The sequence below is a fragment of the Phyllobacterium sp. CL33Tsu genome, assembly GCF_900113985.1.
Lineage (GTDB): Bacteria > Pseudomonadota > Alphaproteobacteria > Rhizobiales > Rhizobiaceae > Phyllobacterium > Phyllobacterium pellucidum.
The window spans coordinates 626219-681851 of the sequence record NZ_FORJ01000001.1 but is presented as its reverse complement, the minus strand read 5'-3'; the positions used below and the strand labels follow the sequence as shown (position 1 = coordinate 681851).

Below are 55633 nucleotides of genomic sequence, written 5' to 3'. Positions count from 1 at the left end.
GTCGATCCGGATCGCGCCTTTGGCGCCTTCAATGACGAAGTGATTGGCGCCCTCCTTATCGAGGCCTGAGGATAGCCTGGCTTCCGCCTCATCATAGTGCAGGACAATCTCGCAGCGCATGTCCACGCCGTTGGGCGCGGCGTGCCAGAGGCCGGAGACCTTCTGCGGCTGGCCCAGGAAATGCATGGCGAGCGAGACACAATCGATGCCGAAGGTGAGCCCGGTGCCGCCGCCGAGCGAGCGGTTGAAGAACCGGCTTTCGGCGTCGAAGGCGTGCAATACCGACAGCTCGGCTGTGATCCGCCGTACCGCACCTATTTCGCCGGCATCGACCTTCTTTTTGGCCGCAATCACCGCGGGGAGGAAACGGGCCGAGGACGTTTCCATGGCAAGGATATTGCCGCGTGCGGCTTCGCGCTGGATAACGGCGGCTTCCGTGTGCGAAGGGGCGAGGGGTCTATCGATCAGCACCGGTTTGCCCGAACGCAGCGCCTTCAGCGCCTGCGCGAGATGCAGCGAGTTCGGGGTCGCGATGTAGATAGCGTCGATGGCGGGATCTGCGATGAACGAATCAAGGTCGGCATAGGCGGATGCGCTGCCGAAAGTCTCGCGGAATTTTTCAGCGCTGGAGAGCATTCTCGAATGATTGGCGATGAGCGCCGCATCGGGAAGCAGCGAAAGATCGGACGCGAAACGCCGGGCGCTCTCCCCGCTGCCAATAATTCCCCAGCCAAAGGCCCCAGCCTTGGCGGACTTCTCCCCCGTCTCGACCATATGTTGCGAATCCCGTCTCCGATGCCATCAACAAACGCATCAATGCATGCCCTTGGCAAGAGGCAGAAAAACGGCAAAAAATTCGCGAGTTGATGCTGGACAGGATGATTTTTAGTGTTATAACCCACGCGCTTCTGACGGAAAGCCAACCCCGTCCACAAGCTTTGCCGGACAACGGAAAAAGCCCTGAAGTGCCCAGATAGCTCAGTTGGTAGAGCAGCGGATTGAAAATCCGCGTGTCCGTGGTTCGAATCCGCGTCTGGGCACCACTTCTCTTGTGCACCGATTTACGAACCAATCCACGCTAATGTCGCGTGGCAAACCGAGTGTCGCGAATGACCCTATGACCCGCTGCCCCAGTGCTATGCGGTGCCCCGCAAATCCAGCATGAAACCGCGTTCAACGAGGTCTTCGGAACCGGTAAAGCGCAGTGACCCGGGGTAGGCGAGCGAGAAATCTTCAGAAAAATGCGGGGAGGCGAGAATGGCGCCGTAATGGGCGCCGCCGTCGGCATGGCCGCCAACTTCGACGATCTTGCGAAATTCGTCGATGGAGTCGGATGAAAAGCGGTAGTGCAGCAGGACACCCGTGATCGGCGTGAAATTTCGCATCGACGGTGCCGGTCCATGGATGCTTCCGAGGCGGTAATGCGTTGCGTCATCGACCCACAGCAATGGAAACTTCGACAGGCGCATGTCGCGGCCAAACAGACGTTGCCGCGGGCCGCCACGCAGCGCACTGCCGTAGCGCTCATGCTTGACCGTGTAGCCATCCCCGTCAAAGTGGGATGAGACCTCGAAAGGCCATTTGCTGCCATCATCGACGAAGACGCCGCTGCTGAGCGCGCCCGCCGGATAGATGTCGATCATCGGGCAATGCGCCCGCGACATGCCGGCGCGTTCAAGATCGCCGATAAAATCGCGGATCGAGCGGCTCTCCGAGCCCGGAAAGACTAAAAATTCGTCGGCGTCGAGCGACAGGTACCAGCGATTGCGGCCATATATGTCGAAGAAGGCATCGCGCCAGTCCTTGCCGCGATCGGTATCCTTGTACTCGAACTCCGAACTGAAGAGATCGACGTCCGGCTGGTTGGAAAGCGCCGCGGTCGTGCCATCCACCGAGCGGTCGTCGATGATGATGAAGCGGGTGACGCCGAGCGAGCGGTAATAGCGCAGGAACGAACGGATGTAGTTGTTGGCGTTCCTGACAACGCAGATCGCCGGTATATCGTGTTCCAAGAGCGGATGGTGGGGCCCGGATTGCCGCACAAGCTTCGGGTCGTTGACGCGACCCCCGATTTTGGATTTCGCATGCCGAAAGTAGGATTTCAGCTTCCGGACGACAGGCACGCTCCCCTGCTTGTGCCAATCGGCAGTGCGTTTGACGGGGTATTTGAAACTCATGCTGGTCCGATCCTCTGTCCCGCCTTCAACTACGCGAAACCAGAAATTGCAAGCGCAATCTTTATCGGTGGAACCTTTGGATAGTTGCAGGGTTTCCCTTTGCGCACGAAAGAGCCCGAAAGCTAACTGCCGGATCCGGTAAAGCTTTCGGTCGTTCTCAAGCGCTTGGATGGGCAAGTTTTACAATCGTACGAAAGCTTGCGGTTGAAAGAAACCGGTTTCACTTTGGCAAATGAATATTTGCGGTTGCAGTATTATTGTCATATAAACCCGCCATTGTCGGGTAGAGCCGCGCTGCCACTGATTTAGTCCACACGGGGCCTTTAGGGGCGAACATGCTTGGAAATCAGGGCGGTTAGGAGAAATTCATCAAAGAAATTGGGCTGGAATCAGGGAAACCTTAATTCCTATTTATTAGACTTTTGTCGTAGGGACCCTATAGTGAACTACTTCAAGCTATAGTAGAGTTAGCTTATAAGAAGCATGGCAACAACTACGGCAACAGGGCAACGGCATACAGAAAAGCAAATAAAATCTGGGGTTTAGCATAGAATGAAACTGACGGTTTTTGGAGAGGCGACTGTTAGTCTGGGCGGCCAGCCTGTGCCGCGCGTCCCCGCAAATTTCCTCCGCATCGTCGTCTATCTGCTGCTCGTCAATGCCAGCCATTCCGTCTCGCGCGGCAAGCTCTCGCAGGTGCTCTGGTCCGATACGGATCAGGCCCATGCCTCGATGAACCTGAGGCAAAGTCTCGCTCGCATCCGCAAGTTCCAGGAACAGTACGGCCTGAACCTTATTCAGGGAGATGCAACCTACGTCTACCTGAACCTGTCGCAGGTGAAGGCGGAGTTGTTGAGCATCGACCTACTTGAATACATCAACAATGCGCGCCGGGGCGATATCGAATCCGTCCTTGCCCTTTGCGAGCTCTACAAGGGCGATCTGCTTGCGCCCAACGAGCCGCAGAATTCCGATTTCGACGAGTGGCTCGACATCGAGCGCGTGCGCCTGCGCGACGACATGATCACGATGCTGCTCGGCATGGTCAACCAGCCTGTCGGCGTCAGCATCGATGAAAAGCGCCAATGTGCGCGCAAGCTCATCGAGATCGACCCCTACCAGGAGGTCGGCTACCGCACCCTGATGCAGACCGCCTCGCAACTCGGCCTCATCGCCAAGGTGGAGCGCACCTTCCGCGAATGTACCAAGCGCCTGCGCGACGATCTCGACGTCGATCCCGAAGAAGAAACCGTCGAACTTTACCAGCAACTCCTGCCCAAGCTTTCGCCCGCAACGACCCGCAGCCTGATCCTCCCGCTTGCGCCACAGCCCTCCAACGGCAATGGCCTGGAAATCCAGACGCCGCGCGCAATGCAGGCCAAACATCAGATTGAACAGAACAAGCAGGTGGGCCTGCCGCGGCTGATGGTGCTCTATATGCACCACAATGCCGCCGATCCCATGGAGCAGCTTGCCGCCTCGCTGGTCGACGACATCACCATCGGCCTTTGCCGCCTGCGCACAATCTCCGTGCTCGCGCCCTATACCTCGGCACGGGTGGTCACCGAATCGCCGATCGAGAGTTTCGGTGGGCTGAACGATCAGTTCGGCGTCAACTATGTGGTCGACAGCAAGATCACCCGGCGCGATGGCTTCTGCTTCCTCTCGGTCAAGCTTGTCGATGTGGCGACACAGGAAATCGTCTGGGCCGAGAAGCAGAAGTTCGATTATGTCCTGCCCGAGCAGCAATATCGCCAGCTTTCGATCCGTATCATCCTCTCGGTCGTCTCGGTCATCGAGAAGTCGGAACTCGACCGCTACAACCGCCTGTTCCAGGATCCAAACGCCTATTACTGGTATCTGGTCGGTAAGCGCGATTTCGAAAAGCTCGATCTGTCGAAGCTGCGCCAAGCGCGCCAGTCGTTCAAGAACGCGCTGACCGCCTCTGCGGATTTCGTGCCGGCGCTGAGCGGCATTGCCCGCACGATGCAACGCGAGTGGCTCGTTCTGGCACGAAGCGACAAGGATATCCTTATCGAAGGCGAAAAGGTTGCAAAGCGCGCGGCTCCTGCTGATCCTGACGACGAGCGCCCCTTGCGCGAACTCGGCACGATCAGCATGTATCTCGGCAAGTTCGACGAGAGCCTGGAATATTTCGACCAGGGATCAACGATAAATCCCCAGCACGCTGACCTTCTTGCCGACTACGCGGATGCGCTCACCCACTATGGTGCACTCGAAGAAGCCTTGGAGAAAATCCGGCAGGCCCTGGCCCATAACCCCCTGGCTCCCGACTATTACTACTGGGTAGGTGGAGGTGCTCTACACAGTCTGGATCGTCATGTGGAAGCGATCGATCTGTTGGAACAAATGAAAAACCCCCGGGCGGCCGCACGTCTGCTTGCAGCTTGCTGGGCAATGCTGGGTGAGAAAGAGAAAGCAGAGCAGTATCGAAAATATGCTCTGGAAGACAATCCCGGCTTTCGTATCGAGGAATGGACTAGGAGTGTCTGCCTTAGACTCCCGGCTCATCTAAAAAAATATGAGGCATCCCTGCGAGAAGCAGGTTTTCAGTAATCCCCCTAGCGTAAGGAACGCGTGCATGGCCAAATATTTCATCGTGGGCGAAGCTGGCAGTAAAGATCTGTGGCTGATCAATCTGGAGGAACGCCGGATCGAGCCATTCACAGAGGCTGCATTGGAGAGCTTTGAAGGCGCAGACGCCTCCTTTATTCGAACTGTGAACAAGGCCAGAAGCCACGGCATTGCAATGATTAAGGGTGTAGACGTTGCGATTGCGTCCGATAATCGTAATGAGGCATCTGCTATGATGTTGATTGACGAATAGCCAAAAGTATAAGGATAAAAAGATATAAGGCGAGTTTACTCGCTCTTCTTGATCTCCCATAGAATCAGAGTAGTTTTGCCATGTGGGCTCTCCTTCATAGAAAGGTAATTCGCATGGCAAAGTATCAAATCGTAGATGATCCGGAAACAAACAATCTCTGGCTCGTAAACTTGGACACACATACCGCTGAGTATCTTGATCGCGATCTGATTGGATCGCTTGGTTTGGCGGGTCAGGAATTTCTGAGTTCAATCAATAGGATCGCCGGCATGACGCCGGGGTGTACCGGTCGCAATGATGCGTCCGATCGAGCCCTGTCGTTCGACAAGAGAAGCGATGCGTCTGATCGAGCCCTATTCTTCGATAACAGGAGCGATACCTCTGACCACGCATTGTCATTTGACCGCCGAAGCGACGCCTCAGATCGTATGTTTTCCTTCGATGGCCTTTCCAATGCGTCCGATCGATCGATCTCTACACATCACGCAGGGTTGAACTGACGAGAACGGCATTCGGAGTTGATTTGTGTTGAATGCGTAATGTGCGGCCAGATGGAGTTGCAATGAAACCATTGGCCGGGGTTCGCGATCGGTTGGCGGCTGACGAAGCAAGGCTTCGCACCGCCTTCCGCGCCGGCGAACCATCCTCCACGCGCCTGATCGATGCGGATGCGACGGTAAATCGTTTGCGTCCGCATTTTTCTGCGCTCGGCATCGTGCGCATGGCCGAGGTCACCGGCCTCGATCGCATCGGCATTCCCGTGTGGATGGCTGTGCGGCCCAACAGCCGCACCCTGGCCGTCAGCCAGGGCAAGGGCGTCACCGCGGCCCACGCCCGCGCCTCGGCGGTCATGGAAGCGGCCGAAATCGCCATAGCCGAAAACATTCCGGTGGCTTCCTTCGCCGCCAGCCGCCGCGCCTTGCGCGATGCTGGCCACGAAGTCTTTGACGGGCGCATGCTGCTGATGCGCGGCGCGGACGAGGCTGGCCCCGACGAGACCGATCATTGGCTCGAAGGCTACGATCTTCTGAAGGATAGGCCGGTATTCGTGCCGCGCGAACTGGTGACGCTCGATTTCACGGCGGAGCGGCAGTCCTTCCACTATTGCCAGTCGACCGACGGCCTTGCTTCCGGCAATTGCCTGCTCGAGGCGGTGATTCACGGGCTTTGTGAGCGCGTCGAACGTGACGCCACCGAACTGTGGCGCTTCCAGCGCGATGCCGGCGTTCATGCGCGCTGTGTCGATCCCGCGGTTTTTGCCGATGCCGGCATCGACTGGATGGCCGAGCGCATCGCGGCGGCAAATTTCGTCCTGCGGCTCTTCAACACGACATCCGATATCGGCCTGCCGGTGTTCATGGCGACGATCAGCCCCGCCACCCAGCACGGAACCTACCTGCATTTCGACCTCGCCGCCGGCTATGGCTGCCATTTGTCGCCGCGCGTTGCCGCCATGCGCGCCATCACCGAGGCGGCGCAGACCCGCATCACCAATATTTCCGGCGCGCGCGACGATTTCGACCCGTCGGAATATCACCAGCGCCTCGCGCCCGACCTTGCCGTCTACATACATGCGACGCCTTCGGACCATTGGCGTTTCGAGGAGCCGGAGCCGCATGCGCGCGCCAGCCTCGAAACTTATCTCGAACCGCTGCGTCGGTGCGGCATCGGCAGCGTCATCGCCGTGCCGCTCGGCGGCGAAGCCTATGGCATGTCGGTGTGCCGTGTGCTCGTGAACGAGCTCGAAAGTCCCGCCGGCACGCGCAAGCACCGTTTCGGCGGACGTGCGCTCAACGCCATGCTGAGGCAGTAGGAGGGGCGATGCAGGTTCTCTTTGCAGGTCCGAGCCTGTCCGGCACCAAATTCGTGCCGCTGAAAAGCGGCGAGGACAGGGTTCTCCCTGAATATGCCCTGACGTGCCGCGGCCCGGCGAAATGCGGCGACATTACCCATGCGGTCGATCAGGGCTTTGACGTCATCGCGCTCGTTGACGGACGCTTCGAGGATGTCGCGGCCGTCTGGCACAAGGAGATTCTGCACGCCCTCTCGGCCGGCGCGACGGTTTACGGCGCGGCGAGCATGGGCGCGCTGCGGGCCGCTGAGTGCCACCCCTTCGGCATGATCGGTATTGGTCATGTTTTCGAGCGCTACACCCATGGCGGGCTCGAGGACGATGCGGCGGTCGCGCAGGTGCATGCGCCTGCCGAATTCGGCTATCTTGCCTTCAGCGAAGCCATGGTGACCGTCGACGCCACGCTCGACGCCGCACTCGCCGCTGGCTCGATTCGTCGGGACGAGCATGAGCTGATCCGCGCCAGGGCCGATGCAGTGTTCTTCAAGGAGCGCAGCTGGCGGCGCATCTTTGACGCTGTCGCTGCGGATATCGAAAATCCGGCTGACCGGCTGAAGCCGCATATGCGCAACATCAAGCGCGAGGATGCGGAAGCGCTTCTCGGCATCCTCTTGGAAGGCAAGCCTTCGGCTCCTGGAGACGTTTCTCCTGAATTTGCAGGATGGCGCTTCAACGCGACGACGCAGTGGCGCAAGCTTCGCGGCTGAAGATTTCTATCTCCTGAAATGATAACTGGCGCAGCTCAAAGTGTTCGGGACGACACCGCCGGAAGCCGATATCGCATGAATGAATTCGGTCTAATTGCGCCTAGACCCAATTAATTATCCGAATCTGCGACTTTAGTCGCAAAAACGCGGTTTGAGTCACGCTTGCGTAACGGGAGCATTCATAGTCTCAACCCGTGGTCGCAAGTTTAACGCATGAAAACAAAACAAAAAAGCATTCAAGCGTGTGTGGGAGCAAGCGGGCAGTCAGTGGGGGACCTACGCCGGAATTCTATAGTATGCCAGTCAGAATTTCGGCGTAGCACCCCTGTCCCAGACCATAATCACTTCGATTCCATTCCAATCCCGACAGCGGGAAAATGCGCGTACCTCCAGGTGAACGCAGCAAATGTTGTGCGCTGAGCATCGTGATGGAAGATTTCCCTATTTCGACTGTTCGTCCTCATCGCCGGCTGCAAGCCATTGCACGAGAATGGCCACGGACATAGGTCCGAGGTTCGGGATGAGCGTCAGGTCGAGCTGGCGCGCCCAGGCGCGTTCGGGCTCCCATTCGGGAGCCATATTCCATGGCGTGCCGCCATATTCGATCCACAAGGCATTGACGATCCGTGAATGCACTGTCTTGGATGGGCAGAAGTTTTGCAGGCGGTTACTCATGATACCCTTGGCATAATGTTGCGTGAAATTGCATTTTCTGTTCACTCGGTGGGCTTTAGGCCCGGTCGACATTCGCCGCGGAACGGGAAGTGCAACGACTGAACGCGTTGTCACGCATGGCCGGGTAAATTCCGGTCAGTACCACCAAGGACCCGTTAACGAGTCCGGCAATCGATGCGATAGCGCGCCGTGTCTCTTCTTGATCCTGGCGTCGTATCGTCGTCTTTTTCCGCCGCTGTTTGTTCAGCGGTTCTGGCATGTGTGTCACGTTGCAGGCCCCCCAAAATGACCCTTTTCATTCTTGCCTGCGTCCTCCCCCACGGCGACGCAGACCGTTGCTTCATTCGTAGCCGCAGCTTTTAAGCGGCTAGGCGCTTCTTCTTCCACAAAAAGAATCGCCTCTGGTTGTTTAGTGTACAAATCAGGAGAATTTTCGGATTTATATTTGAATATTAGCGGTTAGTCTTTATATTTCACGATTTCCTCAATCATTGTACCAAGAATAGGGTATAGTATATTGATATTTCGTCAATAATTAATAATGATTAACGGCGCCATAAACGCCATAGCAATAACTACTAGAAATGATGCAAAATGAGGTTCTATGCCGCGTCGGCGACATGGGCCGGTGCACCGGGAATCACGATGGATGGGACTGGGGCGCTTCTCATACCGGTATCCTATAGAGCTTGATAAACGCCCATATATCCCGATTAACTTCGATGATGGCGTCGATCGTCGCCTGGATGCGCTGAAGTTCCTGGTCGTCCAGGGCTTCCACCTTGCCGTATTTGAGGTTGTCGTCCATGTCGACGATGCGCATCAGCTGCGTCGATGTCAGCACGCCAGCCTCATCGAACGAATAGATGCAATGGTTGTATTTGTTCCGCAGCCGCTGTTCGCGCGACATACGCCCGGTGATCTCGAGCACTGCGGCCTTGGTTTCAGGCGGCGTCGAACTGATCTTCGCCAGCCGTTCGATCAGATCGATGCGGGCACGCGTCGTGTTCAACGTCAGGAAGATGACGGTCGCCGCTTCCTTGTTGGTGTCCAGCAGGTGGGCAATCAGGTAGATGAACAGGCTTTCGGTGTTCGTCCACGTGTAGTTCAGTTTGCCCACCAGCATCAGTACGTCATTGATGCGGGACATTTGCCTTGCCTCGGATTAGCTCAGACGGCCTGGCTCATCACATATGTGCTCTGCGGATGCTGGAGTGGTGCGCTATACCCTCTAAAAGGGGGCCGGGCCTCCTCCTGATCGATACTGTCGCGATAGATCGCGGCAGCCTGGGTCCGGTTATGGACGCGCAGCTTGCGAATGAGATTATGGACGTGCACCTTCACCGTGTGCTCCGACAGGGCCAGCCGATCCGCGATGATCTTGTTCTGCAGTCCTTCGGAAAGCAGTTCGAGGATCTGATGTTCGCGAATGGTCAGCGACTTCATCGGTCCGGCCGCGCTCTTCGCCTGGCCGTTCGCACCTTGCGACTTGGCAGGCGCTGTCTTTTCCATCGAGCGAACGATGGTCGACGGATAGTATTCACCGCCATTCAGCAGCAGCCATACGACTGCGAGCCAGATATCGAGCTTCAGGCTGAAGGGAAGCAATCCCTGGACCTGCTTGCTGTCGAAGAGTGTATTGTATTCGTGAATGCCGGTGCTGTTTTCATCGATCATCAAAGTGATCGAAGCATGCGGAAAGCGATGCTTGCAACGTTCGACGCTATCTGCGAGATCGAAGGCGAAGCCGGCATGAATAAGGACGAGACCTGTGTTCTCATCCGATTCTTCGGTTTCGTTGAGCTTGCTCGAAAGGCGGATCTTCAGATCAGGGAAGGTGCGTTCCAGTGATTGAACCAATCCCTGGAAAACCACTCCAGCTTCGGCATAGATAAAGATGCCGTTTCTGAATTTAGAGCCGTCTTCATTCTTCGCCCCATGATGTACATGGTCCGACCTGGTATGCGATATTGTTGCGCTCATAATAAGCCCCTACGCCCTTTTAGTGAGGGAAGTATTTTCCCTCCGGATTTGTTTGCTCTTATTGTTTTTTTATTCGGGTGAGTTCGTTTATTTAGTGTCGTTCTGCTCCCTGCGCCTCAACTATCCCTGTTGATTAAGGAAGGATTAATAAATCGTGCGTGACACGGCCGTGACCGCCGAAAACTCAATAGTTTGTTGTGCCTAGCAGGATGCGCGCTGGAAGGCGGAACTAGTGCGCGAAGGGCCACCTCGACAATAGGGACTAAGACCCGCCGGACGCCCTAATCCATGGCTCGCTCCACCTCTAAAAAGCTGCTCCGCGACGATGCTGAAAAGATTGCACTTTTTGATGAGCCGGCCAGCACCTTAGGTTGTGTGAAGTGGTAATCCCACCCCTAAACAGAATTGGTAGCTTAACCTTGGGTGGCTTTGGGGCTAACCTTACAAGGCTTGCGCGACGTTTGTGTGTGGGGAAAACGCAAGTAAAAACTCTCGTGTAAAAAACAAAATCTATACCATTGGCAATAGCAATCCAGAAACACGCTGGTTTGTTATCATAATAACCGACGTCTGTTAAAATAAAAGACCAATGCGAGCTCGCATAAAAACCTCGTTGGAAATGCATAGAGGTTCTTGCTAGCTCCGAAAACAAAACATCGGAGGGCTTTTTATGAGTAACAGTAAGAACAACACCTACAATTTCCACCCAGGCGGCGATCCGTCAGCGACTGCAGATGCCGATGCGTCCGCTGTGGCCGCCGCGCTGGCCTTACAGTTGCAGGGGCAAGCCCAGGGGCAACTGGAGGCTCAAGGGCAAGGACAGGGGCAGGGGCAAAGCCAAAGCCAGGATCAACATTCAAGTTCGGACAATTCGAACTGGAATGGCAACGGTAACCTCAACGGCAATGGTAACCTCAATGGCAATGGCAATCTGAATGCCAATGGCAATCTTAATGCCAACCTCAATGAAAGTGACAACCACAACGCAAATACCAACACCAACACGTCGGATACGGCCGTGCATGTGGATGTCGGTGTGAACCTGGATGGATATCTGCCAACCGACAACGACTTTGCAGATCTCGATCTGAGCCACACCAACTTCGACAACGTGTTCATAACCGACTCGGGCAGTATCAACTTCGATCCAGGCAACGACGTTCACTTTTCGGACATCTTCAATGGCGCGTTTAACGGTGCGGGAACAAACACCGGATTCGCCATTAATCAGGTGGCGGATCTCGTCGACAACGATCAGCTCTCTCATGTCAGCCAAGACAACTCGGGCAGCGTAACGCTGGATGCAACCGGGGGCGCTGCTACAGCGGGCGATGGTATCGGAAGTGGTGCTGACGGTTGGGACAGCTGGTTCGGCAATCACGGCGGCGGCGCACATGCCGGCGACGATGTGGCTGGCTCCAGTGCGGCAAGTGCCGCAGCCAATCTGACATCAACAGCGTTCACGCAGGATATCGTTCTAGGCGCTAACCTGCAGCAAAACGCATTCGACGCTACCGTTATCAATGGAACCTACACGCATACCACCATCAGTGGTGACAGCGAGTAACGGTAACACGCAGGCAAACTGCCTGACATTGGTCTGCGCGAAATTTGCGCAGACCTCTTTGTCCAAAGGCAGATGCCGTGAATGTGGCGGGGACTGCAATGCTGGGTTTCAGTGATCAGATTTCAGAGTCAATTGCCCATTTCGTAGGTTATTTCCACACATCCATCGAAGCCGCGAGAGCGCGGCTGGAATACCGCGAATTCAAGATCACCCCCGACGCCGATCCGCATTTCAAAGACATTCTTGCAATCGATACCCATACGACCCCGCAATTGCCGCCGGCGTTTTCAGACGCGCATATTGATTACACGCCGGTGCCATGGGCGCCGGTCGGCTTGTCATCGATGCCGTGGGTCGAAGTCAATCTCGACGAAATCGAAATCGGCATGCACCGACTGCCGCACACGCCGACCCATCCGCACGGATCAGGTTCAGATGTCGCGCATGGGGTCGTGGAAGAGGGGCCATATTTCGGGTCCGGTGCCTCCGAGACGTCGATGGTCTTAAAGCAGACCAACCACATGCAGGACAACGACATCGTCATCATGGGCAACAAGATGCCGGTGAATCTCGATTTCACCGACGATGCTGGCTTCGCGCACCTGTCCTCGCAGGCATTCGCGGTCTCCGAATCCTTCACATCAGCGGCCGTTCCGGGCAACGGCGCCGAGGTCGCGCAGTTCTTTAACGATCAGCTTGGTTTCATCCATGCGGCAGCGACAGGACCGCTTGCGGCGACACCGGGTGTCACGGTTATTACCGGACCGGCCATTGACGGCCTGTTTGTCAATGGCGAGCAGGTAACGAGCGCGCCGGGCATCAGCCAATCGCTTCCGGATTTCATCAAGGCTACGGACCATGACGCGGCACAACCCACCATTGTGTCGAGCCAATCCATATTGACCGATGGTTCGGACCTTGCGGGTTCGGTGACCGTTCAGGCCGGCGCGAACCTTATGGTCAACCAAGTCGTCCTCACGAGCCTTGATGCGATAAGCGGGCATTTCGCGGTGGCCGGCAATCATTATCGCATCGATGCGATCGTGCAGACCAATGCCTATAGCGACAGCGATACGTTCGAGAACGGTTTCGCGGGACAGCAATCCCTGTGCCAACCTTCCACCAACGCGATGAACATCGCCAACTTCGTGCATCAGGCGGATAGTACCGGCGGAACGCCAGCATCGTCCGGCGATACGACGCACCTTCCGCAGAACTGGCAAATCACCGTCATCAATGGCGATCTCCTGCAGATGAACTGGATCTCCCAGTACAGCTTCATCTCCGACAATGACATGCATGTGCTCAACGCGACCGGTTCCTATACGACGATCACCACCGGTGCGAACATGTCGATGAACACTGCGACCTTCGCCGAACTGTGCAACACTTACGATCTCGTCATGATCGGCGGCCACTATTACGACGGCAATTTCATCTTCCAGACGAATATTCTGTTCGACAACGACACCCTGACCACGGGCGGTGCAGCCGGCGCATATAACGGCAAGCTTTCGACCAGTGACAACCTGTTGTGGAATGCCGCCAGTATTCAGAGTGGCGACGCGACCAACTGGGTGACGGGGATACCGCAGCATTATCAGGACGCACTCACGGGACTTGCCAGCGGCAACTACAAAATGCCGGATGGCTTTGGCAGCGACCCGAACTTTCACGGCATCGAGGGTCTCCGCGCGCTCTATATCACCGGCAGCGTATACGATCTCAATTATGTCGAGCAGGTGAATATTCTCGGCGATTCCGACTATGTCGCGCACTACGAGGATTCACTTCTCGCCGCAACCTCGAACACCCAATGGGACATCAGCACGGGTTCCAATGCATTGGTGAATATCGCGGCCATCGTCGACCACGACACCCACGGCACCGGGCTGTCCTATGTCGGCGGCGCGCTCTATTCCGATGCCATTCTGATCCAGGCTGAAATCATCGGATCACAGCCGCCAAGCACAGGGCCGGGTCAGGGACAGCCTTTGGCCAACGAGGTCGTAGCATTCCTCGATCACGACGCAGACGCTTCGACGCAGGCAGACCATTCGACATCCATTCACGTACCCGACACCAGCCACTCAGTCGATGTCATGCAGACGGTCCTCTCGTAAGAACAAGAAGACGTGCGCCAGGGGGGCGCGAAATAGATGAAACATGAAGAGCAGGCAAATTTGCGGGTCGCCATGGAAAATGGGCGGCAGGCAGCGCGCGGAAATGAGCAAAACCGCTTCGACAATCTTCTCGCCGAGATGGAGGAAACGATTCTCAAGCTCTACCGCCGTGAGCCGGAAGAAGCCACAACCGCTACGCCCGCTGCCGAAAAAACGTCGGTCGAGGAAATGCCGATCGCGGCACCGGTTAATCCTGAACCGCTCGACAACGCTACCGCGATCCCCTTGAGCGAAACGCCCGATATGAAAACGGAGACCTCCGCCGCCGGCAATCCCCTGGCACGCGAAGTCGGGAAAGTTATCGAAGGCGATCGTGGGCCAGTTATGAAGCGCGAGGCCGATCGCGGCGCGGCCGGCAGCTTTCACAAGCGCGTTGCCACCGCCAGCTTCAGCGACAGTTTCAACAACGGTGTCACGGCGGTTCGCAAGAATCTCATAATTGTCATGGGCTTCACTCTGTTCTTGAACATCCTCGTTCTCGCCATACCGATCTATCTCTTTCAGATCTCCGACCGCGTCCTGACGAGCCGCTCGACCGATACGCTGATAATGCTGACGCTGGTGATTGTCGGTGCCGTCGTTATCCAGGTGGTGCTTGATGCGATACGCCGCTTTATCCTAATGCGCACCGCGGTCGAGGTCGCAGTCCAACTCGGTGCCCCAATCCTCAGCGCAGCCGCGCGCGCCTCGCTGAACGGCAATGGCAAGGACTATCAGGTGCTTGGCGACCTGCAGCAGCTGCGCTCCTTCTTGACGTCGGGGACCCTCCTCTCATTCTTCGATGCGCCGATTGCACCGATTTTTCTCGTTGCGGTATTCTTCGTCCACCCGCACCTCGGTTACATCGTTGTCGTATCGTCGCTGATCCTGATCTGCATCGCCTTCATCAACCAGCGCGCAACCGCCGCCTCGTTCGCCGAGGCAACAAACTTCCAAAGCCGCGCCATGCTGCATCTCGATTCCATGTCGCGCAATTCGCAGATCATCAATGCCCTTGCCATGATCCCCGAAGCTGTTCGCATCTGGGGCCGCGATATGGCCGGTTCGCTGCGTGCGCAGGTCAAGGCGCAGGATCGTAACATCGTTTTCGCGACCATCTCCAAATGCTCGCGCCTGTTGACGCAAGTGACCATGCTCGGCTGGGGTGCCCACCTTGCCATCGACGGTCAGATGACCGGCGGCATGGTGATCGCGGCTTCGATCATCGCCGGCCGTGCGCTCGCGCCGATCGAGGGCGCCATTGAAGGCTGGAACAGCTTCATCCAGTTCCGCTCCGCCTTTGGCCGCATCAAGAACCTCCTGCAGACCTCGCCGCTGAATTTCGAGCGGCTTCGCCTGCCGACCCCGGAGGGCAGGCTGGACGTCGATCGTATTCTCTACGTGCCGCCACCGAACAAGAAGGTCATTCTCAACGGCATTTCCTTTACGCTGATGCCGGGCGAATCCCTTGCGATTATCGGCAATTCCGGCGCGGGCAAGACGACACTCGGCAAGATGCTGGTCGGCTCGATCCTGCCAACTTCGGGCAGCGTCCGTCTCGATCTCATGGATCTACGCAATTGGGACCAACGGCAGTTCGGCGAAAACATCGGCTACCTGCCGCAGGATGTGCAGCTCTTCCCGGGGACGATCAAGGCCAACATCGCCCGCATGCGCGAGGACGTGACCGACGAGGCGATTTACGACGCGGCTATCCTTGCCGATGTGCACGAATTGATCGCGAGCTTCCCGCAAGGCTACGAAACCGTTGTGGCAGGTGACGGTGCGCCGCTCTCGGGCGGGCAGAAACAGCGCATCGCGCTTGCGCGTGCCTTCTTCGGCAGCCCGACATTGGTCGTCCTCGACGAGCCCAATTCCAACCTCGACTCGCAGGGCGATGCGGCACTGACCAAGGCGCTGTCGCATGCCAAGAAGCACAAGATCACGGTTGTCACGATCACGCAGCGCCCGGCGCTGCTCAGCTGCGTCGACAAGATCATGGTGCTCAGCAACGGTACGGTGACGATGTTTGGCTCGCGCGCGACCGTGCTTGAAGCGATAGCGCGCAAGAATAAGGAAGCCGGGATCATGCCGAGCATCGAAGCGGCGGAATAGGTGGGATAAAAGATGGCCACGCACGTCGTTAACGATCTTCAATGGTACGATGGGGTTCCGCGCTCCATCAAGCCCTACACCAGGTTCGGCATCATGCTGATCATCGTCTGTTTCGGTGGTTTCGGCACCTGGGCGGCTACGGCGCCGCTTGCCGCAGCGGTGATTGCACCAGGCACATTCGTCGCCACCGGCAAGAACAAGATCGTGCAGCATCTCGAAGGCGGCATTATCAAGGACCTGCTGGTCCGCGAAGGCGACCGCGTCAAGGAGGGCGACGACCTGCTGACGCTCGATGAAACCGCACCGCGCGCCAATGCGCAGCAACTTTACTTGCGTCAGGCCCGCCTTGAGGCAATTCTTGCCCGGCTGCACGCGATCGTACGCGGGGAAGACCGGTATCAGCCGCCGGCAATCATCCTCGATAATATCGCCAATCCCGAAATAAAGGCGGTCAATGACAGCCAGAGCGACAACTTCAATGCCGCTCACTCCAAATATGCCAATGAATACCAGATGATGCAGCGTAATATCTCAGCGCTCGAATTTCGCCGCATTGGCCGTAACGCGCAGATTATCTCCACCAAAAAACAGCTGGCCCTGTTGAAGGACGAGTACGTAGCAAAGGATTCTCTCTTCCGTCAGGGGCTTATGGCTCGCTCTGAGGTCAATGTGCTGGAGCGCGCCATTGCCGATGGCGAGGGCACCATCGCCCGGCTCGATGCCGAGATCGAGGAAGTCAACGCGCAGATCGAGAAGCTGCAGAAGGAAATGATTCAGACAAAGGATACTGAAAAGCAGGCAGCCCTTGACGAGATACAAAGCGCCGAAGCCGAACTCGACACTGTACGCGAGCAATCGCGCCAGGCAGAAAACATCCTCGAGCGCACCGTTGTAAAGGCGCCGGTCGCCGGCACGATCATACGGCTTTACTATCACACGCCGGGCGGCGTTATCGAGACCGGCAAGCCGATCATCGAGATCCTGCCAGCCGGCGTGCCGCTCATCATCGAGGCGCAAATTCCGCGCATGCAGATCGATGAGGTCAAGGAAGGGCAGGTTGCCCATGTACGCCTCAGCGCGCTCAATCAGCGTACCACGCCGATCATCAACGGGCGGGTCGACTATGTATCGGCCGACTCGATGACCGACACCAACCAGCACCAGGAAGTCTATCTCGCCCGTGTCAGCATTCCGGCGGACGAACTTGCGCGGGTACACGGTTTCACGCCAACGCCCGGCATGCCGGCGGATATCCTGATCCAGACGCATGAGCGCACATTCTTTGAATATCTGGCCAAGCCCGTGATCGACAGCATGTCCCGCGCCTTCAGGGAGTATTGAGAAGCGGCCGCCAACAGATTGCCTCCGCGCAGGATTTGGCCCAAATATCAAGCGTGCTGACGTTTGAGTCCATTGCAACGCGGGGAGAGGCAAAATGAACTGGCGCAGGCTTCACAAAGCGCTCGCTGGTATCCCCGCGCGCTATCACCTGTTTGCCTGGATTGTGCTGGCGTTGGTGGTCATCGTAACAGTTGGCCCCATCGGCCTGCGCCCGATCACGCCGTTCGGGCCGGATGTTGAGCGGTTCACCGCCTTTGTGGTGGTCGGAGGGCTGTTCAGTCTGACCTATCCCCAGCGACGCATTGCAAACACAGTCTTAATCGTACTCGCATGCGGATTGCTCGAATACGCACAGGACTTCATCCCGGGTCGGCATCCGGACTTTGGGAATTTCCTGGTCAAGAGCGCCGGGGCGGTGGCAGGCATGCTGGCCGGAACGCTCATTCGCTAGCCAAAAATGCACATGGCGCTCGCGACTACACGGTCACGAACGCCATAAATCAATTGTGCGGCAATTAAAGTGCGGCCTGCCAGGCAACGCGGCGGATGTCAGCGCGGGCAATACCAAGATCGGCAAGATTGCGATCGGTGCAGCGGCTGAGTTCATGAAGATTCTGGCGGTACTGGCGATACTGAAGAATACGGTTGCGAAGGCTCATTTTTTATACCCCTTTTTAATTTCGTTGGCCTCCCTGAAACGAAATATGCGTTGCTTCGGCAGGCAAGAAAATTGCCAATGTTGCAGGGCAGCATTGATGATGCTGCATAGCAGCAACCGAATGTTGGCGAGGTCCTCTTCCAAAGTTGGATCGCCAGCCGCTATATCTCGGTGCAAACAACTGCAGCGGGTAGAGATGCAAACCGTACCATCAGCACGCGAACGGCTCGAACTGGCGCTCGCCAAACTCAATGCCCGCCGGGACGACGAGCGTGTCTTCGTCAAGGTCTATGCTGACGCGGCGCGCAACGCCGCCGAGGCTGCGGACAGACGTGCCGCAGAAGGCGGCTCCCTCGGTCCGCTTGACGGGCGCATCGTCTCGATCAAGGACCTTCTCGATGTCGCCGGCGAACCGACACTGTCGGGATCCGTCATCCGACGAACCGCTGCAGCCGCCGTAGCCGACGCCGTGGTGGTGGAAAGATTACGCAAAGCCGGCGCCGTGATCATCGGCAAGACGCTCATGACCGAGTTTGCCTTTACAGCGGTCGGTCTTAATCCGCACTATCCTGTCGCAGGAAATGCAGGTGATCCTGACCGGGTCGCGGGCGGTTCTTCGATCGGCGCTGGCATTTCAGTTGCCGAAGGCACGAGCGAAATAGCCATCGGTTCCGACACTGGCGGTTCTATCCGCATTCCCGCGGCGTTGAACGGCGTCGTCGGCTTCAAGCCTACGGCAAGGCGCATCCCGCTTCAGGGCGCCTTTCCGCTCTCTCCCAGCCTTGATTCTCTCGGGCCACTGGCGCGCTCCGTCGCGGACTGCGCGCTGGCGGATGCCATCATGGCCGAGGAATTGCCGGCTGTGCCCATGCCCATCGCGCTGAAGGGCCTGCGAATCGGTGTGCCGCGCAGCCAACTCTTCGACCTGACCGAACCATCGATCGCTACGGCATTCGAGACTAGCCTAAGCACCTTCGAGGCCGCCGGTGCCATCCTTGCAGATTGCTCGATTGACGATCTTATCGATGCAATGGCTGTCGCAACCTCCGTCGGCTCGATCGCCGGCATTGAGGGAAGCAGGGTCCATGCCGACTGGCTGCATGATGAGGGCCTGGATGTCGATCAACGCGTTCGTCGTCCTCTGCTTCGCCGCCTTGCTGTCCCCGAGAGCGAATACATCGGGTTGATGCAGCGCCGGCGTGCGCTTGTAGAGGCCATGGATCGGCGGATCAGCGCCTTCGATCTTATTGCTGTGCCGACCTGTCCAATCGTTGCACCACTGATCGAGGAAGTCGCCGCCAACGAGCAGCGATACCGGGAGATCGAAGGATTGCTTCTGCGCAATACGCAGGTAGCCAACCAGTTCGATCTGACGGCGATCAGCCTGCCGATGCCCGGCATGGCCTTGCCGGGCGGCTTGATGCTGATTGGGCGTCACGGCGCGGACCGTCGACTGCTTGCTATGGCTCTCTCCGTTGAACAGCTTCTTGCGAAAGCGATGTAGTCCTCGCTTCGCCTGATGTTATTTTGGCTCAAGGCGGAAATAGCGCTCGCAATTTCCGGCAATCTGTTCAGGATGCGCAGCCGGACATTACGACGTCCAGCCCGTGCATTATTCTAGAGGGGTTCCGGTCTTGATCCGCCATTGTGTATTTCTCCGCTTTCGCGACGAAGTCACCGCGCAGGAGCGCCAATCGATCTATCGCGATCTGCAAAAACTTTGCGACAATCTTCCCGGTGCGCTGGCAATCGCGTATGGCGGCAATGTCAGCCCGGAGGCAGGCATGGACAAGGGCTATTCCGAGGGGTTTATTCTCGATTTTGCCGATGCTCCTGCGCGTAACGCCTATCTCGTCCATCCCGAACACCAGGCCATAGCAGGGCGCATCGTTGCCGCCACGGCAGACGGTGTTGCGGGCGTTTTGGTTTTTGATCTGGAAGTGTGAAAATGGGTGAGGACAAGGAATTCTTCGTAAAGCTGTTTCAGGCCGCAGTTGATGCCGCTGATCCTGAGCGGACGATTGCTGCACACTTGCCGCCGAAGCCGAAGGGCAGGACCATTGTCATCGGCGCTGGCAAGGGCTCGGCGCAAATGGCCAGTGCCTTCGAGAAGGTCTGGGACGGTCCGCTCGAAGGTGTCGTGGTCACCCGCTACGGCTTTGGCGCGCCCTGCAAACAAATCGAAATCATTGAAGCATCGCATCCGGTTCCCGATGCTGCCGGGCTGATCGCGTCCAAGCGCCTGCTCGAAACGGTGTCTGGCCTGTCGGCCGACGATCTGGTGGTGGCCCTTATTTCAGGCGGCGGGTCGGCACTTCTCCCTTCGCCTCCGGAAGGCATGACGCTTGACGACGAGATTGCCGTCAACAAGATGCTGCTTGCCTCGGGCGCGCCCATTTCGGCGATGAATGCGGTGCGCAAGCATCTTTCGACGATCAAGGGCGGGCGGCTCGCGGCAGCGGCACATCCGGCCCGCGTCTACTCACTGATCGTGTCGGACATTCCCGGCGACAACCCGGCATTTGTTGCCTCCGGCCCGACCGTTACCGACGAGACCACGCGCGAAGACGCGCTGCGCATTGTCGAACGCTACAATCTCGATTTGCCCAAGGCCGCGCTCGCTCATCTCAACTCGGCCAAAGCCGATGCGCCCAAGCCCTCGGACAGCGTCTTTACGGGGCATGAACACCATGTGATTGCATCTGCTGCGGTCTCGCTCGAAGCGGCTGCCAGGGTGGCGCGCGCCATGGATATACAGGCTGTAATCCTTTCGGATGCGATCGAAGGCGAAGCGCGTGAGGTTGCCCACGTCCACGCAGCGATGGCCAAGCAGGTTCTTATGAAGGACCAGCCGTTCAAGAAGCCGGTCGTCATTCTTTCCGGCGGCGAGACGACCGTGACCGTTCGCGGCAAAGGCAAGGGCGGGCGCAACAGCGAATTCCTGCTGTCGCTCGCCATTGATATCGACGGTGTGGACGGTATCAGCGCCTTTGCGGCCGATACGGACGGTATCGACGGTTCCGAGGACAATGCCGGAGCCTTTGCCGACAGCACGACAGTGGCGCGGCTCCTTGCCAAGGGGAATGACGCGTCGGCACACCTCAACAGCAATGATGCCTGGACTGCATTCGCAGCGATCGACGATCTTTTTGTGCCGGGCCCGACCGGGACGAATGTCAACGACTTGCGCGCCATTCTCATTCGCTGATGCCTTGACGCGGTATCGCCACGATTGAATGGTCAACGGGGTAGCGATTCTCAAGCGCCCCTTTGGCGCCATCACGCAAAGGAATATCGAATGCGAGCAGCACTGTCCGTCATCGCCCTTGGCCTCCTCGTCGTTGCGGGCTGCACCACTGGAATGAAGGGCGGCAGCACGGCCGCATCAGGGCCGTCGCCGGCCAAGGATACCTACTACGTGCCGCCGCCGAAATCATTGACCACACGCGCATCGCCGTCGAAGGAACCGAGCGTCGCCGATGCGGCAAAGCCGGCGAAGCCCGCCGCGCCTCAATAGTTTTATCGAATTCGACCGTGCTTAGTGCAGCCGCCTGGCGATTTCGCGAGGCGGCTTTCTTCATGCCGGATACTGGACGATTAGAGCCCTGAAACGACAAAACCCACCGCGGGAGGAGGTGCGGTGGGTTTCGTTGGGTATGGAAAGCCTTCTGGGAGGAGAGAGGCCATCCGTTTCGACAGAGCCGGGAGGAGGTGACGCTGCCGAAAATTCCTGATTTGAGAATAACTCAACTGATCTGATTTAATATGCACAATATTGCATAGCAGCATTGCATTTGGTGCATTGCAGCAATTTGCGTCGCCAGTCCGTCACGCCTCTATCACGGAGCGTTGACTATACAATTGGAACGGAACCAGTCCCCAATCCGTTAACAACCTATGAATGAGGCGAGTAGCAATTCTGCGAGCGCCGGTTGAACTTGGTTGGAAGGGGCAGGGCAATGCAATTCTCTAAATCATGTATCCCCGTACTCGCAGCAGGGCTGATGATATCAGTTGCCGCGGGCTATGCACCTGTCCAGGCTTTCAGCATCAAGAGCGAAGTGCAGTCTTCAGTACCAAAAGGCGGCGAGGGCGACGAAGTCAACAACCCGCAGCTTGAACGTGCAGCCTATCTTGAGGCGCGCGCCTATATTTGCGGCACCAGCGAGGCCAGCGAAACTGCGATGCGCAAGGGCATGAAAGAGACCGGACTTCCGGAGGATATCGCGGTCGAGATCGTCTCGGACTTGGCATCGGGAATTATCGATCAGGCCGTAAAGACGAAATCACAGAAAATCTGCGGCAAGGCCGAAGTTCAACTCTCACATTTTTGATAAGTCTTTAATTGCGGCTTGACGCAATAGGACAGGCTTTTCAGTGGCTTGTGCAACGGCATGTAAAAATTTAATGAAAGTTTATATTACTATTACAAGTTGTCACAATGATTTGAGGATATATGAGGTCTTTTCAATACGAGCAAGTTTCGATTATTGTTTGTGCGAAGTCTTGTCGGAATCAACAAGCACATTAACTATGACGGGGAAATTCCGCGGAAGTATCGTGGAACGTCTTGCACCCCGCGTTGTTCGCATGGCTAGTGCCGGCGGACCGATGTGAAGGGGCGAGCTGAGATTCATTGGATGGATGGAACGGAATGACGAAGAGAGCCAATAAACTTGAAGAATTAAAAGACGAACTCTCGAGACTCTGCGCCATGGCAGATGATGAAGGTTTTGAGATGATCGCTTATTTCATCGAGACCGCTATTCGTGAGGCCGATGAGCAGTTGTCACAGGAGACGCGTGCCCTTAAGGGGCCGGAGCTGCGTCTTCACTCCCGTTCGCTTTAGACCGTCCGTTGGGCGGCCGCGTTAGCCTCGCGGCAGGCTCGTCGATTGTTTTAACAACAATGCCGTGGATTTAGCGACTACAACCACGAAATAGTTTCATCGCATCCATGAACCTCCCTATGCGTTAAGCTTGAAGGGCTTGATCGCAGCTTGGACGGCAAGCAGCCTCGGACCAAAGGTGCCTATAAGGACGGCCGAGAGAAATAGTGAAACAAGCGCAAGCCGCAGGCCGATATGATCAGACGCGAAGCCTATCAGCGGAGGGCCGATCAGAAACCCGGCGTAGCCGATCGAAGCCGTCATCGCAATGGCTGTTGCTGGAGGTAGGCTCACAGTTCGAGAAGCGGCGCTAAAGAGCAGAGGCACAAGATTTGATGCCCCCAGTCCTACCAATGCGAAGCCGAACACAGAAAGTTCAAATGTAGGGCTGCCCAGTGAGATGGCAAACCCGCTAGCGGCTGAGGTTGCACCCACTAGCAATGAGGCCCGTTCGCCGAAGACGCCGACAAACCAATCACCGAGGACGCGGCCCGCAACCATCATCAGAGAAAAGGCAGCGTATCCCATAGCGGCTTGTGCAGTGGACACTTTGACAACGGTCGTCATGTAGACGCCGGACCAATCGGCCATGCCGCCTTCCATCAGAAGGCCAAGAAAACAAAGCAATCCAATTCCAAACAACGCAGGGGAAGGGATAGCGAACGCACGCGTGTATCTCTCACGTCCCTCTTCAATCTTAAGTTGCAGTCCAAGTGCTATGCAGGCTCCTATCGCTACCACGGAAAAAATGGCCAGGAGCGCAAGCCCCATCAAGACGCTCAATCCATTCACGAACATCAGGCCGATCGAAATCGAACCGACTAGACCGCCGACGCTAAAGGCCGCATGAAAAGACGACATTATCGATGATCCCCAGGCTGTCTGTAGCGCAGCGGCAAACGTGTTCATTGCCACATCGAGAAAGCCCTTTCCCATGCCAAAGATCAGTGCAGCGAAAATCAAAACAGAAAGTGTGGGTGCAAACCCCGGAAGGGCCATTGTGATCGGAAAAATCAAGCCTAGGAGCATCGTTGCGTATTGACTGCCCAAACGCGAGACCAACCAAGCCGCCGCAGGCATGCCAACGAGCCCACCGCCCGAGAACGCAAGGAGGCAAAGAGACAGGGCAGAATCCGTTAGGGAAAGCGAGTGGCGCAAAGCTGGCACGCACGCGGCCCACGCGCCGATGCCAATGCCGTTTACCAGAAAAACAATAGTTGTGGAAATCCTTGCGGCAATCAGTCGGTGTTTCGCCCCGCTTTCACTCATCTTTCAGTCCATCCACTACCTGAATTGCCAATCCAATCTTCGCATATGCAGTGAGAGTGTCTTCCTCGACACCGGCCTCGACCACCAGATCTGTAATCTTGTCGGCGGCTGAGACAACATATGGAGCGCACGTGGCGATCTTTTCCCTTGTCGCTACAGCTACGACGCGAGCACTCGACGCTATAATGTTAGCCTTCATAAACGCGTCCTCAGGATCAAACGCCGTTAGTCCCAGTTCAGAATCCAGCGCACAAATGCCCGGGAAGCAGATGCTCGGCCTTATCGATCGAACTTCGCTAACAGCACGTGCTCCCAGCGAGCCACCTGTGGTGCGATCGAGGTGTCCGCCGATAATATCGACTTCAATACCGGACCTGCCCAAGATGGCGTTGGCCACGGCCGGCGCGTTTGTGATCACGCGCAAATTCAAGTTGTCAGGCAGCAGCCTTGCGATTTCAGTGTTCGTTGAACCTGCGTCAATGAACACGACATCTCCTGTCCTCAACAGTTGTACCGCTCGTAGCGCAAGCCGCCTTTTTCGATCCCTATTCTCGTCCTCTCGCACGTGCAAAGGGGTGGAGATCTTATGGATCGTCAACGCGCCCCCATAGACCCTTTGACAAAGCCCCTCCTTGGCCAAATGCCGCAAATCTCGTCTAACCGTGTCCTCTGTCGCACCGACTTCCGCCGCAATCTCTGCCGCTATGACTCTTCCCGTATTTTGCAAGCGATTGAGGATGAATTTCTGCCGTTCTTTTGGTAGTGCCGCGACGTCCATTAGAAAGCTCTCCATTAAACGTATATAAACATATATAATCACGTTAAAATACGCAACACAGATCAATGGATACTGCGCAGAACAACGGCGGCAATTTGATGTGATAAGTCAGACGTTTAGAGGTAAACTCATGTGCGTGCGCATGCACGCCAATTGGAAAAGATTGGACGCCAGTATGCGCGTTCTTCCACAATTTATCGAAAACATCAACGGCCAGGCTCGAAATGGCTTTCGAGCCAGATTGCCCCCCGCTCGCGTTAGCGGCACCGAAGGGCAATTTTTTTGGAGTCCTGAGATGCGGGAGCCGACGATCTACAGATAAATGAAACCGTCCGATCCTTTCGGGGAAGATGCTTCAATATTTGTGAATCATGAAACGGCGGGGGCGCATTGCGCCGCGTAGGGGCGCGCCTATATGAAGCCGATGACCCCAATATCCGTCCTCGACCTCTCACCGATCGCCGAAGGCAGCAATGCCGGGCAATCGCTTCGCAATTCACTCGATCTCGCCCAGAATGCCGAACGGCTCGGCTATAACCGCTTGTGGCTTGCCGAGCATCACAGCATGCGCGGCATTGCCAGCGCGGCGACTGCCGTCGTCATTGCTCATATTGCCGCTGGAACTTCGACCATCCGCGTGGGCGCTGGCGGTATCATGTTGCCCAATCATGCGCCGCTGATGGTGGCAGAGGCCTTCGGCACGCTCGCTTCGCTGCATCCGGGTCGCATTGATCTCGGCGTCGGGCGCGCGCCCGGAACAGATCAGATCACCGCCCAGGCGCTGCGCCGCAATCTCAATCAGGACGTCAACGGTTTTCCGCAGGACGTGGTCGAGTTGATGGGCTATCTGCGCGACCCGGAACCCGGCCAGCGGGTCATCGCAGTGCCGGGTGCGGGCACGAACGTGCCGGTCTGGATATTGGGCTCCAGCCTATTTGGCGCGCAGCTTGCTGCGGCGCTCGGACTTCCATACGCCTTCGCGTCGCATTTTGCGCCAGCGGAAATGGAGCGGGCCATCGAAATCTACCGTGCCCGCTTCGAACCTTCAGGACATATCGATCAGCCCTACGTGATGCTCGGCCTCAATGTCTTTGCGGCCGAAACAGATGCGGAGGCAAAACTCCTGCAGAGTTCGCAGCAACAGGCCTTCGTAAACTTGCGCACCGGCAGGCCCGGCCCGCTGCCGCCGCCGGTCGAAAACTACGAGGAAACACTCGACCTGCACTCCAAGGCAATTCTTCGGCAGGCATTGTCATGCAGCGTCGTTGGCTCGCGCGCGACGGTCAAGGCCGGTGTAGAGGAGTTCATTCAACGCACCGGCGCCGATGAAGTCATGGTCACAGGACAGATTTTCGATCACAAGGCGCGGATCAGGTCCTATGAGATCCTAGCCGAAGCGATAATCAAACCCAGCGATGTGCTAAGCCGCCTGGCGTAGGCCGCCGGCTGCCTCGATGAAGGCAATGACGGCATCGAGCCCGTCGCGGCGCAGCATATCCGTAAAGACATAGGGCTTGCCGCCGCGCTGTCTCTTCGTGTCTGCATCCATCACCTCGAGATCAGCGCCGACATAGGGCGCAAGGTCCTTCTTGTTAATGATCAGGAGATCGGATCGGGTGATGCCCGGACCGCCCTTGCGCGGGATCTTCTCGCCCTGGCACACCGAGATCACGTAGAGGGTGAGGTCAGCAAGATCGGGCGAGAACGTCGCCGCCAGATTGTCGCCGCCCGATTCGATGAAGATGATGTCGAGATCGGGATGCCGCTTGTTCATCTCGGCAATGGCCTGCAGATTGATTGTCGCATCCTCGCGGATAGCCGTATGGGGACAACCCCCGGTCTCCACACCCATGATCCGGTCCTCCGGCAGCGCCTGCAAGCGGTTGAGAATGAGTGCATCTTCCTTCGTATAGATATCGTTGGTGACGACCGCGACGGAATATCTGCCGCGCATCGCCTTGCACAGCATTTCCGTGACGGTGGTTTTGCCCGAGCCGACGGGGCCGCCAATGCCGACCCGCAATGGTCCATTCTGGGAAATCATGAGCGAAAGACCCTCGAATATTGTGTTTCATGTTGCATGGCGGCGATTTCCGACATGATCGCGGCCGAGCCGAGATCATCGAGGCTGGACCGTGCTGCGGCACTTGCCACGCCAAGGATCGCCGGCTCAAGCGAAGCCATAAGGGCAACGCCCTGGCTTTGCCCGAGCGGCACCAGCCTGACCGCGCCCTGGATGAGGTTGGACAGGACAGCATGGAGATAGGCCGCAAGCGCCGGTTCGAGTTCTACACCGTTTGAGGCTGCGACTTGCGCGACAGCTACAGGATAGGGTAGATCGTCTGCGGATCGCACGTCCATCCAATGGCTTGCCGCCTGGATGAAAGCGCTGCCTTGCAACATCGTTTCCATATATCGCTCGGCGGAGCCTGCCATCGCCGCGCCAAGCGCGGCGATATCCTCACCGGCATCAGGCTCGCTCCAAGCCGCAGCAAAAAGGACGGCATCGTTCCATACAGAGCCATGGTGGAGGAGGTCGCGCAGCCAGTCTTCAAGCGTCGCCCTGTCGCGAATAATGCCGTCGTGGATCACCCGCTCGATGCCATGGCTGTACGAAAACGCCCCGACGGGGAACGCCGGCGACAGCCAGGTCATGAGGCGGATGAGGTGAGGGGTGTTCACGACATAGGCCTCACGTAAGCGACGGCCTCAATCATGCTCATGCTCATGCTCATGCTCATGCTCGTGTCCGTGCCCGTGATGATGGTGCCCGTGCCCGCCATGGTACGCCCCGCGCAGCGGTTGAAAGGGGGCGACAATCTCATTGACCCTTGCCCCCAGCCCCTCGAGCATGGCCTTGATGACATGGTCGCGCAGGATCACGATCCGCCGTTCTTCCAGCTGCGCCGGCAGGTGACGGTTGCCAAGGTGCCAGGCAAGCTCCGAAAGATGTTGGCGATCGCGCGGCACGACCTCGTAAAGCTGCTCGTCGGCGGCAATGATTTCGGCCATTCGCCCGTCTTCGAGCACAAGGACGTCACCATGGGCAAAGGCGATCGCCTCGGGCAGGTCAACGAGAATTTGTTCGCCGTTGCGCAAGGTCAGAACCTTGCGCCGCAAATGCCGCTCATCATGAGCAAGGACGACGCTGTCGAACGGTGCGCCATGATAGTGCCCGGCGTGGTCGTGATCGGTCACCCGTTTCATTGCAAATGGTCTTCCTCATTAAAATCGTCGTTCATGCACAAGAAGAAGTCGAGCGGCGGCGCATTGCCGGTCAACTGGCTGAGCAGGGTGTGTACCTGCCCGCGATGGTGTGTCTGGTGATTGAAGTTCTGCGTCAGGCAGCGATCGAGCGTCGATGCATAGGGCGCGCCCTCCATCGTTGTCCAGCGGAACACGCCGGTGACGCGATCCTCGCCAAGGTCACCGATGACATCGATGATGTGATTGTCAAATGCGTCGCGGGTGGCCCGCAAATCCGCGAGGTTGTCATGAAGGATGACGTCGAGGCTCGGCGGAATGTAGGGATCGCCCGTAATCCGCCCGAACCACAATTTGTCGATGGCGAGAATATGATTCAGCGTGCCGTGCACGGACCGGAAGAACGCCCGCCGGTCGGCATAATAGTCCTCGCTGTCGAGCGCCGCGGCAGCGTCATATATGCGGGTATTGGCCCATTTATTATAGTAGGCCAGCCGCTTGAAGTGCTCTTTCATCAATTTACCATCCATCAGAACAAGAAATAGCGCTGCGCCATCGGCAGTATAGTGGCCGGCTCGCAGGTCAGCATTTCGCCGTCGGCCCGCACCTCGTAGGTCTCGGGATCCACCTCGACATGAGGCGTAGCGTCATTATGGATCATCGAAGCCTTCGAAATGCCGCCACGGGTGTTCTCGACGCCTATGAACTGCTTGTCGACGCCAAGCGACTGCCGCAGGCCGGCTTCCTCAGCCGCCTTGCTCACGAATGTCACCGACGAATCGCTGACATTGCGGCCAAAGGCGCCGAACATGTAGCGGTAGTGCACCGGCTGCGGTGTTGGTATCGAGGCGTTGGGATCGCCCATGGGCGCGGCGGCAATCGAGCCGCCAAGCAGCACAAGATCGGGTTTGATGCCGAAGAAGGCCGGGTTCCACAGCACAAGATCGGCCCGCTTGCCGGTTTCGATCGAACCGACATGCCGCGAGATGCCCTGCGCGATGGCAGGATTGATCGTGTATTTCGCTATATACCGCTTTACCCTGAAATTGTCGTTGTCGCCGGTCTCCTGCGGCAGGCTTCCGCGCTGCCGCTTCATCTTGTCGGCCGTCTGCCAGGTGCGGATCAGCACCTCGCCGACACGGCCCATCGCCTGGCTGTCGGACGAGATGATCGAGAAAGCTCCGATATCGTGGAGTATGTCTTCAGCCGCGATGGTCTCCTTGCGAATACGGCTCTCAGCAAAGGCAACGTCCTCCGGGATCGACGATGAGAGATGATGACAGACCATCAGCATGTCGAGATGCTCGGCGATCGTGTTCTTCGTATAGGGCCGGGTCGGATTGGTCGATGAAGGAATGACATTCGCCAGTCCGCAGATCTTGATGATGTCGGGCGCGTGGCCGCCGCCGGCGCCTTCCGTGTGAAATGCATGGATGGTGCGCCCCTTGAAGGCGTTGACCGTATCCTCGACGAAGCCGCTTTCATTGAGCGTATCGGTGTGGATCATCACCTGTACGTCGTAATCATCGGCAACGGTCAGGCAATTATCGATGGCCGCGGGGGTCGTTCCCCAATCCTCGTGCAGTTTCAGCGAGCAGGCCCCGCCGAGGATCATTTCCACTAGTGCCTTTGGCTGCGAGGCGTTGCCCTTGCCGGAAAGGCCGATATTCATCGGAATATTGTCGAAGGACTGGATCATTCGTGCCAAATGCCATGGCCCGGGGGTACAGGTGGTGGCCAAGGTTCCATGGGCCGGGCCGGTGCCGCCCCCGAACATCGTGGTCACGCCCGACATCAGCGCTTCCTCGATCTGCTGCGGACAGATGAAATGTATATGCGCGTCCATGCCCCCAGCGGTCAGGATCTTGCCCTCGCCGGCGATGATTTCCGTGCCGGGCCCGATGATGATGGAAACGCCGGCTTGCGTGTCAGGATTGCCGGCCTTGCCGATGGAGGCAATCAAACCGTCTTTCAGGCCGACATCGGCCTTGTAGATGCCGGTATGATCGACGATCAGGGCATTGGTAATGACGGTATCGACAGCGCCGTCCGCCCGTGCGATCTGGCTCTGTCCCATGCCGTCGCGAATGACCTTGCCGCCGCCGAATTTCACTTCTTCGCCATAAACCGTGAAGTCGTTCTCGACTTCGATGAAGAGTTCGGTATCGGCAAGGCGCACACGGTCGCCGGTCGTCGGGCCGAACATGCGGGCATAGGCGGAACGGCTGATTTTAGCGGGCATGAGCATTCCCTCTTCGATGGATAGGCTGCGGTATTGCCGGTTCAGTGCGACACATTCTCGCCGTGTTATTGCCCCGACAAGACCCGATTGCTGACCGCTTCAGATCGAATTCCGCATGTGAACTGCGCCCGTCATCAGTAGATGATCGTTCGCCAATCGCATGAAAGGAAAAACGATGCGAAAGATGATAGTCCTGACGCTGTGTGCGGCATTCCCGCTGGCGACATCCGTTGCCTACGCGCAGTCCGCCGCTCCGCAGGCCCCGTCGGCTGAACAGCCGGCCGGCAAGACCGAGGCGCCAGCAAAAGCCGGCGCGACGCCGATCACCACCATCAACATTGTCGATATCAACGAACTGCCCGAAGGGACGAAGAGCCAGGTCAACGAGGCTATCGCCAAGCGCAGCGATACGGACGTACAGAAGCTCCGGACCTCGATTGACAAGTCGCCCCAGGTTTCGGCCGCCCTCAAGGAAAAGGGCCTGACGTCCGCTGCCGTTGTCATCGCAAGTCTTGATTCCAAGGGTCTGCTGACGCTGGTCACCAAGAAGCCGAGCTGACCGCCCGCTTCTGCCCGGCAATTCGGTAAGCGCGTTGCGATCGGAGATCTTCCGGTCGCTTTTCGGCATGAAAGATTCAAGCGGTATTCTCAAAGCTTGCCCATGATCTTTTGCTGGAATCCGTAGACGGTCCGGTTCCCGCCGAGCGGCACTAGCGTGACGTCGCGCTCCTGTCCGGGCTCGAAGCGGACTGCGGTGCCGGCGGCAATATCGAGGCGCATGCCGCGGGCTTTTCCGCGCTCGAAGTCGAGGGCGGAATTGGTCTCGAAGAAATGGTAATGCGAACCGACCTGAACCGGCCGGTCTCCCCGGTTGGCGACCTTCAAGGTCACCGTGCTCGCGCCGGCGTTGAGTTCGATGTCGCCCTTGGCGGGGATGATTTCTCCTGGGATCATCGTCTGCTCCTAGCGGATCGGTTCATGTACGGTGACAAGCTTCGTACCGTCCGGGAACGTTGCCTCGACCTGGATGTCGTGGATCATCTCGGCAATGCCCTCCATGACCTGCTCGCGCGTAACGACATGGGCACCCGCTTCCATGAGATCGGCGACGGAGCGTCCGTCGCGGGCGCCCTCGACAACGAAATCACTGATCAGGGCAATGGCTTCGGGGTGATTGAGCTTGACGCCGCGCTCCAGCCGCCGGCGCGCGACCATTGCCGCCATGGAAATGAGAAGCTTGTCTTTTTCCCGTGGAGTGAGGTTCATCGTTTCCCCTAGAAATTGTACTTACATTCGCGACTAGATTGCCCAGACTTTAGGCACGCCAGCCTCTTCGTTCAGCAGTTCGATCAAAGGAACCAGCCGCTTTCGCAGGTTATAGGCATCGCCGTCGATCAGTCTCGCAAGAAGCTTGCCAGACCAGAAGGAGGCGCCGCCTTTCGCGCCAATTATTTTCCGCGCTGCATCGAGATGGCGCTCCGCATCGGCGCCGAGCAGCAATACCGTTGCCATGGCCCGCGCACCGCCGAGCAGGGCTGGTTGGCGGAGCATCGAACCGGCATCGGGACCAAGACGAAAATCCTCGGCATGGACGAGCCTGTCGTCGCGCCAGATGCGCCAGCGGTCATGGATCGTTGCAGTCTCGATGTTTTCGCCCATTGCCTTGCGCCCGAAAACGATCGGCTCGATGATCAGTGCGCGGCTTGTCGCGGCAAGACTGATATTCAGGCTGCGGCGCAAGGCCGATTTCTCGAAGACAATGGTTTCCTGTGGCAGCCACGCCAGCGAAGCCTCTTCGCCGATGTGAAGCTTCGTTTCGACTTCGGCGGTATCGGCGGACGCGCGATAAATGCGCTCGCAAGCCTGCGTCGTGATCTGCGCCCTGCAGTTCTCCCTGACATCGAACTCCCAGCGCATCCTGTCGCCGCCGGTCAGGCCGCCGGACGTGTTGATCATCACCGCCTCAAGACCGTGGTCGTCGCGCTCGGGCAGGCGAATCTTGGCGCAACCCTCCTGATAGAGCGAGGCGATGCGGGTTCGGCCGTTCACATGTTTGACGGAAAGCCGCGCGGCGCCGTAAGCGCGTTGCGCCGTCGCCGCGACAATATCAGGGGACGAATGAACGTTCATGCACGCAGGCTAGAGCAAGCCTTGCAGGGGTGAAAGCTCAAACTTTGCCAAGTTCAATGGCGCGCTGGTGCGCCGCATCGACAGCTTCGGTGACAAGCTTTTGCATTCGGTTCTCCCCCATCAACACGTTGAGCGCTGCAGCGGTTGTGCCGTTGGGGCTTGTGACCTGTTCGCGTAGCGTGGTTGGCGTGTCCTTGCTCGAAGCGGCAAGCGCACCCGCGCCATAGACGGTCTGCATCGCCAATAGTTCCGCGGTGCTACGTTCGATCCCTGCGGCGACTGCTGCCTCGGTCAGGCATTCGATGAAATGAAACACGTAAGCCGGGCCCGAGCCTGAAACCGCGGTCACCGCGTCGATCAGGCTCTCGTCGGAGACCTGAGCGACAGCGCCGCTCGTCTTGAGCAGTGTATTGACGAAACGCGCATCCTCGTCCTCCACATTGCTGTTGCGGTAGGTGACGATCATGCCTTTCCCGATCGCCGCTGGCGTGTTCGGAATCGTGCGAATAATGGCGGCGTCCTTGCCGAGGCTTTTTTCAAAGAATGCGACGGTGATGCCGGCAGCAACGCTGACGAATGTCGCCGTCCTGGCGAAACGCTCATAGGCTGGAAGCACGTCGCCCATGACCTGCGGTTTGACCGCGACGAGAATGACGCGCGGTGCAAGGTCGGCGGGCAGGCGGCTTGCATTGGCAACGGCTTCCACCCCCAATCCTGCCGCCCGTTCCCGTAACGCGTCGGTCGGTTCCACGACATGCACCTGGCCCGGCTTCAGCACGCCGGCATCAAGCCAGCCCTTGAGCATGGCAAAACCCATATTGCCGCACCCGACCAAAACCACATTCTCAGCCATTTTATTCTCCCTGATTTTTGCGCACTTTGATCCGCTCCGGTGCTTCGGGTCAACCGCCGATCTCCACCGACCTGTGCAGGTTCCGATTAACCATTTATTTTTGACGTGACTTTAGATTGAATTAACCTTCGTCTATGAACGAAAGACACAGGTTACGGCAGTGCTGGAGTTGGGTTGCAGATGAGTAATCGCGAGAACGAGACGAAGAAGCGGCCACGGTCGCTGCTCTCGTTTGCGGGCCAGCCGGAGGAGCCCGCTGGAGAGTCCGGGCGATCGTTTCGTCACGAAAGCGAACTCGAACGCTATCATCGCATGCGCGCCTTGCGTCTGGCCGCAGCGAGCGACGATCTGCAGCGATCATGGCCCGAAACGGCCCGCAGTCTCACCCCCGAGGAAGCCGAACAGGAGGCAGTTGATCGCTTGCGCGCCGAGATGGCCGCGATCAAGGCCGAGCTCAACCGGCGTGGCGACGAAGAAGCGCGCAGCGTCTTCCCAGCCGATAGCGACACACAGCCCTTGCCGGTAGAGGATCTGGCACAAGCCACTCAACCTTCGCAACCGATCGGCGGCGCAGCCGAAGATCGGTCTTTGCCGGAAGATGTCGCGCCAGTAGCGGAATTGCCTGTCGATACAGACACCGCCCCCGAAGAGAAAGCACATGGTATCCGGCCGCTGCGGTGGCTTATCGTTGCCGTGGTCATCATCGGAACGCTATTCAGTGTCGATAAGGGCATTATCTTGCCGGTAGGCGTCGCCTTGGGCATTGCCTTGATAATCGGAATGATCGAGGCATCGCAGGTCCGGCAGAGCAAGGCATCAGCATTATCAAAGAGGCCGGTGGAGCCGGCCTCGCTCGTCGCGGAAACGGACCCGGTTCAGCCCTCTGATATTGCAGCCTCGCGGCTCGATACTGCGATCAAGCAGGTGAAGGACCGGACGACGCGCTAGTGCAGTCTTGGGGTGGGGCCCTGTCCCTTGTCGTCAATGACATAGCCGCGATAGAACCGGTCGAGCGTAAACGGTGCGGAAAGCGGGTGCGGCTCGTCCTTGGCGATGGTCCAGGCGAAGCATTTTCCTGAAATCGGTGTCGCCTTGAACCCGCCATAGCACCAGCCTGTATTCAAATACATGCCGGGCAATGGCCCCGTCGTGATGATGGGGGAGCCGTCCATGGTCATGTCCATGATGCCGCCCCAGGAGCGAAGCAGCTTGACGCGTGCCAGTGCCGGGATGACGGCGACGAATTCGCTCATTACATCTTCGACGACCGGAAGGTTGCCACGCTGCGCATAGGAATTATAGCCGTCGATATCGCCGCCGAACACAAGCCCGCCCTTGTCCGACTGACTGAAATAGAGATGTCCGCCGCCGAAGGTCGCGACCGTGTCGACGACGGGCTTCAGGGCCTCGGAGACAAAGGCCTGCAGCACGTGCGATTCAAGCGGGAGGCGGTCGACACCGGCGCGGCGCATGAGTTCGCTGGTATGGCCGGCGACCGCGCACCCGACCTTCTTGGCCTTGATCGGTCCACGCGTCGTCATGACCCCGGTAATGGTATCGCCGTCCTTGAGGAAGCTTGTGACCTCGCAGTTCTCGATGATATCGACGCCAAGCTGGTCGGCGGCGCGGGCATAGCCCCAGACGACTGCGTCATGGCGCGCCGTTCCGGCACTGCGCTGCATGAGCCCGCCGAGAATCGGAAAACGCGCATTGTTGCTGATGTCGAGGCCGGGGATCAGTTTCTTGATTTGCTGCGGGTTCATCAACTCGCAATCGATGCCATTAAGACGCATCTGGTTGCCGCGGCGGGCGTAAACGTCGAGCTGCGGCAGCGTATGGGCAAGGTTGATGACGCCGCGCTGGGAAAACATCACATTGTAGTTGAGGTCCTGGGACAGCGTTTCCCAGAGCTTCATCGATGCTTCGTAGAAGTGCTGGTTTTCGGTGAGGAGATAGTTCGAGCGGATCGCGGTCGTGTTGCGGCCGATATTGCCGGAGCCGAGCCAGCCCTTTTCGACGACCGCAATATTGCGAATACCATGCTCCTTGGCGAGATAATAGGCTGTCGCAAGACCGTGGCCGCCGCCGATAATGACGACGTCGTAGGCCGGTTTCGGGTCGGGTTTGCGCCAGGCGGGCTTCCAGTCCTTATTGCCGTTGAGGGCGTTCTTGAGCAGGCTGAAAGCTGAATAGCGCATCGAAAATTCCGGATTCGGGAGAGATTCTGTGATCATGCATGGATTTGGCGTCCCCGCCAAGCAACGATTGGAAGCCTTACGCGCCTCTGGGGCACATCATCGCATTGCTGTTCCCGACCGCTTTCGCTATTGCGTCAGCGAACGCCGCTTTGACGGTATTATTCGGCCGCAAAATCAACACTATGGTGGCCGATCCACCAGTTCGACGCCCGGGAGCAGCACATGGCAGTGACGATCAATGGCAAGGAAATTGCCGAGGACGTGGTTTCGAAGGTCAAGGCGTCGGCCGCCGAACTGATAGAGTCTACCGGGATCACGCCCGGTATCGCCGTCGTTATCGTCGGTGAAGATCCCGCAAGCCAGGTCTATGTCGCCTCAAAGGGCAAGAAGGCCCGTGAATGCGGCTTCAAATCCGTGCAGCACACCCTCGCCGAGGATACCAGCGAGGAAGAGCTCGTTGCTCTTGTCGAGAGCCTCAATGCCGACCCGTCTATCCACGGCATCCTCGTGCAGCTTCCGCTGCCCAAGCACATCGATTCCGGCCGCATTATCCAGACTATTTCGCCGGACAAGGACGTCGACGGCTTCCATTTCATCAATGTCGGCAAGCTCGGCACCGGTGAGCTCGATACGGCTTTCGTTCCGTGCACCCCGGCAGGCTCCATGCTGCTGATCGAGCGCGTTCTGGGCCGGGACCTCTCCGGGCTCAACGCCGTGGTGATCGGCCGCTCGAACATTGTCGGCAAGCCGATGTTCAATCTGCTCCTTGCTCACAATGCGACAGTGACGATTGCCCATAGCAGGACCAAGGATCTGGCGGGCATCTGCCGCAACGCAGATATTCTCGTCGCCGCCGTCGGCAGGCCGCAAATGGTCAAGGCCGATTGGGTCAAGCCCGGCGCAACCGTAATCGATGTCGGCATCAATCGCATCCCGGCTCCGGAAAAGGGCGAAGGCAAGTCGCGCCTTGTCGGCGATGTCGATTTCGCCGATGCGGCGACGGTTGCAGCCGCGATCACACCGGTCCCCGGCGGCGTCGGTCCGATGACGATCGCCATGCTGATGGCCAATACGCTCGTCGCGGCCTACCGCTCGGTTGGGAAGGTGCCGCCGCGCTTCTGATCGATTTGCTCTAACAGGGAATCTCGCTAAAAGAGCACATGGCCCAAGCCCTCAAGGTCAGCAGAACCTTTGCCTTTCTGCTCGTCGACAAATTCCCGATGTTCAGCCTTGCCGCTGCCATCGATACGATGCGTACGGCCAACCGCATGGCCGAGCAGCCCTATTATTCGTGGATCATCGTGTCGGCCAATGGCGAGGCCGTGACCGCTTCTAACGGCCTGCAAATTAACGTGGATTATGCGCTCGCCGACCTTCCGTCGTCCGATATCTTCTTTGTCTGCGCCGGCCTTAAGACCGACTTCGACGACAAGCAGAAGGTCATTGCAGCGTTGCGCAATCTCGGACGGCGCGGCGCGGCGCTGGGCGGGCTCAATATCGGCAGCTATATCCTCGCCGAAGCCGGCCAGCTCGAAGGTCATCGCTGCACGATCCATTGGGAGAACCGCGCCGGCTTCCAGGAGAAGTTCCCGCAGATCGAATGCACGGGCAACGTTTTCGAGATCGACCGCAAGCGCTATACCTGCGCCGGCGGCACCACCTCGATCGACCTGATGCTTGAAATCATCCGGCAGGATTTCAGCCCGGCGCTCGCCAACGAGGTCGCCAACCAGTTCCACCACGAGCGCATTCGCTCGCAGACCGATCGCCAGCGCATCGGGCCGGAGCGGGACCTGACCGGCAAGTCGGAAAAGCTGCGCAAGATCGTGGAATTGATGGCCGACAATCTCGAACAGCCGAAATCGGCGGTCCGGCTTGCCAAGGCGGTGGGCCTGTCGGTGCGGCAGGTCGAACGGCTGTTTCTGCGTCACCTCAACATGACGCCGGGCCGTTACTATATGAGCCTGCGGCTCGAACGGGCACGCGAATTGCTGCGGCAAACCCATTCGCCGATTCTCGACGTCGCGCTCGCAACTGGATTCACGTCGCATTCCTATTTCGCACAGAGCTACCGGGCGCAATTCGGGCGCTCGCCTTCAGACGAGCGCCGCACGACGTACTAGCGCTTCCTGTTCTAGCCGAACACGGAGGCCCCGTGGTCGGCCCGGCCGACTGCTTGCCGGAATGTCGCGAAGAGTTCGCGGCCCATGCCATAGCTGTTATGGCTGATGTCAACCTCGGGGGCGGGACGCCCCGCCAGAACGTCTGGATCCTCGAGCACATCCAGCGCGCCTATTTCTGCGTCGAGGCGGACGACATCGCCATCCCGGATTTTGCCGATGAGGCCGCCGTCGAGTGCCTCGGGCGTTACATGGATCGCGGCCGGAACCTTGCCCGACGCGCCGGACATGCGCCCGTCGGTAACGAGTGCAACTTTGTAGCCCCGATCCTGCAGGACACCCAACGCCGGGGTCAGCTTGTGCAATTCGGGCATGCCGTTGGCGCGCGGCCCCTGGAAACGCACCACAGCTACGAAATCGCGGTCGAGCTTGCCCGCCTTGAACGCATCCTGCAGTTCGGCCTGGCTGTCGAAAACGATGGCTGGCGCCTCGATAATATGGCGGTCCGCTTTTACCGCCGAAGTCTTGATGACGGCGGTGCCGAGATTGCCCTTGAGCATCTTCAGTCCGCCGGTCACCTGGAACGGCTCCTTGTAGGTGGACAGGACCTTCTTGTCGCCGCTCTCGGCAGCGATCGGCTCGCGCACGACAGCGCCGTTTTCGCCGAGCTTCGGCTCGATCGTATAGGCGCGCAGTCCCTCGCTGCCGCCCCAGACGGTCTTGACGTCCTCGTGCAGGAGCCCGGCATCGAGAAGTTCGCGGATGATATAGCCCATGCCGCCGGCGGCATGGAAATGGTTCACGTCGGCAAGACCGTTCGGATAGACACGGGCGAGCAGCGGCACGATGTCTGACAGGTCGGAAATGTCCTGCCAGGTCAATTTGATACCGGCTGCAGCCGCCATGGCGACGAGGTGCATCGTATGGTTGGTGGAACCGCCTGTCGCATGCAGTCCGACGACGCCGTTTACGATCGTCTTCTCGTCGATCATCTCGCCGACAGGCGTATATTCGTTGCCGAGGGCGGTAATGGCGAGCGCCCGCTTCGCAGCTTCGCGGGTCAGCGCTTCGCGCAAGGGCGTTCCCGGATTGATGAAGGAAGCGCCCGGCATGTGCAGGCCCATGATCTCCATCAGCATCTGGTTCGAATTTGCGGTGCCGTAGAACGTGCAGGTGCCCGGGCCGTGATAGGACTTTGATTCCGATTCGAGCAGTGCATCACGCCCGACCTTGCCCTCGGCATAGAGCTGGCGCGTCTTTGCCTTTTCGTCGTTGGGCAGGCCCGTCGTCATGGGTCCGGCTGGAACAAACACCGCCGGAAGATGACCGAAGGTGAGCGCGCCGATGACGAGCCCGGGCACGATCTTGTCGCAAACGCCAAGATATACCGCGGCGTCGAACATATCGTGCGATAGGCCGATCGCCGTTGCCATGGCGATGACGTCGCGCGAGAACAGGGAAAGCTCCATGCCCGGCTGGCCCTGGGTGACACCGTCGCACATGGCAGGAACACCACCGGCGACTTGCGCCACGCCACCAGCTTCCTTTGCCGCCGCCTTGATGAGCTGCGGGTAGGTTTCAAACGGTTGATGCGCCGACAACATGTCGTTGTAGGAGGTTATGATGCCGAGATTGGGCACCACGTCGCCGGCAAGCGCCGCCTTGTCGGATGGACTGCACGCGGCAAAGCCGTGCGCAAGATTGGCGCAGGCAAGCGCCGAACGTTTCGGCTTGCGCGAGGCCGCCTCCCGCAGGTGATCGAGATAGACATCGCGCGTTGGTCTTGATTGTTCGCAAATGCGATTGGTAATGCTTTTTACCCGTTGCAGGACGGTCATCTTCTATCTCCTCTTGGCGGCTGCCCGGAAGTTGGGAGCTTCCCGATGCAGCGACGCAGTCGGGCCGCTTACGGCGCCCAGAAAATCTCAAGCTCGATCGGCTCATAGCCCAGAACCGCACGGATCGGCATGTCGAGCGCGCTGCCTTCGCCAAGCGCAGCATCGAGCACGTCCTTCTTCGCCGCGCCTTCAATATGCAGTGCCACGAATCGCGATCCGGCAATCATCGGAAGCGTCAGCGTCAGCCTCGGTTCGCCCGCGCCTTCCGCCTGCATGGGCAGAACCGGCGCCGTCTGGTCCGGCGCAATCGTCGCAGCAAGATGGTCGCCGCCCGGAAAGAACGATGCCGTGTGCCCGTCATTCCCCATGCCAAGTACGGAAACGTCAAACGGGCGTCCAAGCCGGCCGATTGCCTCGGACGCCAGTTTAGCACCTTGTTCGACATTGGGCGCAGGATTGTAGAGGCCGACGAAATTGGCATCCGCCGCTTCGTTTTGCAGGAGCAGCTCGCGTACGAGCTTCTCGTTGGACCGGTCGCTGGTCGGCGGCACATACCGCTCGTCGATGAGGGTAATCGTAATGTTCTTCCAGGGCAGCCGCTTGTGGGAAAGAGCTTTGAAGAAGCGGGCAGGGGTCGTGCCGCCGGAGACCGCAAGCACGGCACTTCCGCGTTCCTTGCATGCGGTGCCAAGCCGTTCGGCGACGGCGGATGCGAGTGCCGCAGCGAGCGCATCACCGTCAGCGAAACTGTTCAGCTTATGATCGATCACCATGACACGTGCGACCTTCCTATGCTTCCGCTTCGTGCCAGGTCCGACCGTCGCGCTCGATCAGGGCGATCGCAGCCGATGGTCCCCAGGTGCCGGCCGTATAGCCGTAGGGCGGCTGTCCGTCCTCGGCCCAGGCCTTGAGAATGGGGTCGACCCACTGCCAGGCCGCAACCACCTCGTCGCGGCGCATGAACAGCGTCTGGTTGCCGCGCACGACATCCATGATCAAGCGTTCATAGGCATCGGGATTGCGTGCCTGGAAGGACTCGGCAAAGCTCATGTCGAGCGGAACATGGCGAAGCCGCATACCGCCCGGACCCGGATCCTTGATCATCATCCACTGTTTGACCCCCTCGTCGGGCTGCAGGCGGATCACGAGCTGGTTGGCGACCACGCGGCCGGCGCTGTCGCCGAAAATCGAGTGCGGGATCGGCTTGAACGAAACGACGATCTCGGATGCGCGCGTGGCGAGGCGCTTCCCGGTCCGCAGATAGAACGGCACGCCGGCCCAGCGCCAGTTGGCGATCTCGGCCTTGATGGCAACGAACGTCTCGGTGCTGCTCGGCTTGCCGAGTTCGTCCAGATATCCCTTGACCGCGCCACCGGCGGACGCCCCGGCGCGGTATTGGCCGCGCACAGTCAATTCCTCGTAATTCTTGTTGTTGATCGGGCTGAGCGAGCGCAGCACCTTCAGCTTCTCGTCGCGCACCGCATCGGCGTCCATCGACGACGGCGGTTCCATGGCGACGAGGCAGAGCAGCTGCAGCATGTGGTTTTGCACCATGTCGCGCAGCGCACCGGCCGTATCGTAATAGCCGGCGCGGTTCTCGAGCCCAACGGCTTCAGCCACGGTGATCTGGACGTGGTCGATATGAGCGGAGTTCCACAAGGGCTCGTAGAGGGCATTGGCAAAGCGCAGGGCCATCAGGTTCTGCACGGTTTCCTTGCCGAGATAGTGGTCGATGCGGAATATCTGCTGCTCGTGGAAGACGTGACCGATCGTGTCGTTGAGGGCGATCGCCGAGGCGAGGTCGCGGCCGATCGGCTTCTCGACTATGATGCGGGTATGATCGTGCACGAGCTTGTGGCTCTTGAGCCGGCTCGTGATATCGCCAAACAGTGACGGGCTGACCGCAAGATAAAAAGCTCGGATTCGCTTGGTGTCGTTGCCGATCGCCGCCTTGAGTTCTTCCCAGCCATTATCGGACGTGGCATCCACGGCGACATAGAAGATCCGTGAAAGAAATTGGTCGAGCTGCTTTGGATCGATCTCGTCGGCCTTGACGAATTCCTTAATCGCCGCCGCCGCAAAATCGCGGTAGCCCTGGTCGGTCATGGCCGAACGCGAGGCACCGATGATGCGGGTCGGCTCGGAGAACTGCCCGTCACGCTGACGCTGGTAGAGAGCCGGTATCAGTTTGCGCTCTGCAAGATCGCCTGTGCCACCGAAAACGATACAATCAAAGGGTTCAACCGGGATTATCTGGCTTGTCATACGGATGCTCTCATTATGCCTGAATGCGTCGAAGGGCGCAGAGTTGTATAATCTAATCGATTTAAAATGACCAGTCCCAGCGCACGAACTGCGTCAAAATGCATTCCCAATTCGTGTCGGTTCACTTACGATTGCAACGAACAGGAAGTAGTCATGGTACAGAATCTCTCCAAAGTTGTCGCGCAGGATCAAAAGTTCCTGAACATCATCAACGGTCGGCAGGTCGCGGCACTTTCGCAAGAAACGATCACTGTTTTGTGTCCATCGGATGGCCTTGCCTTTGCAAGCATCCCGGCAAGCAAGGCGGAGGATGTCGACCTGGCCGTTGGCGCAGCGCGCGCCGCCTTTGATCATGGACCCTGGTCTCGGATGTCCGCTGCGGAACGCGGCAGGCTGTTGACCAGGCTCGGGCAATTGATCGAGCGCCACGGCGACGTACTCGCGGCGCTCGAATCGCGCGACACGGGCAAGCCGCTCCGCCAGGGAAAGGCCGATGTTGCCGCTGCGATGCGCTATTATGAGTTCTATGGTGGCGCCGCCGACAAGATCCACGGCGATACCATTCCGTTCAATGATGGCTACACGGCGCTCACTTTGCGTGAGCCGCATGGGGTCGTTGCCGGGATAATTCCCTGGAACTATCCGCTGCAGATCCTCGCAAGGGTCGTGGGGGCAGCGCTTGCCATGGGCAATACTTTGGTGGTCAAGCCTGCCGAAGATGCATCGCTTTCGACCATCCGTATCGGTGAACTTGCCATCGAAGCCGGTTTTCCGGAGGGTGTGCTCAATATCATCACTGGTTATGGACGCGAGGCGGGGGCGGCGCTATCCGCGCATCCGGGCATCGACTACGTCACATTCACCGGGTCGCCAGCCACCGGCACCGCCATCCAGCAGGCAGCCGCGTTCAACAATCGCGGCGTTACCATGGAACTTGGCGGCAAGTCGCCGCAAATCGTCTTTGCCGATGCCGATATCGACAAAGCCCTGCCGGTCATTGTCAATGCGATCATCCAGAATGGCGGCCAGAGCTGTTCCGCCGGCAGCCGCGTGCTTATCGAGCGCAGCATCTATGGCGAGGTTGAGGGCGCGCTCGCCGAACGCTTCAGCAAACTTGTCGCCGGACCGCACGATGCCGATCTTGATCTTGGGGCCGTAATCAATCCGGCGCAGAAGCGCCGCATCGGTTCCTACGTCGCCGGCGCCGTGGAAGCCGGCATCGAAATCGTTGCGCGCGGGTCAATTGCTGCTGCCGCGCCGGCGGCCGGTTATTACGTGGCGCCCGTGCTCTTCGGTTCGGTCGATCCCTTGGCGGTGATCGCACAGGAGGAAGTGTTCGGTCCTGTCCTTTCGCTCCTTGCCTTTGACGATGAGAGCGACGCGATTAGCATTGCCAATAATACTGAATACGGCCTTGTCGCCGGGGTTTGGACGCGGGACGGCGCGCGTCAGCATCGCGTCGCCAAGCGGGTCCGCGCCGGGCAGGTCTTCGTTAACGCCTATGGCGCTGGGGGCGGCATCGAACTGCCTTTCGGCGGTTTCAAACGATCCGGCCATGGCCGCGAGAAGGGGTTCGAGGCGCTTTACGATATGTCGGCGACCAAGACGATCGTTTTCCGCCACGATTGACCGCAAATATCAAGCAATTCCAGCAATGAGCATATCCAGGAGATGAAATGACCCGTTTGGCAGGCAAGACAGCAATCATCACCGGCGCAGCGTCAGGGTTCGGCGAAGGGATGGCAAAGCGCTTTGCCGAGGAGGGCGCCAATGTCGTAGTGGCCGACCTCAATCTCAAGGGTGCGCAAAAGGTTGCCGCAGCTATCGGCGCGAAGGCTATTGCCGTTCATGCCGACGTGACGCGCAAGGACGAAGTAGAGAGCATGGTCCAGGCGGCAGCCGACCAGTTCGGCCGCATCGACATCATGGTCAATAATGCCGGCTTCACCTACCGCAACGGGTCGATGCTCGACGTTGACGAGAGCACGTTCGATCTTATCACCGGCGTCAACATGAAATCGATCTACTATGCGGCACTCGCCGTCGTTCCGATCATGGAGGCGCAGGGAGGCGGCACGATCATCACCACGGCGTCGACGGCGGGATTGCGGCCGCGGCCGGGCTTGACCTGGTACAACGCTTCCAAGGGATGGGCGATAAGCGCTACCAAGTCCATGGCCATCGAGCTTGCACCCAAAAAGATCAGGGTGAATTGCCTCTGCCCTGTGGCAGGCGAAACGCCGATGCTCGGGCTGTTCATGGGCGAGGACACGCCGGAGAAGCGCGCGCAGTTCAAGGCGACCGTGCCTCTCGGACGCCTGTCGACGCCGCTCGATGTCGCCAATGCTGCGCTATGGCTTGCCTCGGATGAAGCGGAGTTCATCACCGGTGTTGCGCTTGAGGTGGATGGGGGACGTTGCATCTGAACGATGAACTCAGGTTGCATCAAAACTTGAATCAGTTGCCGGGTGGTCTACATTGCACGCGTAGTCCAGCTTTTCCCACGGCGCTCCTCTGATCCGTTTGGACCCTGCGGCGCCTCATCATCAAGGACATCATCATGACATCCAAACCTGTCTGGTTCATCACTGGCTGTTCAACCGGTTTTGGCCGCGAACTCGCGCGGCACACGCTTGAACTCGGCTATCCGACGGTCGTCACCGCGCGCAACCCGGCGCATGTCGAAGAACTTGCCAAAGACCACAAGAACAATGCCCTCGTCCTGAAGCTCGATGTGACGAAGGCCGAAGAGATTGCCAGCGCAGTCAAGGCGGCGCACGAGCATTTCGGTCGGATCGATGTGCTCGTGAACAATGCCGGCATCGGCTATTTCGGCTCGCTCGAAGAGAGCGACATGGATGAAGTGCGCAAGATGTTCGACATCAACGTCTGGGGTCTCGCCAACATGACGCGCGCGGTCCTGCCTGTCATGCGCAAGCAGCGCTCCGGGACGATCGTCAATATTTCCTCGCAGGGCGGTCTCATCGCCAATGTCGCCGTCAGCTTCTATGCAGCAACCAAGTTCAGCGTCGAGGCGCTTTCGGAATCGCTGTCGAAGGAGGTGGCGCCGCTCGGGATCAAGGTCCTGATCGTCGAGCCCAGCGGCTTCCGTACCGACTGGGCGGGGCGCTCGGCCAATGAAGTACCGGAAACGATGGAGGACTACCGGACCACCGCCGGCGCGCGGCTCGATATGCTGCGCAAGGTCAGTGGCAACCAGCCGGGCGATCCGGTGCGCGCGGCAAAGGCGATCGTCCAGGCCGTGGAGGCGGAAAATCCACCGCTGCGTCTTCTTCTCGGCAAGGAAGCGCTAGAAAATGCCCGCAAGAAGATCGGCGAACTGGCGCGTGATTTCGACGCCTGGGCCGAGGTGACCGTCGGCGCGGACGCACCGAAAGGCGAATAGCCCAGCAAGGTTGATTCAACCTTCGTTCAGGAACGGACATGTTCGCTTTCAGCGAAGTTGTGTGCTATTAGCTAAGTTAGCTAATCTGGAGAACTCCGATGCAGGTCAATGTCCATGCAGCCAAATCAAATCTCTCGAAGCTGATCGATGCCGCCTTGTCGGGAGAAGAGGTTATTATCGCCAAAGGCAACAAGCCGGTGGTGAAGCTGGTTCCGATCCCCAAAAGCCGCTTTAAAGCCGGAGCGCTCAAGGAACTTGCCGGTACGGCGCCGGATTTTCTTGAGCCTATGTCCGAGGAGGAATTGGCGCTTTGGGAACGTAGTGAATGAGAGCTGTCTTGCTCGATACGCATGTCTGGGCTTGGTTTATGCTTGCGGATAAACTTCTTCCGGAAGCTCATTTGTCGATGATTGAGGAAGCCGATGAGGTTTTCGTTTCTCCCGTGAGTTTTTTTGAAATCAGCCACAAGGTGCGGCTCGGCAAATGGCCGGAGATGGCGCCCTTTGTTGATCGCCTTCTTCCCATATTCGAAGCACAATTGGGCCGTGTTGCAACTTTGACGCCTGAAGTAAGCCTCAAGGCAGGCCTGCTGGATTGGCCGCATCGCGATCCCTTTGACCGGATGCTCGCTGCGAGCGCGATTCACTATGAGTTGCCCCTCGTCTCCGCCGATGTGGCATTCGACCAATTGACGGAGCAGAAAGGTTGGATTGCGCGTATATGGTAGTGGCCGGCATGGCCGGCCATAATTTCTCGTTTGAGGCCAGTTCTATCAGATCAGATGACGCAAGATCACGAACAGTGTGAACGAGAGAGCGATCGAAACGGGCAGTGTCAGCACCCAGGCCATCAGCAAGTTGCGCACGGTCGACATCTGCAGTCCCGATCCGTTCGCAACCATCGTTCCGGCGACGCCCGACGATAATATGTGCGTCGTGCTCACCGGCAGGCCGAGCGTGTCGGCGGTGAAAATGGTCCCCATGGCCACCAGCTCGGCGGAAGCGCCCTGGCCGTAGGTCAGGTGGGTCTTGCCGATCTTTTCGCCGACGGTCACGACGATGCGCCTCCAACCGACCATGGTTCCAAGCCCGAGCGCCAGCGCCACGGCCACCTTGACCCAGGTCGGGATGAACTTCGTCGCATTGTCGATTGCCTGGTGATAGGTCTTGATGACGGCAAGGTCCGCCGCTTCCATCGGCAGCAGCTTCTTCTTGTCGATCAATTTGAGCGCCTCACCCGCAAGATACATGTCGTTGCGGGTATTGCTGACCATGCCGGTCGGCACATTAGCGGCCGAACCGTAGGGCGAAATGCTCGCATTGGTATCGACGATGAATTGTTGTAGCGCGACAGTCGTGGCATCGCTCCAGGTTTTGGTGCGCACGGCCTCGCTGACGACGGCATGCGCATCCGTCACGACGACACCGGGCTTTTCGTATTTCTGGAGAACGGCGCCGGCCTGCGTCGCAGCGGCCTTGTAGGCATCGAGATAGTTGATGTCGGGAGTCCTGTTGAGTGCAAAGGCGGTCGGCACGACGCCGATCAGGATGAGCATGATCAAGCCCATGCCCTTCTGGCCGTCGTTTGAACCGTGGGCGAAACTGACGCCCGTGCAGGTGAAGATCAGCATTGCGCGAATCCACAGAGGCGGTGGCGTATTGCCCTTCGGCGCCTCATAAAGCGCCTTGTTCCTGATGAATAGCTTCATGGTGAGAAGCAGAAGCGCCGCCGCGCCGAAGCCGACAAGCGGAGAAATCAGCAGCGACATGCCGACTTCGGTCGCTTTCGACCAGTCGACACCGCTGGTTGCCGTGCCTGTCGGCGCGACGAACTGGTTGGCAAGGCCGACGCCGACGATCGAGCCGATGAGCGTATGCGAGCTTGAGGCGGGCAGACCGAAATACCAGGTGCCGAGGTTCCAGATGATCGCGGCCGCCAGCAGCGAGAAAACCATGGCAAGGCCGGCGCTCGAACCCACCTGCATGATCAGTTCGACCGGAAGCAATGAAATGATGCCGAAGGCAACCGCACCGCTTGCGGTCATCACACCGAGGAAATTGAAAAAGCCCGACCAGATCACGGCGAATTCCGCCGGCATCGAATTGGTGTAGATGACCGTCGCGACCGCATTGGCGGTATCGTGGAAACCGTTCACGAACTCAAAGCCCAAGGCCGTCACCAGGGCAAGACCGAGCAGGATCCACGGCACCGCGACGGCACTGGTCAAATCCTGTGTCAGCGACCAGCCGACATAGATAAGGCCGGCGATCAGGATCGCGACGACCGCATAGTTGGGCAGATTGCCGAGGCTCTTGGGTTTTTCGAGAGGGTGTTCGCTGAGGCTCGTTGCCGCCAAATTCTCCGCCGTCATAGCCAGTTCCCCTACCAATCCATCATCGAAATATGGGGAAAGCCTATGGCCCGTCGATGAACCTCTTATGACAATACGGGATTACTTGCGCCGGGCGCCGGGAGTCTCTATCGGTTTTTTGGAAAGCAACACTGGAAGCGCCATGCATAAGGTCGTCATCAGCGGTACGGGCGTTTTCACGCCTGAACAGTCCATCAGCAACGCCGAACTGGTCGAGGCGTTCAACACCTTTGCGACGCGGCAGAATGAACTTCATGCCGACGAGATCGCGGCGGGAACGCGCGAGCCAATCGCCATGTCGGCCGAAGATTTCATCGTGCGTGCATCGGGCATCCAACGTCGCCACGTCCTCAACAAGTCAGGGGTGCTCGATCCCGAAATCATGCATCCGGTCTTGCCAGAACGCCGCGACGACGAACTCTCGGTCATGGCGGAAATTGCGGTGCAAGCCGCAACGGACGCGCTCGCCAAGGCCGGACGCACCGCCTCGGAAATCGATGCGGTCATTTGCGCCGCCTCCAACCACGAGCGGCCTTACCCTGCCATCGCCATCGAGGTGCAGCAGGCGCTCGGCATCGAGGGTTTCGGCTTCGACATGAACGTCGCCTGTTCGTCGGCGACCTTCGGCATTCAGGCGGCGGCAGACATGATCCGTTCAGGCTCGGCCCGCGCTATCCTCATGGTCAATCCCGAAATCTGTTCGGCGCATCTCGAATGGCGCGACCGGGATTGCCATTTTATCTTCGGCGATGTCTGTACGGCGGTATTGCTCGAGCGTGCCGATCTTGCCACGGCGCCCGATCGTTTCGAAATCGTGTCGACCCGCTGCCTCACCCAGTTTTCCAACAATATCCGCAACAATAACGGGTTCCTGCGGCGGACCCGCGAAGGCCATATGAGCGACCGGCGCGACATGCTGTTCCGCCAGGAGGGTCGCAAGGTGTTCAAGCAGGTCGTGCCAATCGTTGCCGACCTTATCCTCACTCACCTTGCCGACGAGAACATTGCACCCGCGCACCTGTCCCGCCTCTGGCTGCACCAGGCCAATAAGGGCATGAATGATCTGATCGGCGTCAAGGTGCTGGGGCGCGAGCCGCAGCCAGGCGAACAGCCGAACATCCTGCAGGATTACGCCAACACGTCGTCGGCCGGATCGATCATCGCCTTCTCGAGATTCTCCGACGATCTCGCACCCGGCAGCCTCGGCGTCATCTGTTCCTTCGGCGCCGGTTATTCTGTCGGCAGCGTGATCGTCAGGAAGTTATAGCTGCTAGACCCGGTCCATCAGCGCGTACCAGCTGAGCGCCAGAAACAGCAGCGGCGCCCGTAATGTGCGTCCGCCGGGAAATGCCGGGACCTTCAGTTCCTCCAGAAGCTTTAGCCGGTCGCGATTGCCGGCTACGGTCTCCGCATAGAGCTTGCCCACATAGTTGGCCAGCATCACCCCATGGCCGGAATAGCCGCCGGCCGAGATCACATTCGGCATCACCTCGCGCACGAAGGGTTGGCGCGGAAGCGTGATACCGACCGAACCGCCCCAAGCCTGTGTTATCTCGACATCCGCCAGTGCCGGATAGATTTCGGCGATCTGCCGCCGGATATGGGTGCTGATGTCCTCCGGATTATCGGCCGTATAGGCCTCGCGCCCGCCAAAGAGGAGGCGACCGTCGCGGGAGCGGCGGAAATAGCGCACGACAAAGCGGGAGTCGTCGACACTTTCCCCGCCCGGGAGGACGGGGCTGTCCTTGCCGAGGGGAACCGTGGCGCCGATGAAGGAACGGATCGGCATCACATGCGCCGCGCTGACGGGCTCGAGATTGCCGCCATAGGCGTTGACCGCGATCAGGGCCTTGGCCGCCGTCACGGTCCCCGCACCGGTCGTGACAGCAACGCGTCCGTTTTCGGAGCTGATCCCCGTGACCTTGGTGTTTTCGAAGAGATGCGCGCCGGCTCTTGCCGCGGCGCGGGCGGTTCCAACGACGAGCTTCATCGGCTGGATGTGGCCCGTGCCCTTGTCGTAGTTTCCCCCGAGGAAACGGGTAGAGCCGAGCCGCTCGGCAGTCTCCGCCGCATCCATGAAGTGAATATGCGAATAGCCGAAACGTGTCGCCATAAGCTCCGCATGCTTTTGGTAATGCTTCAGATAGCGCTTCTTGTGCACCACCGACATTTGCCCCGGCACATATTCGATGTCGATACCATGGGTTTCGGCAAATTGCAGGAGGTAGGCTTTTGCCTCTTCGGCAAGATCGAACAGTGCCTTGGCGCGGGTGAAACCATACTGCGCTTCGAGGTCCTCGGCCCAGGTGCGCTGGCCGGTGCCAAGCTGGCCGCCGTTGCGTCCCGATGCGCCGTCGCCGAAGCGATAGGCTTCGAGCAGCACCACGTCGGCCCCTGCCGACGCCAGGTGGACGGCGGCTGAAAGGCCGGTGAAACCGCCGCCGATGATGACGACGTCCGCCTGGCGTGATCCGTCGAGTGCCGGATATTCGGTCCGGTCAGGAATGGTGGTTTCGTACCAGGAGATGCCGGGTGAAATGGGCGATTGATAGGGCATGTCGTAAGGCAATTTTCGTGTCAAACGTTGAGCAGCAAATATTCGCGCTCCCACGGGCTGATCACCTCCATGAAGGTCTCGAACTCGGCGCGCTTGATGGCGGCGTAGGTTATGACGAAGGCTTCGCCAAGCATGCCGATCAGGTCCTTGTCCTGCTCGAACAGGATTGTCGCTTCGATGAGACCGCGCGGCAGTTCGATCAGGCTGTCATTGACCGTGGTCGAGGCCGGTGCGTCGGGCTCGAGCCTGTTGTTCATGCCGATCAGACCGCAGGCGAGCGACGCCGCAAGCGCGAGATAGGGGTTGGCGTCGGATGATGGGATGCGGTTCTCGACGCGGCGCGCCGAGGGGTCCGAGCGCGGCACGCGAAACGCGGTCGTGCGGTTGTCATAACCCCATTTGACGTTCACGGGAGCCGAGGCCGCCGGCGTAAGACGCCGGTAGGAATTCACATAAGGCGCGAACATGACAAGCGATGCCGGCACGTGCTTTTGCATGCCGCCAATGAAATGCCGGAACGCTTCGCTTTCGGTGCCATCCGGATTGGTGAAGACATTGCGGCCCGTCTTCTTGTCGATAATCGACTGGTGGATGTGCATGGCCGAGCCCGGCTGTCCCTGGATCGGCTTGGCCATGAAGGTCGCGTACATGTCGTGCTTGAGCGCGGCCTCGCGGATGGTGCGCTTGAACATGAACACCTGGTCGGCAAGTTCCACGGGATCGCCGTGGCGCAGGTTGATTTCGAGCTGCGCCGCGCCTTCTTCGTGGATCAGCGTGTCAATCTCGAGGCCCTGGCCTTCTGAGAAATGGTAGATATCGTCGATGAGCTCGTCGAACTCGTTGACGCCGGCGATGGAATAACCCTGGCCGCCGCCGATGGCGCGACCGGAACGGCCGACCGGCGGGGTCAGCGGGTAGTCGGGATCGGGGTTCTTGCGGACGAGGTAGAATTCGATTTCCGGGGCGACGACCGGCTTCAGGCCTTTCTTGCTATAGGCGGCCATGACGCGCTTCAGGACGTTGCGCGGCGTGAACTCGACGGCCTCGCCCTCCTTGTTGACGAGATCGCAGATGACCTGCGCCGTCGGATCGCTTTCCCAGGGAACCTCGGAAAGGGTCGAAAGGTCCGGCATCAGCTTGAGATCGCCGTCGTCCTCCGGATAGGAAAAACCGTGGCCGTCTTCTGGATAGGAGCCGGAGATCGTCGCCATGAACACGGCGGAGGGCAGGGCGAGCGAGGTATTGGATGTGAATTTTTTCGACGGCATCATCTTGCCGCGGGCGACACCCGCCTGGTCCGGCGTAATGCATTCAATGTCTTCGATATCCCGCCAGGCCAGCCATTCTGAAGCTTCGCGCCAGTTTTTCACCCCGCGCTTGGATTTGACATAGGCTGGCGTTCGCCGCCGTGTTGTAGTCCGCGCGGGCTTCTTCTCAGGGGTTTCGGAAGGCATCAATCACCAGATTTCGTTTCGATGCCAAAATGATAGAGCAAAATACTTGCCGATGGGAGGCAGGCCCCGGATATATTTGTGGAGGGTCGGGTCTGGCTGTAGTAGCAGGAACGCCACACGACCGGTGGCGGTTGGGCGGGGGCACCGAGCGACGACGTTTGCCAAAAGGGGTAGAAGGAAGGGCACACGATACGACTGGCGACGGTTCCTCGCATTTCCCTTGCGCTGTCTCAGACCCGTACGCGCACCTTCTCGCGCGACCTTCCCTTGCCGTTATCGCGCATTCTCACCGCCGTCATCCTCGGGCTCTTGTCCCGAGGACCCATTCTTCCTTTTGCGGGTCGAGAGTCTAAAGGTGGATCCTCGGGACAAGAGCCCGAGGATGACGGCGGTTGGGGAGTTGGTGGGGTGTTAAACGGGTGAGAGCTGCGGGGTGTCAACGCAGCGAACAGCGGTTGAAACAGCGCGGCAGGGAGGGAGTCGAACGCGGCAATGGGAAGCTGAACCGGAAAAACCGACGTGATGGCAGAGGAATGGTCCGCGAAGTGCCGGTTACCGAAGCGTGTGGTAGAGATCATCCCACTGCGGGTTCAAGCCTTCGATCAAGCGTATCTTCCATTCCCGGTACCACCTCTTCATCGATTTCTCCCTCTGGATGGCATCGACGATGAGTTCATGCTGTTCGTACCAGACAAGCCGCTTGCAGCCATACTTCCACGCAAATCCCGGCGTCAGGCCTTCTCTGTGTTGATAGACACGGCCGGGTAGGTCCGCCGTCACGCCAATATAGAGCGTGCCCCTTCTGGAATTGGTGACGATGTAAACGTAGCCGCTCATTCTGGACCCCGAGGTTGCGCCCCTGAGTCTGGCCACTCGCCGTGGACGTGTAAATTGAACGAAGGTCGAAGAAGGAGCCTCTCGTCGTCCTCGCACCACCCTCGCCGTCATCCTGGCCCTTGATCCTACGATCCACCCTTTCGATCTCACGCCGCAAGGCGGAAAAACCAAAACCGCCCGCAATCGCTTGCGGGCGGTCTTTGCGCCGTGCGGGCTCCAGACCGAAGCCCGAGAAGGCCACGGCTGCAGTTATTGGCGCGTGACCACGACCGGGATCAGAAGATCACCCCAGTTGCCGTCGCCGCCGTGATGGCGGGCCGAGCGGACGAGTTCCACCGATACGCCGGCATCGACCGCCTTCATCACGGACTGGTTGAGGCGGTGCAGGTCGTTTGCGACCATGCGAATGACAGCCTGCTGGTCTGCATTCATGGCCGATGATTGCTCCTCGGCCCGTTCCTTTACGCGTGTCTGCGGTGCCATGATTTTCTCCTTGTTTGGCGTTGCAGCGGCGGTCTTGTGATCGCCGGATGGGCGAGGCGGCATATATGGGCCAGGCCGCCTCGTCGGTTGTTACTCCGCGGCCGGACGGAACTGCGCCGTCTCGGTCGATTCCTTCATGGCCGTCGTCGAGGACTGGCCGCCGGTGATTGCCATCGAGACCGCATCGAAATAGCCGGTGCCGACCTCGCGCTGGTGCTTTGTGGCGGTGTAGCCATTGGCCTCGGCGGCAAATTCCGCTTCCTGCAGTTCCGAATAGGCCGACATCTGCCGGTCCTTGTAGCCGCGGGCGAGTTCGAACATGCCGAAATTGAGCTGGTGGAACCCGGCGAGCGTAATGAACTGGAACTTGTAGCCCATGGCGCCGAGTTCCCGCTGGAACTTTGCGATCGTTGCCTCGTCGAGATGCTTCTTCCAGTTGAACGAGGGCGAGCAATTATAGGCAAGAAGCTTGTCCGGATGCTCCTTGCGCACGCCTTCGGCAAAGCGCCTTGCCTGTTCAAGGTCTGGCTTCGACGTCTCGCACCAGATGAGATCGGCATGCGGTGCATAGGCGATCGCCCGGGCGATACAGGGTTCAATGCCATTCTTGACCTGATAGAAGCCTTCCGCTGTCCGCCCCGCATCATAATCCACGAACGGACGATCACGCTCGTCGATATCGGATGTCAAAAGCTTCGCGGCTTCCGCATCGGTGCGGGCAATGACCAGCGTCGGCGTGCCCATGACGTCGGCGGCAAGCCGCGCGGCATTGAGATTGCGGATATGCGCCGCGGTCGGGATCAGCACCTTGCCGCCGAGATGCCCGCACTTCTTCTCCGAAGCGAGCTGATCCTCGTAGTGGACGCCGGCAGCACCCGCCTCGATGAACGCCTTCATGATCTCAAAGGCATTGAGCGGACCGCCGAAGCCGGCTTCTGCGTCAGCGACGATCGGGGCAAACCAGGTCTCGACCGAAAGACCCTTGCTCTCCGCCGTCTCGATTTGGTCGGCGCGCTGCAGCGTCTTGTTTATGCGCTTGGCCAGTTCCGGCGCTGCATTGGCCGGATAGAGCGACTGGTCCGGGTACATGGCTGAAGCTGTATTTGCATCGGCTGCAACCTGCCATCCGGAAAGATAAATTGCCTTGAGGCCTGCGCGAACCATCTGCATTGCCTGATTGCCCGAGAGAGCACCCAGCGCATTGACGAAACCTTCTTCGTGGATGAGCTTCCAAAGCCTGTTGGCGCCGTTTTCAGCAAGAGTATGTTTGATCTGAACCGAGCCTCGCAGGCGCAAGACATCGTCAGGCGTATAGGGGCGTTCGATACCATCATAGCGGCCCTCCGGAGCGTTTGGTACGAGGTTGTAAAAATCGGTCATTCTTTTCTCCACAAAGAGTTTTCGTCCCACAGCCTGATGTGCTTACGCTGCGTTGATGTGACTAAATTTACATTGCAGCGCGGTACGATCCAGAAATATCGCGATATTTGGGCATCATTTCGAGTTAGGCTGTGGCAATTTGACAGCTGCCAATTGTAAAATTGTAATCTTGTAATAGGCTATCGTATGTAAATTGTTGTCAATGAGTGGGAAATGCACGCTCACTCTGGAAACATGCCAAGCCGGGGGTGCATTGATGGCTGAGGGTAAAATCTTTGCGGGTCCGCGTATCCGTCGCATCCGCAACGAGCGCGGCCTGACGCAGACATCCATGGCCGAGGCGCTCGGCATATCGCCATCCTATCTCAACCTGATAGAGCGCAATCAGCGACCGCTGACTGTGCAGCTGCTGCTGAAGCTTTCCGCGACGTACAAGATTGAACTCGATACACTGCAGATGGAGACCGGTTCCTCCATGGCGGCGCTAAAGGAGGTCTTTTCCGATTCACTGCTTAACGGGGAATTGCCCGGCGACCAGGAGCTGATCGAGATCAGCGACGCGGCGCCCAATGCGGCTGCCGGGATCATCAAACTCTACCGCGCCTATAAGGAGCAGATGGAGCGGCTTTCCGACCTCTCCGATCTTTTGGCTCAGGACGGCCGCGCGCCTTCGCTTTCGGCGACGCGCCTTCCGCTCAACGAGGTGCGCGAAGTTCTGGAGCGGCGCGCCAACCATTTCCCGCGCATTGAAGGCGAGGTCGACAGTTTTGTCAGCCTCATCAAACCCGGTGACGAGCTGCTTGCCGCATTGAAAGGCTGGCTGAAGAGCGAGCATGGCATTTCCGTGCGCGTGCTTCCGGTCGCCACCATGCCCAACTGGCGCCGCCGCTATGACCGCCACTCGCAGCGCCTGTTCATTTCCGAACGGCTATCGCCCTTCGACCAACTGCGCGAAGTGGCGATGGAAGCGGTGCTTATGCGCATGCAGGTGGTGATCGCAGCGGAAATCCAGGAACTGAAACTCTCCTCGGACGAGGCGAAACGGATCGCGCGCTTCGAACTCGGGCGCTATGCGGCCCATGCGCTGATGATGCCATACCACCTCTTCCAGGCGGCAGCGACCCGGGCACGCTATGATATCGACGTCCTGCGCTCGCGTTTCAACGTATCGTTCGAACATGCTGCCAACCGCTTGACGACGCTGCAGAACCAAAACGGCATCGGCTTCTTCATGCTCGAAGTCGACCATGCGGGCAATCGTTTCCGCCGGGCCGG

At 58.7% G+C, this 55633-nt stretch carries 55 protein-coding genes and 1 tRNA gene (2 of these 56 cut by a window edge); 29 read left to right on the top strand and 27 right to left on the bottom strand.

All coding sequences use genetic code 11. The features are described from left to right. On the bottom strand, positions 1–774 hold the 5' portion of the coding sequence (locus BM074_RS03410) for a Gfo/Idh/MocA family protein (RefSeq protein WP_091919767.1). The gene continues 312 nt to the left of window position 1, outside the view; only the first 774 of its 1086 coding nucleotides appear in the window; it begins with the start codon at positions 772–774; its stop codon lies beyond the left edge, outside the window. Positions 775–967: 193 nt separating this feature from the next. Here BM074_RS03410 and BM074_RS03405 point away from each other — a divergent pair. Further along, positions 968–1043: transfer RNA gene (locus BM074_RS03405), tRNA-Phe, on the top strand. Between the two features lie 93 nt (positions 1044–1136). On the opposite strand, the gene BM074_RS03400 is transcribed toward BM074_RS03405, so the two are convergent. Further along, the gene (locus BM074_RS03400) at positions 1137–2177 is read right to left on the bottom strand and encodes a glycosyltransferase family 2 protein (RefSeq protein ID WP_091919761.1); all 1041 of its coding nucleotides are present in this window, start codon (positions 2175–2177) and stop codon (positions 1137–1139) included. 552 nt (positions 2178–2729) lie between these two features. Here BM074_RS03400 and BM074_RS03395 point away from each other — a divergent pair. From BM074_RS03395 to BM074_RS03375, 5 genes are all read left to right on the top strand, one after another. Next, complete coding sequence (locus BM074_RS03395; RefSeq protein ID WP_091919759.1) at positions 2730–4754, top strand: BTAD domain-containing putative transcriptional regulator; 2025 nt, start codon at positions 2730–2732, stop codon at positions 4752–4754. 25 nt (positions 4755–4779) lie between these two features. Then, entirely contained in the window at positions 4780–5025 is a 246-nt protein-coding gene (locus tag BM074_RS03390; RefSeq protein WP_091919752.1) for a hypothetical protein, read from the top strand. A gap of 113 nt (positions 5026–5138) precedes the next feature. Then, entirely contained in the window at positions 5139–5525 is a 387-nt protein-coding gene (locus BM074_RS03385) for a hypothetical protein (protein WP_139217619.1), read from the top strand. Positions 5526–5587: 62 nt separating this feature from the next. After that, positions 5588–6838, top strand: a complete 1251-nt coding sequence (locus tag BM074_RS03380) for a YcaO-like family protein (RefSeq protein ID WP_175498875.1) — start codon at positions 5588–5590, stop codon at positions 6836–6838. An 8-nt stretch (positions 6839–6846) separates the two neighbouring features. Next, the gene (locus tag BM074_RS03375) at positions 6847–7584 is read left to right on the top strand and encodes a TfuA-like protein (RefSeq protein WP_091919746.1); all 738 of its coding nucleotides are present in this window, start codon (positions 6847–6849) and stop codon (positions 7582–7584) included. 441 nt (positions 7585–8025) lie between these two features. Here BM074_RS03375 and BM074_RS03370 read toward each other — a convergent pair whose 3' ends face one another. From BM074_RS03370 to BM074_RS03360, 3 genes are all read right to left on the bottom strand, one after another. Next, a complete protein-coding gene (locus tag BM074_RS03370) occupies positions 8026–8259 on the bottom strand; it encodes a hypothetical protein (RefSeq protein WP_139217618.1) in 234 nt (77 codons plus the stop codon). Positions 8260–8926: 667 nt separating this feature from the next. Continuing rightward, positions 8927–9409, bottom strand: a complete 483-nt coding sequence (locus tag BM074_RS03365; RefSeq protein WP_027230299.1) for a hypothetical protein — start codon at positions 9407–9409, stop codon at positions 8927–8929. A gap of 20 nt (positions 9410–9429) precedes the next feature. Continuing rightward, complete coding sequence (locus tag BM074_RS03360) at positions 9430–10242, bottom strand: helix-turn-helix transcriptional regulator (RefSeq protein WP_091919742.1); 813 nt, start codon at positions 10240–10242, stop codon at positions 9430–9432. 670 nt (positions 10243–10912) lie between these two features. On the opposite strand from BM074_RS03360, the gene BM074_RS22935 reads away from it, so the two are divergent. The 5 genes from BM074_RS22935 (at position 10913) to BM074_RS03335 (ending at position 17878) form a co-directional block, all read left to right on the top strand. Then, entirely contained in the window at positions 10913–11809 is an 897-nt protein-coding gene (locus BM074_RS22935; protein WP_091919741.1) for a hypothetical protein, read from the top strand. 98 nt (positions 11810–11907) lie between these two features. After that, on the top strand, positions 11908–13932 hold the full coding sequence (locus BM074_RS03350) for a hypothetical protein (protein ID WP_091919740.1): 2025 nt from the start codon (positions 11908–11910) through the stop codon (positions 13930–13932). A 36-nt stretch (positions 13933–13968) separates the two neighbouring features. Beyond that, positions 13969–16086, top strand: coding sequence for a type I secretion system permease/ATPase (locus BM074_RS03345; RefSeq protein WP_091919739.1), 2118 nt, complete (start codon positions 13969–13971; stop codon positions 16084–16086). Positions 16087–16098: 12 nt separating this feature from the next. Further along, entirely contained in the window at positions 16099–17427 is a 1329-nt protein-coding gene (locus BM074_RS03340; protein WP_027230295.1) for an HlyD family type I secretion periplasmic adaptor subunit, read from the top strand. A 94-nt stretch (positions 17428–17521) separates the two neighbouring features. Continuing rightward, the gene (locus BM074_RS03335; RefSeq protein WP_051614542.1) at positions 17522–17878 is read left to right on the top strand and encodes a VanZ family protein; all 357 of its coding nucleotides are present in this window, start codon (positions 17522–17524) and stop codon (positions 17876–17878) included. 64 nt (positions 17879–17942) lie between these two features. On the opposite strand, the gene BM074_RS03330 is transcribed toward BM074_RS03335, so the two are convergent. Beyond that, positions 17943–18086 (bottom strand): DUF1127 domain-containing protein, encoded by a 144-nt coding sequence (locus BM074_RS03330; protein ID WP_081815759.1) that lies wholly within the window; start codon positions 18084–18086, stop codon positions 17943–17945. 195 nt (positions 18087–18281) lie between these two features. Here BM074_RS03330 and BM074_RS03325 point away from each other — a divergent pair, with 195 nt between their 5' ends. The 6 genes from BM074_RS03325 (at position 18282) to BM074_RS03300 (ending at position 22934) form a co-directional block, all read left to right on the top strand. Continuing rightward, entirely contained in the window at positions 18282–19589 is a 1308-nt protein-coding gene (locus BM074_RS03325) for an amidase (protein ID WP_091919738.1), read from the top strand. A 130-nt stretch (positions 19590–19719) separates the two neighbouring features. Further along, complete coding sequence (locus BM074_RS03320) at positions 19720–20031, top strand: Dabb family protein (protein ID WP_091919734.1); 312 nt, start codon at positions 19720–19722, stop codon at positions 20029–20031. A 2-nt stretch (positions 20032–20033) separates the two neighbouring features. Beyond that, the gene (locus BM074_RS03315; protein WP_091919733.1) at positions 20034–21293 is read left to right on the top strand and encodes a glycerate kinase type-2 family protein; all 1260 of its coding nucleotides are present in this window, start codon (positions 20034–20036) and stop codon (positions 21291–21293) included. A gap of 90 nt (positions 21294–21383) precedes the next feature. Continuing rightward, the gene (locus tag BM074_RS03310) at positions 21384–21602 is read left to right on the top strand and encodes a hypothetical protein (RefSeq protein ID WP_091919731.1); all 219 of its coding nucleotides are present in this window, start codon (positions 21384–21386) and stop codon (positions 21600–21602) included. A gap of 487 nt (positions 21603–22089) precedes the next feature. Then, on the top strand, positions 22090–22419 hold the full coding sequence (locus BM074_RS03305; RefSeq protein WP_091919729.1) for a hypothetical protein: 330 nt from the start codon (positions 22090–22092) through the stop codon (positions 22417–22419). 320 nt (positions 22420–22739) lie between these two features. Beyond that, complete coding sequence (locus tag BM074_RS03300; protein ID WP_027230288.1) at positions 22740–22934, top strand: hypothetical protein; 195 nt, start codon at positions 22740–22742, stop codon at positions 22932–22934. A gap of 117 nt (positions 22935–23051) precedes the next feature. On the opposite strand, the gene BM074_RS03295 is transcribed toward BM074_RS03300, so the two are convergent. Next, on the bottom strand, positions 23052–24242 hold the full coding sequence (locus BM074_RS03295) for an MFS transporter (RefSeq protein WP_091919727.1): 1191 nt from the start codon (positions 24240–24242) through the stop codon (positions 23052–23054). Then, a complete protein-coding gene (locus BM074_RS03290) occupies positions 24235–25020 on the bottom strand; it encodes a DeoR/GlpR family DNA-binding transcription regulator (RefSeq protein ID WP_175498873.1) in 786 nt (261 codons plus the stop codon). The genes BM074_RS03295 and BM074_RS03290 overlap by 8 nt, the downstream gene beginning before the upstream one ends. A 424-nt stretch (positions 25021–25444) precedes the next feature. Between BM074_RS03290 and BM074_RS03285 the strand changes: the two genes are divergently transcribed. Continuing rightward, a complete protein-coding gene (locus BM074_RS03285; protein WP_091921415.1) occupies positions 25445–26458 on the top strand; it encodes an LLM class flavin-dependent oxidoreductase in 1014 nt (337 codons plus the stop codon). Here BM074_RS03285 and ureG read toward each other — a convergent pair. Genes ureG through ureC form a run of 5 tightly spaced genes read right to left on the bottom strand, consistent with a single transcriptional unit; the run spans position 26441 to position 30466 of the window. Then, positions 26441–27064: an urease accessory protein UreG gene (gene ureG, locus BM074_RS03280; RefSeq protein ID WP_091919715.1), complete on the bottom strand. Its 624-nt coding sequence runs from the start codon at positions 27062–27064 to the stop codon at positions 26441–26443. The two genes, BM074_RS03285 and ureG, sit on opposite strands and share 18 nt — an antisense overlap. Then, a complete protein-coding gene (locus BM074_RS03275) occupies positions 27061–27675 on the bottom strand; it encodes an urease accessory protein UreF (RefSeq protein WP_091919713.1) in 615 nt (204 codons plus the stop codon). The genes ureG and BM074_RS03275 overlap by 4 nt, the downstream gene beginning before the upstream one ends. A gap of 54 nt (positions 27676–27729) precedes the next feature. After that, positions 27730–28227, bottom strand: coding sequence for an urease accessory protein UreE (gene ureE, locus BM074_RS03270; protein WP_091919712.1), 498 nt, complete (start codon positions 28225–28227; stop codon positions 27730–27732). Beyond that, entirely contained in the window at positions 28224–28739 is a 516-nt protein-coding gene (locus BM074_RS03265; RefSeq protein WP_244532718.1) for a DinB family protein, read from the bottom strand. Before BM074_RS03265 ends, ureE begins: the two co-directional genes overlap by 4 nt. A gap of 14 nt (positions 28740–28753) precedes the next feature. Further along, on the bottom strand, positions 28754–30466 hold the full coding sequence (gene ureC / locus BM074_RS03260; RefSeq protein ID WP_091921411.1) for an urease subunit alpha: 1713 nt from the start codon (positions 30464–30466) through the stop codon (positions 28754–28756). Positions 30467–30641: 175 nt separating this feature from the next. Between ureC and BM074_RS03255 the strand changes: the two genes are divergently transcribed. After that, positions 30642–31025: a hypothetical protein gene (locus tag BM074_RS03255; protein WP_027230283.1), complete on the top strand. Its 384-nt coding sequence runs from the start codon at positions 30642–30644 to the stop codon at positions 31023–31025. 89 nt (positions 31026–31114) lie between these two features. Here BM074_RS03255 and BM074_RS03250 read toward each other — a convergent pair whose 3' ends face one another. The 4 genes from BM074_RS03250 to proC are packed head-to-tail and all read right to left on the bottom strand — an operon-like array spanning position 31115 to position 33449. After that, entirely contained in the window at positions 31115–31420 is a 306-nt protein-coding gene (locus tag BM074_RS03250; RefSeq protein ID WP_091919710.1) for an urease subunit beta, read from the bottom strand. 9 nt (positions 31421–31429) lie between these two features. Then, complete coding sequence (locus tag BM074_RS03245) at positions 31430–31732, bottom strand: urease subunit gamma (RefSeq protein WP_027230281.1); 303 nt, start codon at positions 31730–31732, stop codon at positions 31430–31432. A 33-nt stretch (positions 31733–31765) separates the two neighbouring features. Then, entirely contained in the window at positions 31766–32596 is an 831-nt protein-coding gene (locus BM074_RS03240) for an urease accessory protein UreD (RefSeq protein ID WP_091919708.1), read from the bottom strand. Between the two features lie 37 nt (positions 32597–32633). Continuing rightward, on the bottom strand, positions 32634–33449 hold the full coding sequence (proC, locus tag BM074_RS03235; RefSeq protein WP_091919706.1) for a pyrroline-5-carboxylate reductase: 816 nt from the start codon (positions 33447–33449) through the stop codon (positions 32634–32636). 180 nt (positions 33450–33629) lie between these two features. On the opposite strand from proC, the gene BM074_RS03230 reads away from it, so the two are divergent. Continuing rightward, positions 33630–34397 carry a hypothetical protein gene (locus tag BM074_RS03230; RefSeq protein ID WP_091919704.1) on the top strand — a complete coding sequence of 256 codons (768 nt, stop codon included), beginning with the start codon at positions 33630–33632 and terminating at the stop codon, positions 34395–34397. Here BM074_RS03230 and BM074_RS03225 read toward each other — a convergent pair. Then, positions 34394–35647 (bottom strand): sarcosine oxidase subunit beta family protein, encoded by a 1254-nt coding sequence (locus tag BM074_RS03225; protein WP_027230276.1) that lies wholly within the window; start codon positions 35645–35647, stop codon positions 34394–34396. The two genes, BM074_RS03230 and BM074_RS03225, sit on opposite strands and share 4 nt — an antisense overlap. Positions 35648–35869: 222 nt before the next feature. On the opposite strand from BM074_RS03225, the gene folD reads away from it, so the two are divergent. After that, a complete protein-coding gene (gene folD, locus BM074_RS03220; RefSeq protein WP_027230275.1) occupies positions 35870–36769 on the top strand; it encodes a bifunctional methylenetetrahydrofolate dehydrogenase/methenyltetrahydrofolate cyclohydrolase FolD in 900 nt (299 codons plus the stop codon). 38 nt (positions 36770–36807) lie between these two features. Further along, a complete protein-coding gene (locus tag BM074_RS03215) occupies positions 36808–37770 on the top strand; it encodes a GlxA family transcriptional regulator (protein ID WP_027230274.1) in 963 nt (320 codons plus the stop codon). An 11-nt stretch (positions 37771–37781) separates the two neighbouring features. Here the strand turns inward: BM074_RS03215 and edd are convergent, their stop codons facing one another. From edd to zwf, 3 genes are all read right to left on the bottom strand, one after another. Continuing rightward, on the bottom strand, positions 37782–39605 hold the full coding sequence (edd, locus tag BM074_RS03210) for a phosphogluconate dehydratase (protein WP_027230273.1): 1824 nt from the start codon (positions 39603–39605) through the stop codon (positions 37782–37784). A gap of 68 nt (positions 39606–39673) precedes the next feature. After that, positions 39674–40378: a 6-phosphogluconolactonase gene (gene pgl, locus BM074_RS03205; RefSeq protein ID WP_091919702.1), complete on the bottom strand. Its 705-nt coding sequence runs from the start codon at positions 40376–40378 to the stop codon at positions 39674–39676. Positions 40379–40394: 16 nt separating this feature from the next. Further along, complete coding sequence (gene zwf, locus BM074_RS03200) at positions 40395–41870, bottom strand: glucose-6-phosphate dehydrogenase (RefSeq protein WP_027230271.1); 1476 nt, start codon at positions 41868–41870, stop codon at positions 40395–40397. 153 nt (positions 41871–42023) lie between these two features. Here zwf and BM074_RS03195 point away from each other — a divergent pair, with 153 nt between their 5' ends. The 5 genes from BM074_RS03195 (at position 42024) to BM074_RS03175 (ending at position 46003) form a co-directional block, all read left to right on the top strand. Continuing rightward, positions 42024–43499, top strand: coding sequence for an aldehyde dehydrogenase family protein (locus BM074_RS03195; protein WP_091919700.1), 1476 nt, complete (start codon positions 42024–42026; stop codon positions 43497–43499). Positions 43500–43546: 47 nt separating this feature from the next. Further along, on the top strand, positions 43547–44296 hold the full coding sequence (locus BM074_RS03190) for an SDR family oxidoreductase (RefSeq protein ID WP_091919698.1): 750 nt from the start codon (positions 43547–43549) through the stop codon (positions 44294–44296). A 134-nt stretch (positions 44297–44430) separates the two neighbouring features. Further along, positions 44431–45276, top strand: coding sequence for an oxidoreductase (locus BM074_RS03185; RefSeq protein WP_091919696.1), 846 nt, complete (start codon positions 44431–44433; stop codon positions 45274–45276). A 98-nt stretch (positions 45277–45374) separates the two neighbouring features. Then, positions 45375–45605, top strand: coding sequence for a type II toxin-antitoxin system Phd/YefM family antitoxin (locus BM074_RS03180; protein WP_027230267.1), 231 nt, complete (start codon positions 45375–45377; stop codon positions 45603–45605). 8 nt (positions 45606–45613) lie between these two features. Continuing rightward, on the top strand, positions 45614–46003 hold the full coding sequence (locus BM074_RS03175) for a type II toxin-antitoxin system VapC family toxin (RefSeq protein WP_244532717.1): 390 nt from the start codon (positions 45614–45616) through the stop codon (positions 46001–46003). A gap of 45 nt (positions 46004–46048) precedes the next feature. Here the strand turns inward: BM074_RS03175 and BM074_RS03170 are convergent, their stop codons facing one another. Further along, on the bottom strand, positions 46049–47647 hold the full coding sequence (locus tag BM074_RS03170; protein ID WP_091919694.1) for an inorganic phosphate transporter: 1599 nt from the start codon (positions 47645–47647) through the stop codon (positions 46049–46051). A 142-nt stretch (positions 47648–47789) separates the two neighbouring features. On the opposite strand from BM074_RS03170, the gene BM074_RS03165 reads away from it, so the two are divergent. Beyond that, positions 47790–48914 (top strand): beta-ketoacyl-ACP synthase III, encoded by a 1125-nt coding sequence (locus tag BM074_RS03165; protein WP_091919692.1) that lies wholly within the window; start codon positions 47790–47792, stop codon positions 48912–48914. Between the two features lie 3 nt (positions 48915–48917). On the opposite strand, the gene BM074_RS03160 is transcribed toward BM074_RS03165, so the two are convergent. The 5 genes from BM074_RS03160 to aceA form a co-directional block, all read right to left on the bottom strand. Further along, entirely contained in the window at positions 48918–50204 is a 1287-nt protein-coding gene (locus BM074_RS03160) for an NAD(P)/FAD-dependent oxidoreductase (protein ID WP_091919690.1), read from the bottom strand. 20 nt (positions 50205–50224) lie between these two features. Continuing rightward, complete coding sequence (locus tag BM074_RS03155; RefSeq protein WP_027230262.1) at positions 50225–51658, bottom strand: glutamine synthetase family protein; 1434 nt, start codon at positions 51656–51658, stop codon at positions 50225–50227. Between the two features lie 552 nt (positions 51659–52210). Then, a complete protein-coding gene (locus tag BM074_RS03150) occupies positions 52211–52495 on the bottom strand; it encodes a GIY-YIG nuclease family protein (RefSeq protein WP_091919688.1) in 285 nt (94 codons plus the stop codon). A gap of 249 nt (positions 52496–52744) precedes the next feature. Beyond that, on the bottom strand, positions 52745–52978 hold the full coding sequence (locus tag BM074_RS03145) for an SMc00767 family acetate metabolism repressor (RefSeq protein WP_027230260.1): 234 nt from the start codon (positions 52976–52978) through the stop codon (positions 52745–52747). A gap of 90 nt (positions 52979–53068) precedes the next feature. After that, the gene (gene aceA / locus BM074_RS03140; protein ID WP_091919686.1) at positions 53069–54358 is read right to left on the bottom strand and encodes an isocitrate lyase; all 1290 of its coding nucleotides are present in this window, start codon (positions 54356–54358) and stop codon (positions 53069–53071) included. Positions 54359–54614: 256 nt separating this feature from the next. Between aceA and BM074_RS03135 the strand changes: the two genes are divergently transcribed. Then, positions 54615–55633 carry the 5' portion of a helix-turn-helix domain-containing protein gene (locus BM074_RS03135; protein WP_027230258.1) on the top strand. Its footprint extends 424 nt past the window's final position, so only the first 1019 of its 1443 coding nucleotides appear in the window; its start codon is at positions 54615–54617; its stop codon lies off the right edge, out of view.

What these genes read in the sequence shown, in the direction of transcription:
- BM074_RS03400 (WP_091919761.1), bottom strand. Translation starts at nt 2,177, where the DNA reads ATGAGTTTCAAATACCCCGTCAAACGCACTGCCGATTGGCACAAGCAG.
- BM074_RS03395 (WP_091919759.1), top strand. Translation starts at nt 2,730, where the DNA reads ATGAAACTGACGGTTTTTGGAGAGGCGACTGTTAGTCTGGGCGGCCAG.
- BM074_RS03390 (WP_091919752.1), top strand. Translation starts at nt 4,780, where the DNA reads ATGGCCAAATATTTCATCGTGGGCGAAGCTGGCAGTAAAGATCTGTGG.
- BM074_RS03385 (WP_139217619.1), top strand. Translation starts at nt 5,139, where the DNA reads ATGGCAAAGTATCAAATCGTAGATGATCCGGAAACAAACAATCTCTGG.
- BM074_RS03380 (WP_175498875.1), top strand. Translation starts at nt 5,588, where the DNA reads ATGAAACCATTGGCCGGGGTTCGCGATCGGTTGGCGGCTGACGAAGCA.
- BM074_RS03375 (WP_091919746.1), top strand. Translation starts at nt 6,847, where the DNA reads ATGCAGGTTCTCTTTGCAGGTCCGAGCCTGTCCGGCACCAAATTCGTG.
- BM074_RS03370 (WP_139217618.1), bottom strand. Translation starts at nt 8,259, where the DNA reads ATGAGTAACCGCCTGCAAAACTTCTGCCCATCCAAGACAGTGCATTCA.
- BM074_RS03365 (WP_027230299.1), bottom strand. Translation starts at nt 9,409, where the DNA reads ATGTCCCGCATCAATGACGTACTGATGCTGGTGGGCAAACTGAACTAC.
- BM074_RS03360 (WP_091919742.1), bottom strand. Translation starts at nt 10,242, where the DNA reads ATGAGCGCAACAATATCGCATACCAGGTCGGACCATGTACATCATGGG.
- BM074_RS22935 (WP_091919741.1), top strand. Translation starts at nt 10,913, where the DNA reads ATGAGTAACAGTAAGAACAACACCTACAATTTCCACCCAGGCGGCGAT.
- BM074_RS03350 (WP_091919740.1), top strand. Translation starts at nt 11,908, where the DNA reads ATGCTGGGTTTCAGTGATCAGATTTCAGAGTCAATTGCCCATTTCGTA.
- BM074_RS03345 (WP_091919739.1), top strand. Translation starts at nt 13,969, where the DNA reads ATGAAACATGAAGAGCAGGCAAATTTGCGGGTCGCCATGGAAAATGGG.
- BM074_RS03340 (WP_027230295.1), top strand. Translation starts at nt 16,099, where the DNA reads ATGGCCACGCACGTCGTTAACGATCTTCAATGGTACGATGGGGTTCCG.
- BM074_RS03335 (WP_051614542.1), top strand. Translation starts at nt 17,522, where the DNA reads ATGAACTGGCGCAGGCTTCACAAAGCGCTCGCTGGTATCCCCGCGCGC.
- BM074_RS03330 (WP_081815759.1), bottom strand. Translation starts at nt 18,086, where the DNA reads ATGAGCCTTCGCAACCGTATTCTTCAGTATCGCCAGTACCGCCAGAAT.
- BM074_RS03325 (WP_091919738.1), top strand. Translation starts at nt 18,282, where the DNA reads ATGCAAACCGTACCATCAGCACGCGAACGGCTCGAACTGGCGCTCGCC.
- BM074_RS03315 (WP_091919733.1), top strand. Translation starts at nt 20,034, where the DNA reads ATGGGTGAGGACAAGGAATTCTTCGTAAAGCTGTTTCAGGCCGCAGTT.
- BM074_RS03310 (WP_091919731.1), top strand. Translation starts at nt 21,384, where the DNA reads ATGCGAGCAGCACTGTCCGTCATCGCCCTTGGCCTCCTCGTCGTTGCG.
- BM074_RS03305 (WP_091919729.1), top strand. Translation starts at nt 22,090, where the DNA reads ATGATATCAGTTGCCGCGGGCTATGCACCTGTCCAGGCTTTCAGCATC.
- BM074_RS03300 (WP_027230288.1), top strand. Translation starts at nt 22,740, where the DNA reads ATGACGAAGAGAGCCAATAAACTTGAAGAATTAAAAGACGAACTCTCG.
- BM074_RS03295 (WP_091919727.1), bottom strand. Translation starts at nt 24,242, where the DNA reads ATGAGTGAAAGCGGGGCGAAACACCGACTGATTGCCGCAAGGATTTCC.
- BM074_RS03290 (WP_175498873.1), bottom strand. Translation starts at nt 25,020, where the DNA reads ATGGACGTCGCGGCACTACCAAAAGAACGGCAGAAATTCATCCTCAAT.
- BM074_RS03285 (WP_091921415.1), top strand. Translation starts at nt 25,445, where the DNA reads ATGACCCCAATATCCGTCCTCGACCTCTCACCGATCGCCGAAGGCAGC.
- ureG (WP_091919715.1), bottom strand. Translation starts at nt 27,064, where the DNA reads ATGATTTCCCAGAATGGACCATTGCGGGTCGGCATTGGCGGCCCCGTC.
- BM074_RS03275 (WP_091919713.1), bottom strand. Translation starts at nt 27,675, where the DNA reads ATGACCTGGCTGTCGCCGGCGTTCCCCGTCGGGGCGTTTTCGTACAGC.
- ureE (WP_091919712.1), bottom strand. Translation starts at nt 28,227, where the DNA reads ATGAAACGGGTGACCGATCACGACCACGCCGGGCACTATCATGGCGCA.
- BM074_RS03265 (WP_244532718.1), bottom strand. Translation starts at nt 28,739, where the DNA reads ATGAAAGAGCACTTCAAGCGGCTGGCCTACTATAATAAATGGGCCAAT.
- ureC (WP_091921411.1), bottom strand. Translation starts at nt 30,466, where the DNA reads ATGCCCGCTAAAATCAGCCGTTCCGCCTATGCCCGCATGTTCGGCCCG.
- BM074_RS03255 (WP_027230283.1), top strand. Translation starts at nt 30,642, where the DNA reads ATGCGAAAGATGATAGTCCTGACGCTGTGTGCGGCATTCCCGCTGGCG.
- BM074_RS03250 (WP_091919710.1), bottom strand. Translation starts at nt 31,420, where the DNA reads ATGATCCCAGGAGAAATCATCCCCGCCAAGGGCGACATCGAACTCAAC.
- BM074_RS03245 (WP_027230281.1), bottom strand. Translation starts at nt 31,732, where the DNA reads ATGAACCTCACTCCACGGGAAAAAGACAAGCTTCTCATTTCCATGGCG.
- BM074_RS03240 (WP_091919708.1), bottom strand. Translation starts at nt 32,596, where the DNA reads ATGAACGTTCATTCGTCCCCTGATATTGTCGCGGCGACGGCGCAACGC.
- proC (WP_091919706.1), bottom strand. Translation starts at nt 33,449, where the DNA reads ATGGCTGAGAATGTGGTTTTGGTCGGGTGCGGCAATATGGGTTTTGCC.
- BM074_RS03230 (WP_091919704.1), top strand. Translation starts at nt 33,630, where the DNA reads ATGAGTAATCGCGAGAACGAGACGAAGAAGCGGCCACGGTCGCTGCTC.
- BM074_RS03225 (WP_027230276.1), bottom strand. Translation starts at nt 35,647, where the DNA reads ATGCGCTATTCAGCTTTCAGCCTGCTCAAGAACGCCCTCAACGGCAAT.
- folD (WP_027230275.1), top strand. Translation starts at nt 35,870, where the DNA reads ATGGCAGTGACGATCAATGGCAAGGAAATTGCCGAGGACGTGGTTTCG.
- BM074_RS03215 (WP_027230274.1), top strand. Translation starts at nt 36,808, where the DNA reads ATGGCCCAAGCCCTCAAGGTCAGCAGAACCTTTGCCTTTCTGCTCGTC.
- edd (WP_027230273.1), bottom strand. Translation starts at nt 39,605, where the DNA reads ATGACCGTCCTGCAACGGGTAAAAAGCATTACCAATCGCATTTGCGAA.
- pgl (WP_091919702.1), bottom strand. Translation starts at nt 40,378, where the DNA reads ATGGTGATCGATCATAAGCTGAACAGTTTCGCTGACGGTGATGCGCTC.
- zwf (WP_027230271.1), bottom strand. Translation starts at nt 41,870, where the DNA reads ATGACAAGCCAGATAATCCCGGTTGAACCCTTTGATTGTATCGTTTTC.
- BM074_RS03195 (WP_091919700.1), top strand. Translation starts at nt 42,024, where the DNA reads ATGGTACAGAATCTCTCCAAAGTTGTCGCGCAGGATCAAAAGTTCCTG.
- BM074_RS03190 (WP_091919698.1), top strand. Translation starts at nt 43,547, where the DNA reads ATGACCCGTTTGGCAGGCAAGACAGCAATCATCACCGGCGCAGCGTCA.
- BM074_RS03185 (WP_091919696.1), top strand. Translation starts at nt 44,431, where the DNA reads ATGACATCCAAACCTGTCTGGTTCATCACTGGCTGTTCAACCGGTTTT.
- BM074_RS03180 (WP_027230267.1), top strand. Translation starts at nt 45,375, where the DNA reads ATGCAGGTCAATGTCCATGCAGCCAAATCAAATCTCTCGAAGCTGATC.
- BM074_RS03170 (WP_091919694.1), bottom strand. Translation starts at nt 47,647, where the DNA reads ATGACGGCGGAGAATTTGGCGGCAACGAGCCTCAGCGAACACCCTCTC.
- BM074_RS03165 (WP_091919692.1), top strand. Translation starts at nt 47,790, where the DNA reads ATGCATAAGGTCGTCATCAGCGGTACGGGCGTTTTCACGCCTGAACAG.
- BM074_RS03160 (WP_091919690.1), bottom strand. Translation starts at nt 50,204, where the DNA reads ATGCCCTATCAATCGCCCATTTCACCCGGCATCTCCTGGTACGAAACC.
- BM074_RS03155 (WP_027230262.1), bottom strand. Translation starts at nt 51,658, where the DNA reads ATGCCTTCCGAAACCCCTGAGAAGAAGCCCGCGCGGACTACAACACGG.
- BM074_RS03150 (WP_091919688.1), bottom strand. Translation starts at nt 52,495, where the DNA reads ATGAGCGGCTACGTTTACATCGTCACCAATTCCAGAAGGGGCACGCTC.
- BM074_RS03145 (WP_027230260.1), bottom strand. Translation starts at nt 52,978, where the DNA reads ATGGCACCGCAGACACGCGTAAAGGAACGGGCCGAGGAGCAATCATCG.
- aceA (WP_091919686.1), bottom strand. Translation starts at nt 54,358, where the DNA reads ATGACCGATTTTTACAACCTCGTACCAAACGCTCCGGAGGGCCGCTAT.